Here is a 56,921-nt window from a genome sequence, read left to right as displayed (position 1 = left end):
GAGGCCGGCGAGAATTTCAGCGGCCGGCCGGTGGACAGCATTCATTATATTCTCAACGAAACGGCCGTGCGGCAGATGGGGATCACACATCCGGTAGGGAAGCGGTTCAGGGTGAATGATAAGAACGGGACCATCATCGGGGTGGTCAAAGACTTCAATTTTGCATCGCTGCATACGGCCATCGGCCCAATGGTGTTACGGTACCGGCCTACCGGCGGGGTCTTCTATGTGAAAACGGCAGGCCATGGCGCCTCGCGGGCGATCGCTGCTGCACAGAAGCTCTGGCGGCAATACAATCCGGGGATGCCGTTTGATTACAACTTCCTCGATGGCAGCTATGAAGAAATGTACCGGTCGGATATGCAAACCGGCGATCTTTTCACCGGGTTTGCGGGCATTGCGATCTTTCTTTCCTGCCTCGGGCTATTCGGGCTGGCGACGTATACGGCGCAGGTGCGTACCCGGGAGATCGGGATCCGAAAAGTGTTGGGCGCCAGCGTGACCAGCATTGTCGCCCTTCTTTCGCGGGATTTCCTGTGGCTGGTGTTGATCGCCATCGTCATTGCCAGCCCGCTGGCGGCATGGGGGATGGACCGGTGGTTACAGGATTTCGTCTACCGGACCGATGTGGCCTGGTGGGTCTTTGCGGTGGCGGGCGGTGCGGCGCTTGGGTTCGCGTTGCTGACGATCGGGTGGCGGGCAGTGCGGGCGGCGTTGGCGAATCCGGTCGACTCGTTGCGAGCGGAGTAAAGATCCTTCAAACCGCCATGGCGACGCTGATGATCCCGAAGGTCGAATGCGTCAGGCTTTTTCGGTCTCGTACTGGGTCGAAAGCGTGAGGCCTTTCCATTTCTCTATGAGCTCTTCCAGGTGACGCATCTTTGCAGTAGCGCGGTTGTAGGCGTCGCTGCCGAGGAACAAAAGGGTCGGGGGTTCGGGGGAGTCCGCGATTTCGATGAGGGCTTCCGCTGCTTTTACCGGATCGCCCGGCTGCTTCCCGTCGATGGACAGGTAGCGGGCGTGGGAGGCGCGGATGTCGGAATAGTCGGCGATCTGCGTGTCGCCGAGGACCAGGGATTCGCGGGTGAGGAACTGGGTGCGGAAGGCACCGGGCGCTACCGCTGTCACGTGGATGCCCAGGGGCCGGAGATCCTGCGCGAGCACGTCGGAGAGGCCGATGAGGGCGTGTTTGGATGCGGCGTAGACCGACCAGCCGAGAACGCCCGCAAAGCCGGCGATCGAGGAGATATTGATGATATGGCCGGAGCGTTGCGCCCGCAGGTAGGGCATTACTTTCTTTATGACGGTGATGGGGGCGAACAGGTTGACCTCGAAATTATCCTTGATCTCGCCGAGGCTAAGCTCTTCCAGCGCGCCGCCGATGCCATAGCCGGCGTTATTGACGACGACGTCGATGCGGCCGAATACCTCCCAGGTAGTAAGGAGGGCTCCTTCTACCGAGGCTTCGTCGGAGAGATCGACCTCGAGCGGGAGGAACTGGTCGGCGGGAGCGGAATCCACGGCCGCCTCCAATGTTTCCAGAGTGCGGGTAGTGGCGGCCACCTGGTGGCCTTCGGCGATGAGCTTGTTGACGAGCGTGAGACCCAATCCTTTCGATGCGCCGGTGATGAACCATACTTTCTTTTCCATAGTCATTGATTTTTCTACGGCAAAGGTAGGGTCGCCGCCGGCGGGTCCGGATGCGAGAATCAAACCAATAAGTGCAAAAATCAAACAATTGAATTGCTTTCGCGGTAGGCGCCGGGGGAAAGTCGGGTGTTCTTCTTAAAGAAATTGATGAAGTGGGAGCGTTCTTCAAAGCCGAGGCACCATGCTACTTCGCCGACGTTCCAGCTGGTGTGACGCAGGAGCGATTTTGCCTCCTGCACGAGACGTTCGGCGATCAGCTTCGTCGTGGTCTTGCCCGAAGATTCGCGGAGGGCGCGGTTGAGATGGTTGACGTGGATGGCCATCTGGGAAGCATATTCCGAGGGGGCGCGAAGGGCTATCTGCTGAGAGGGGGATTCGATGGGAAACTGGCGTTCCAGCAATTCCATGAATAGCGAGGAGATGCGGACGGAGGCATTGGAGTTGGCGTAGATAGAGGTGTCGGCCGGCTGCATCTTCAACGCCAGGTGGATCAGCTCGAAGACCAGGGTCCGGAGGACATCATATTTATAGGTGTAGTCGGAGGCGATCTCCGTCAGCATGCGTTCGTAGAGGCCGGCGATGGTAGCGGCCTGCGCCCCGGTCAGCGTGAAAACCGGGGTGGCGCCGGGCTGGAACAGCGGATAGTCGCGGATATGGCCGAACTGCCGGAAGAAGGCCTCGGTAAAGATGCAAAAGTAGCCGGTGGGATTGGGGGACAGCCGTTCCCATCGATAGGGGATCAGCGGGTTAGAGAAGACGAGGGTTGGACCGTTGACCTCGAGTACCTTGTCGGCATACTCGATCCGGTTGTTGCCCATCATCAAAGAGACCTTGTAGAATTCGACGCGCCGGTAGGGCATCGGGCCATGGGGCCTGCTGAGGACTTCCGCGAGCCGGAATACGTTGAAATGGCCCATCTCTTTTTTGAGATTGTCGGGCAGCCAGTGGAGCTTGTCCTTGTAGAATTCTTCGAGGCTTTGCGCGGGTCCCATGGGGCAAAGATACGAAATTCAAATATCTAGTGTTTTTTTGCGGACGGCTTGCCTGCGGACGGTTTTTTGGCGGTCTCGGCGGTGAGCAGCGCCTTTGTGAACTCGCTGGTATAGAAAGCGCCCTGTTTCAACTGCCCCTTGCCGTTGCCTTTTGTCCAGAATTGCAGTGGGATCTGGGTGTTGGGCACCCCGGGATAGTAGCTGACGCTGAAGCGGACCTCCGAGCCACGGCCATACTGATCGCCGCCGACGATACCGATCGGGGCGCCGGCTTCCACGGTCTGCCCGGGTTTTACGAGGGCGCCGTCCTTTTTGAGAATGCCGTATTCGGCAAAGGAGCCGTCGGCATGAAAGATCTCGACGAAGTTCCAGTTGGTGGTCGTGCTTGCGCCGGCGTCATTTTCGGTATTGCTGACATCCACAGCGGAGACGGTGCCGCGACGGGCAGCGTAAATAGTGTCGCCTTGTTTGGCGCGAAGCCGGACCGAATAACCGCTGTCCTGTCCACCGGGCGTGGAACCGGCGGGTTTATTGGGGATGCGGTAGGCCTGGGTCTCGATGGCTGGCCCTGTCGGGAGGAGATAGGTGAAGTTGATGTTGACGACGGGGTTGAGCAATCCTTTGCGGTTGGTGCTTTTGTAGTTGAGCTTGGTGTCCTTTCCCTTTTCGATCGGCGAGAGCGTGATGAGCTTCACCGGGCCGGGCTTTATTTCAGTCTCGTATGGAAGAGAATGGTCGGCGCGGAGATTGTCCAGCGTTGGGAAATCGATCCGCAGGACATAGGTGCAAAAGGCTTTGTTGTTGGCGGTGAATACGTAGCGTCCCTGGGGGTCGACGGTATAGGAGATGTCGATGATCTTTTGGGCATGGAGGCTGACAGAGACGAAGAAGAGCAGGAAGAGTCCGATCGGTTTCATATTGGAAAGGTAAGGAAAATTGTTTTTGGAGATTTGCGGATAATCCTTACATTGTGTCATACTAACATAATGCTTATGCTTGCCGCAAAACTCCTTCCCGCCGCAGCCTTGCTTTCCGCAACGCTGGGTATTCTCTCCTGCAATCCGGGTGGTTCCAAGAGCCCCGCTTACCGCGATCTGAACAAGAATGGAAAGATGGATGTCTATGAGGACAGCAGCCAGTCCGTCGACGCGCGGGTGAATGATCTGTTAAAGCAGATGACGCTGGAAGAGAAGGCGGGCCTGCTGTTTATCAACGGGGCCCGGGTAAACGAGGACGGGTCGATAGACGACAAGCCGGGCAAGGGTATGTTTGCCTTTGCGCCCAATGCGCTGAAGCTGGTGCAGGGGCAGAAGATGAACCATTTCAATCTCTGGGCGGTGCCTGCGCCGGAGATGCTTGCCAAGTGGTACAACGGCATGCAGCATTATATGCAGGATTCCACGCGGCTCGGTATCCCGATGACCGTTGCCTCCGATCCGCGCAATCATTTCGCCAGTAATGTCTTTGCGATGTCGGCTCATTCCTTCTCCCAATGGTGCGAGCCGTTGGGGCTTGGCGCGATCGGGGATTCGGCGTTGACGCGGCGGTTCGCCGATGTCTCGCGGCGCGAGTATCTGGCCGTCGGGATCCGCGAGGCACTGCATCCGCAGATCGATCTTTCGACGGAACCTCGGTGGCCGCGGATCAGCGGGACCTTTGGGGAGGATGCGCAGCTGACGGCGCGGATGGCGAAGGCCTATATCCTGGGCTACCAGGGAGACAAGCTCGACTCCAACAGCGTAGCCTGTATGACCAAACATTTCCCCGGCGGCGGTCCACAAAAAGAAGGGCTCGATCCGCATTTCCCCTTTCAGAAAGGCCAGGTGTATCCGGGTAACAATTTCAAATATCACCTGATCCCCTTCGAAGCCGCCTTTGCCGCGCATACCGCGGCCATCATGCCGTACTACGGTGTGCCGATGGGGCAGACGAGCGAGAATGTCGGCTTCAGCTATAATAAGGACATCATCACCGGGCTGTTGCGCAACACCTATCATTTTGATGGGGTGGTGTGTACGGATTGGGGCCTGGTCACCGACGCCAACATGGGCGCTTTTGTTTGGCCTGCCCGGGCCTGGGGCGTCGAGAACCTGTCACGGGAAGACAGGGTGAAGAAGATAATCGACGCCGGGGTCGATCAATTTGGCGGCGAGAACTGTCCCGAGATCGTCGTGCAGTTGGTAAAGAGCGGCAAGCTGACCGAGGCCCGGATCGATTCCAGCGCGAGAAGACTGTTGCGGCAGAAGTTCGAGCTGGGACTGTTCGATCACCCCTTTGTCGATGAGTCGAAGGTCGGGCAGATCGTGGGGAATGAAAAATCGATGAAGGAGGGTGAGGCCTCGCAGCGCAGGGCCATGACCTTGCTGAAGAACGATAACAAGGTACTACCGCTGGCGCCAGGCAAATTAAAGATCTATGTCCGCAATGTCGATTCGGCCGTCGCCTCGAAGTATGGGACGGTGGTGAGCGACCCCGGGAAGGCGGATATCGCGATACTGAGGCTCAAGACCCCGTATGTGCCGGTGAACTCGCCGATCATGCTGGCAAAGATGTTCCATCACGGGGACCTCGATTTCAAGGGGAAGGAGAAGGACAGTATCCTGCGCCTGCTGAGCACGGCGCCGACGATCGTGGATATCTACCTGGACCGGCCGGCGGTGATCCCGGAGATCAGTGCAAAGGCGAAGGGGCTTTTGGCCGATTTCGGCGCGAGCGATGCGGCGGTGCTGGATGTCATCTTTGGGAAGGATAAGCCGGGGGGACATCTGCCGATCGAGCTGCCTTCGTCGATGGATGCGGTGCGGGCGCAGAAGGAGGATGTGCCGTATGATTCCAAAAATCCCCTGTATAAATTTGGATTTGGCTTAAGTTATTAACCTGCTACTACCCCTGAGCCCTATCGCCGGCCCCTTTTTGGGCCGGCTTTTTCCTGTCCGAATGTGATAGGGCTTATGGATCGACGCCAAAGGCGAAGAAAGTGTAGCTCATCTGGGTGGTGCCGGCGCCGTTCATCATCATCGTGTTTTGAAATCCATATTCGCCCGGTGTCAACTTTGTTGTGGGAATCAGGATATAGACGTCGGCGCCGGACTTCTGGACATTGCAATCGACGACATTCTTGCCGGACGCATTCATGGATGATTCCCGGTTCTTTTTGCCTGCGTCAAAGCGGTAGAGCTTGATCAACGAGGAAGGATCCATCATCCCGCTGAGACGTACCGCAAAGCGGGTATCGGCGCCTGCCTTTATCCGGACGGAGGAGCGGGGTCCCTCGATATTGTAGCTGGGGCCGCTGCCCCCGCCAAAATACCGGAACTTATTCTTTACCTGGCCGTTCGTCTTTTCCAGGGGCTGGAGTGAATCGGCCATGCAGAAGTAGACATTGTTCAAATACTGGGGATTTGGCCCGGTCGTCGCCGAGGTTGTCTGTGACCGAACGGTGAGGAGCGCGGGGATCGAAAGGAGCAGGAGGGCGATGTGCTTCATGATCTTATATTTAAAATCGCCAGCCCGTGAACAGCTGGATGACATTGTTCTTCGGATTGATGCTGATACCGCCCGAGCCGCCGGTGGTGAAAGCATCCTTGTAGAGGCCGTTCAGGCTTAGGTTGTAGCGCGCCCCGATGATAAGGCCGGCCACGGGATGGACCTCGATACCGCCGGTGAAGCCGTAGTCGAAGCGGTTGTAGTAACTCAGCAGGCTCTTGTACTGGGTGCCCAGTCCGAGGCTGTCGGGGATCGCTATCTGGCTGCTGCTGTCCGTTTTCGCATTGAGCAGGTAGGCCGTCCGGAAGCCGAACTGGATCTGAACGTATTTGGTGATATTGATGGCCATCAATTGAGCGAGGGAGATATAGTCGAGCATTAGGGCATTGTTGACCTGGCTGGTGTTGTAGTCATAGCCCTGGCGGGAGAAGGTAAGCTCGGTATAGGAACCGATGATTTTTGCGGGTGGCGACAGGAAGATGCCCGCATGGAAACCGGTGTGTGTGCTGCCGTTGATATCCGAGGCGTGGGTGACGTTGGCAAAGTTGAGGCCACCGCGGAAGCCGATGCCGATGATGTGGTGTTCTTTTTTCGGGGCGGCCGGTCGTTGGGTGCTGTCATTTTGGGCGAGGCCGAGAACAGGCAGCAGGAGCAAGATGAGGAGAGAGGTTGGGGTTGCTTTCGGGCGCATGGGTTCTTATTTGTTCCGAAGCTACGCTGGCTGCGCGCATGCGTCAATAGAACGAAAGTTAGGCTCAGGCGTGTGGGGATTTTAGCGGAAGGCTTTGTTGATCGCTTCGGTGCGATTCTGGACGTGCAGTTTTTCGTAGATGCGATGGATATGTTGGCGAACCGTACTGGTGGAGATGGCGAGCTGGTCGGCGATCTCCTTGTAGAGGAGGCCGCGGGACAGCAGCTGAAGGATCTCGTTTTCGCGGGAGGAGAGGGTCTCGGCGACGGGCGCTGATGATTTTGAGGATTCATGCTGGAAGTTTCGGACCAGCTTGCGGGCGATGTTGGAGCTCATTGGCGAGCCGCCTTCGTACAATTCTTTCAGCGCCTCGATGATGTTGACCAGCCCCGTGTTTTTGAGCAGGTAGCCCGAGGCTCCGGCTTTGAGGGCTTCGAAGACCTTCTCGTCGTTCTCATAGACGGTAAACATCATGAACTGGGTACGGCCGGCCTTTGGAGCGGTTTGCCGGATGCATTCGATGCCGTTGACGCCGGGGAGGTTGATATCCATGATAACAATGTCGGCCTGCAGGCGGGGGATGGCTTCCATGGCCTCTTCCGCTGTCTTGAAGGTGTCGAGGACAACGAATTCGGGGTTCAGGGCGAGAAAGTTCTTTAACCCTTCACGCACCTCGTCGAGATCTTCCACTATGATGAGACTGATAGACATTGGGATTTTTGAAGCTACTGGTAAATGGATAACCCGGCAATAGTATAAAAGTTATAGCGGCTGGTTTCCGGCCTTCAGTCAACGGGCTTTCAGGCCGTTATAGCGGCACGGACAGGCGGATGGTGGTGCCCGGTCCGGTGTAAATATACAGGGTTCCGCCCAGGTCACCGATACGCCTTTGCATGTTATTGAGGCCGTTGGCAAAGGGACGGATGCTTTCCCGGTCGAAACCGATCCCGTCGTCTTCGATGGCGACGGTGAGGGACCGTCCCGGCTGGACGATCATCCGGATCACCACCCGTTCGGCCTGGGAATGCTTGACGATATTGTGCAGGGCTTCTTTGATGGTCAGGTAGACATTGCGCCGGAACTCGCCGCTGACGAAACAGGAGGGCATCTCTGCGGGAGATTCCACCTGGCAGCGGATACCCGCCTGCAGCAGGTATTCGGCCGCATAGCTGCGGGTGTAGGACAGCAGATCGCTGAGGGAATCATTCCGTTCGTTCAGGGCCCAGACGATCTCGCCCATCTTGTCGATCATCTCATGGGAATAGCGCCTGATCCCCGTGATCTCTTCTTCGATGGGAAGCTGCTGCTGCTTTTTTATCCCGATGGTCTCGCTCAGGAATTTGATCCTCGAGAGACCGGCGCCCAGCTCGTCGTGCATGTCGGTTGCAATGCGCGTCCTTTCCTTCTCTATGGCCTGCTGGCTTTCCAGCTCGAGCCGCTGGCGGAGCAGGCGGCGGCGGATATAAGTGCGGATGATCCAAATCGTTAGGAAGAGGAGAACGAGGGCCGCGCCGATGCGAAATTCCGCTGTCTGCCACCAGGGCGGGCGGATCACAAATACGTAACTGGAACCGGCGTCGGGGTAGTCGCCGGCCAGGAACCGGACCTTCACCCGCAACGTGTACTTTCCCGGCGGTAAATTAACGAAGTGGATCGCCGATTCGGGCGTCAACGGGCTCCACTGGCGGTTGCTGCTGCCTTCCAGCAGATAGGAGTACCGGGTTTGCGCCTCATCGATATAGCTGGTCACGCCGATGTGAAAGGAGATGGTGCTATGATCATAGGGCAGCGTCAGGGTCTTTCGGCTGGTGTCCGGGGAGAGCGTATTGTCTACCAGCACCTGCGAGAAAAGGACATGGGGTTGATAGTCGGGACCTTTTGCGGGGAAAGGCCCGGCCTTCATATAGCCCTGCATCACGAGGGCCCAATGCGTTCGCCGGCGGGTCGAAAAGACACGATAGACGCCCTGATAATTATCATGACTGTAGGTGAGATCGTCGATGGCAAACCGGGAGTCGTCGTACCGGATGCGGTCCAGACCGGCGGGGGTACAGGCCAAGACCGTATTGTCGGGGTCACAATGAAGATAGTTGATGAAATTCTCCGAGAGGCCGTTGCCGGTGGTGAGATGCTGGATGGATCGTAAGCGGAGCCCGTCGAAGAAGAGGCAATACAGGCCATGGTCCCTTGTTCCAATATAGACATGACCGGCGGTATCGACGGTGATGGACCTTGCGCTGCCTCCGGGTACGTTGTGGAAGCTGGCCAGGGTTTGAAGGCTCGTCCCGTCCGGCGTGATGCCGAACACGAGCAGCTTATCATCCCGGGTGACGGTCCAGATGCGTCCCTTTGGATCGACCGCCGCCTCATCGCAGAGGTAGGGCAGGGGAACCTGCAGGAGCCGGCGAAGCGGGGCCGTCTGGCCTGCCGGGATGACGGTGAGTTTCCTGCCGACGAAGATCCAATCGCCTTTTGGGTCGAAGCACCCGCTGCCGTATTCAAATGAGCTGTCATGTCCGACCGGGGTCACGCGATAGCGGTGACCCGGGAGGAACTGCATTGCATAAAGATCGGCGCCCGCCACGAACCAGGCGTTTTTTCCGATGTACGGGCGGCCATTGGTCGGCATCGGGCCGACCGGCAGGAAGAGCTGCTGGGCGCTGTCCCTTTCCTGCAGCAGCAGGAGCGCCCGGCGGTTGGCATCATAGAACCACACCGAGTCGGTGCCCGGCGCGACCCAGAGGTCGCTGACGGTGAATCCCGGTCGGGGGGTGGAATACCAGGCGACCGGTCGCTCCGGCCATTTGACGATCCCGTTGCGGTCGTTGGCGAACCAGAAATTGCCCTCTCCGTCCTGCAGGATTCCCACCGTAACGCCGGGCGGGAGACCATTGGCGGTGGTGAGATCTTGTGGAATCCCAGTGGCGGCGTCGATGCGGAGGAGCCGTTGATCGGTGGAGAGCCACAGGTCATGGCGGCGATCGGTATAAAGGTATTGGGAGAAAAGCGGGCCGGCCGCCTGCCAAGGGGCAGGCATCGGTCGCTGGCGGATCGAGTCCATCTGCAGAGCGACGGGGTCGAGCCAGCGAACTCCTTTTGCCGTAGCGATAAAGATGCTGTCTCCAGCGGTCTTGAGCAGATATAAATACTCGGGTCCTTTGGCCGTGGCGGTGAGCTTTTGGGATATCAGGTCATAGAGCAGGAGAGAACCGGGGCCGGGAAAAGCGCCCATGAATTGATCGGTGAGGAGCAGCAGGCGATGGTTTGTTTCAACCGCCTGCACGATCGCGCCATCCTCGGTTCGGCCCTGGTCGTCGGTCAGTGGAACGCGAATGAAGCGGTTTTGCCGATAGCGAAACAGCCCTCCGTCGGAAATGGCGTAGATGAAGCCGTCGCTGCAACGGATGAGCTGGTTGATCACCGGGTAGAAGCCGTCGGCGGTGTGTACGTCCCTGATGACGCCGTGGACGAGGCAATGCAGGGCCGGCCCATTCGGAACGATCCAGAGGGAGTCGTCGCCCATCTCCATGATATCGTTCACCAGGCTTGCGGCCAGCCCGTTGTCGGTGGTGTAGTTGATGAACCTGCTGCCGTCATAGACGCTCAGCCCACCGAAGGTGGCGATGTACAGGCGGCCGCGGCTGTCCTGGTAGAGCCTACGGGTGCGGTTGTTCACGAGGCCATTCTTCGGGGTGTAGCGTGCAAAGAGATACTGCTGTGCATAGGAACTATGAACAAGGAGGACCAGCCATAGTAAGGTCAGCGGGCTGCGCATGCGGGGTTTGCTTGCTGAATGAAGTTAGGAAAAATTAGTAGTATTGATGTATGAGAATGATCTTACTATTGATTGCGTGTTTTTGCGGGACGCTGCCCGATCGGGTGAATCTGCTGCCGGCTTCGGCCTTGCATCCATTTGGCCGGTATATCCTAACGCCGGCCGGCGAGATCGAATTGATCGGGAGTGCGGTCCATTTTGGATTTCAGTTCTCGGGCGCCGGCTGTGCGGTCTACCTGCATCTTGCCGATACGGCCGGCCACCAATATGTCCAATACGAGCTGGATGGCGTCTACCAGGGACGGGTGCGGTTTCAGGGTACGGCGCCGCTGCTGATACGGGCAGGGGACAGGGGCGTTCACACCGTATGGATCTACAAGGCGACGGAGGCTACGAGCGGCCCCATCTTTGTTGAAAAGATAGCAGGGCAGGGGCTGTCGGCATTGCAGCGGCCAGCGGCCCCGGTAATCGAATTCATCGGGAACAGCATCACCTGCGGAGCCGATGCGGATACGTCGGCGACCCCTTGTGGAGCAGGTCAATATTCCGATTATCATAACGCTTATTATGCTTACGGTCCGCGGGTGGCCCGGGCTTTAAAGGTCAACTATTTTCTGAGCAGCGTGAGCGGCATCGGCATCTATCGCACCTGGAACCGGGATGCGCCGTCGATGCCGGCGGTATATGAGCACGCGGATCTGAGCGATACGGGCCGGAGGCCGTGGGATTTTGCGCGATATCGCCCGGCCGTGGTCAGCATCGCGCTGGGGACGAACGACCTCAGCAAGGGAGATGGGAAGGTGGCGCGGGCGCCTTTTGACAGTGCGCGATTCGTGGGTGCGTATGTGAAGTTTGTCCGGCTGGTGAAGACGAAGTATCCAACGGCGCGGATCGCGTTGCTGAGCAGCCCGATGGTGGGGGGAGCGGACCGGGAGTTATTGCAGCGTTGTCTGACGGCCGTGAAGACGGCCATCGATCCGCTTTATCCGGCGGCGCAGCCGGTGGCGCTGTTCTTTTTCGAGCCGATGACGCCGGGGGGATGTTCTTATCATCCGAGTGTGAAGGATCATGCGTTGCTGGCGGCGCAGCTGGAGCCGTTCTTCCGGCGTTTGTTGGTGGAATGAGGGCTGCAAAAAGAGAAGGCATTCTTATTTGGTATCGAAGTTTCGGAGGCGGGTGAATTTATATCCGCCGCCGTCGCCTTTTGTCACCTGGTACATCAGGGTGCGGGTTCCGCCGGTAGGCTTATCATCCGCGTCGCCGGGGTTGTAGATCGGGAATCGCTGCAGAAGGCTGCCTTCGAGCAGTGTGAACGTGTCATGACCCTTGTATCCCTTGTTCACCTTGGGGTCATAGGAGACGTCGGGGAGGTAACAGGGGACGAGCGACTTATTCGCCTCGGAGAGGAGGCAATAGACGGTGCCGTGGACGGCGTTGGAGTCGGAGTAGATGACCATCAGGAGGTCGGGATAGCTGTCACTGTTGAGATCGTCCACCTGGGTGGCATAGAGCCGGCCTTTGAGGGGGAAATCCAACGGGCGGACATCGGTCTCCATGCCGATGGGCCGGATCGAAATAGGGTTCTCGGTGAGGCTATGGTTCCGGCAGGTGACACGGTAGCCGACCTTGCCTATTTTCATCGTGGTATCGATCTTATTAAAGCTCAGCGTCTGGGCCCCGGCGTTGAGAGAGAACAGGCCGGCGAGCATCCAAAGAAGGTACTGGTATTTTGGCTTCATTTGCTAAAGATAGCCTATATTCATTACATGAAATACAACCTACTGCTGCTGTTGCTTGCTATCGCTCTTTTCGACTCCTGCAAACCCCAGCCCGAGGGCCTTCGGATGAATGGCACCTGGCGGCTGGTTTCGGGGACAACGATCACCAAAGGCGTATCCACGGTGACTGACTACACGAAGGATACCAGGTTCATCAAGATCATCAACGACACCCACTTCGCCTTTTTAAAGCACGACCTCAACCCGGCGAAGGACTCTTCCAATCATTTCGACGCAGGCGGGGGCAGCTACACGCTCAATGGCAATCAATATACGGAGCATCTCGACTATTACAGCGATCACAACTGGGAGGGGAAGCCGTTTACCTTTACGGTCACCATCAGCAACGATACCCTTACGCAGCGGGGGATGGAGAAGGTGGAGAACGAGAATATCGATCGGGAAATAATCGAACGGTATGTACGGGAGGGGAAATAAAATCCTTGTTGCGGGCCTGATCCTTCTTTGCGCGTTCCGGTTCCCGCAGCAGCAGGCAGGTGGAGGTTTAGATATTGTCCGGGTAGAAGGCGGGCTGATCTCCGGCTCGGTGAATTCCACCGGGAACATCCATGTTTTTAAAGGCATCCCGTTTGCCGCGCCGCCGGTAGGCGGCCTGCGGTGGAAGGCGCCGCAGCCTGTCCGGTCCTGGACGGGTGTCAAATCTTGCGTGGCCTTCGGGCCGAGCCCGATGCAGGCTTCCCCTGCGCCCTTTAGTATGTGGTCGGAGGAGTTCCTGATCCCGAAAGAGCCGATCAGCGAGGATTGTCTTTATCTGAATGTATGGACGGGCGCTGAGGGTCCGGCGGAGAAGCGCCCGGTGCTGGTATGGATCTACGGGGGCGGGTTTGTCAGCGGTGGCAGTGCCGTGCCTATCTATGACGGAGAGGCCATGGCGAAGAAAGGTATCGTATTTGTGAGCATCAACTACCGGGTTGGGATATTCGGCTTCTTTGCGCATCCCGGGCTGACGAAGGAGTCGGGGCGCCGGGCTTCGGGGAACTATGGACTGATGGACCAGGTCGCCGCCCTGAAATGGGTACAGAAGAATATCGCGGCCTTTGGCGGCGATGCCGGCAATGTGACTATTGCCGGTCAGTCGGCGGGTTCGATGAGTGTCAACGCGCTTGTCGCTTCTCCGCTTGCCAGGGGATTGTTCAAACGGGCGATCGGGGAAAGCGGCGCCAGCTTCACCGGGGGGAATGCGTCATTGGCGAATGCCGAGGGGGAGGGAATGAAAGTGATGGCGTCGTTGAAGGCTGCCTCGCTGAGCGATCTCCGCGCCCTTTCAGCGGACCAACTTTTAAAAAGTTCGTCTGAGCTCAGGGGACCAATTATCGACGGCTATGTGCTTCCGGATGCCATTGACCATATTTTCAAGTCCGGGAAGGAGAACCGGGTGGACCTGCTGACGGGCTGGAACCAGGACGAGGGGCTTGTATTCGGACCGATGAAGAATGCGGAGGAGTTCCGGAAGGATGCTCATCGGCAATACGGTGCGGATGCGGACGCTTTTTTGAAATACTATCCGGCGGCCACCGAGGCCGAGGCCACTGCCTCGCAGCTGGATCTTTCCCGGGACATGATCTTTGGTGTGCAGAACTATGAATGGGCGAATATCCAATCGGGGCAGGGGTCGCGGGTGTATGTTTATAGATTTGCCCGAAAGCCGCCGGCGACCGGCGAATACGTGAAATATGGCGCATTCCATACGGCGGAGGTGCCGTATGCCTACGATAATTTATCCTTTGTCAACCGGCCCTGGGAACAGGTGGACCGGGCCCTGGCTGCGGAGATGTCCGCCTACTGGGCGAATTTTGCGGCTACGGGCGATCCGAACGGGACGGGGCTGCCGGCCTGGGATCGATATACGATGACCGATAAACGGATCATGGTGCTTGACAAGGTGTCGGCGAGCCGGTCGTTGCCGGATGCGGATGCGTTGGATCTGCTTTACAAACTACTTTTACCGGGTGCAGGTGCGCAGGCGTCGCAACAATACGAGCTAAAGGACGGCAAGTACCGGCTGACCATGGAGGGCGCAGCTCATTTTGCCGATCTGCCGCTGCGGTGCATGCAGCGGGAGTTCCCTTATAAGACGGGAGTGGCCTTTCCAGACAGTACGCTGGCGGTAAAGCCGAGGGAATATCATCCGGCTTTTTATGGCTGCTTTGACTGGCATTCCAGCGTTCACGGCCATTGGATGCTGGTCCGGCTGCTGAAGTTATTTCCGGGCATGCCGCGGGCGGCCGAGATACGGCAACGGCTGACCGAGAATCTCTCGGCGGAACATATCGCCGGGGAGATGAAGATCTTCGCCATGAAGGACAACCTTAGCTTTGAGCGGACCTATGGCTGGGCCTGGCTCCTGCAATTGGAGAACGAGCTGCTGCGATGGGACGACCCGCTGGGGCGGGAGCTCGCGGCCAATGTGGCGCCGCTTGCCCATCAGCTGTCGGGAATGTTCGTCAGCTATCTGCCGAAGATGAACTACCCGGTGCGGGTCGGCGAGCATACCAATCTGGCCTTTGCGCTGCGGCTCGCCTGGGACTACGCGTCATTTGTGCACGATGCAGCCTTGATCCGGGTGATCCGCGAGACCGCTATGCGGATGTATTCGAAGGATATGAACTATCCGCTTTCCTGGGAGCCGGGCGGCAACGATTTCCTGAGCCCGGGCCTGGAGGAGGCTGACCTGATGTGGCGGCTGATGCCGGATACGGCGTACCAGCGATGGGTGCGGCGGTTCCTTCCTGTGCTGGCCGATCCACATTTCAACCTGGAGCCGGGCCGGGTTACCGACCGGAGCGACGGGAAGCTGGTGCATCTCGACGGCCTCAATCTGAGCCGGGCCTGGGACCTGTATGGTATCGCCCGGCATTTACCGGCCAACCGGGCCCATTTATATGCGTTGGCCAACCAACATCTTACCGAGGCCCTGCCGCATGTCGCCAGCGGCGACTATATGGGCGAACACTGGCTGGCATCGTTCGCAGTCTATACCATGACGGAGCAATAATTGTCGGAGCGGATGCTGGTGTTGCCTGTTTGTTTTGGGGGTTCGCTTGCCGCTTACTGCTGCCCGTTGCCGCCGACGCGGCTCTGTTCGTCATTGGCGCCGCCATTGCGTCGTTGCGGTTGGCCGCCTGCCGTTTTGCCGAAGCGATAGACGAAGGTCATGACGATCCTGCGGTTGTCCCAGATTCCGTGCGAGTTGGTGTAACCCTTGTTGAGGTGGGTGTGACTGGAAAAGCTCATCAGGTATAAAGGGTCGCGGAAATTGAGCTTGACGGAACCCTTGCCCTTGAGCACCTGTTTGGATCCCCCGACGGAGAACATTCCCCGTCCATCGGCAAGGAGCACACCGCTGACATAATTCTTCGCATTATAGAACCCGCTGAGCTCCGCTGCCCAACCTTTCCCGAACGCATACTGCGAGTTGAAGCTGGCGTTGCAGGAAGTATAGCTCACATCGATATTCGTGCTGTCGACGACGCCTTTGTAGCGGTTGTTATAAGCGTTGAAGAAGACGTTTAGGTTCCAGCCTTTCAGCAACTGTTTGCTATAGCTGACGGACAACCCGATGTTCTGCTGGGAGGCGATATTCTGGCTGGTGTTGTAAGTAGTGTAATTGGAGTCGCCCGGGGCCTTGAAGGAGATCACCGCGTCGCTGATGATATCCGTAGTCATGGTATAATTGGCCGAGATATTCAGCGCTCCCTTGTAATTGTAGCTGAGCTCGACATTGTTGCTGAACTGCGGCTGGAGATTCGGATTGCCTTGTTCGTAAGTGTAACGGTCGAGTTGAAACCGGTAGGGATTCAGGCTTTGGTAGGAGGGCCTTTCGATCCTTCGGCCGAAGGAGACGCCAAAAGTGTTGTCCTCATTCGTCTTATAGGTAAGATATGCGGTGGGGAAAAGCTGGATGTAGTGTTTTTTAAAGCTGACGCTCTTTACGGTCTGGTCGCCCTGGGTATTGGTCTGTTCGGCCCGGATACCCAGTTGCAGGGAGAGTTTGTCGATCTTCTGCTGCCAGTTGACATAGGCCGCGTTGATATTTTCTTTGTAGATAAAATGATTGCTGATCGCGGTGTCCGCCACCCAGGCCTTTGCAGTATTGTCGTAGAGGGAATATATGGCGTTGTTGTCCGTGCGTACATCGCTGGTCTTGATACCCGCCTCCAGGGTGGTCCTGTCGCTGAGGACTTTTTTGTAGTCGGATTTGAAGCTGTAGATATCTATTCGCGAGGGAAGCAGGCCATCGAGCAGGTAGGGAGCGTCGGAGGGGATGTTATCGGCATTGTACAAATAGTTGTTGCTGGTGATCGTGCCCTTTGTATCGAAGAAGATATAGTCCGCGTCGGCGGTCCACTCGCTGCCTTTTCCGTCCAGCTTACGGGTGTAGTTGCCGTTGAAGCCGAGATGCGTCTGGGGCGTCTTGTTGAGCGACTGCGCCGAATTGTACTGGACGAAGTTGTGCAGGCTGTCGAAGAAATCGGTCGTCGTCAGGGAGGTATACCATTGCTTGTCGATCGTTCCGTTGACGGCGATGCCGAAGGTGGTCTTCTTGTCGGCGAAGTAGTCGACGCCGGCGCGGAAGTTCTGACCCCGGTCATCATATCGGCCATACGAATGCTGTACCGAATAGCGGTCGAAGGGGGTATTTGCGTTTTGTCGCAGGCTGCTGTTGCCGCTGTTGTCGCCGAAGCCTTCCCACCACGCGTAGCCATAATTTCCGAAGACGTTGAACTTGCCCTGGCGCCAGTTGAAATTGATGCTGTTCGGGGTTTTGAAATACCGGGCGATAATGGCGCTGAGCGTGATGGAACCGTTGAATCCGTTGTTCCTGTTCTTTTTGGTGACGAGGTTGATCACGCCCGAGTTACCGGCGGCGTCGTATTTGGCCGGCGGCTGGCTCATGATCTCGATCTGGTCGAGCTGGCTCGCGGACATGTTCTTGAGATAGTTGGCGAGGTCGGTGGGACTCAGGTAGGTGGGCTTACCGTCTATGAAGACCTTCACGCCCTGTTTGCCTTTCAGACTGATGTTGCCGTCGTTGTCGACCATCACGCCGGGGGATTTTTCCAGCACCTCGAGGGCGGTGAGTCCACCATTGGTGGGCGATGCATCGACGTTGACGACCGTCTTATCGATCTTATTTTCTATCGGTGGCCGCCGGCCTACCACTGTGACCTGGCCGAGTGTGACTCGTTTAACGGTGTCGAGGGGTTTGGCGGTCGTGTCTTTGACACTGCTTTTGGCTGGGGTATGGACATTTCCTTTGACGGAGCCCTGGACACTACCTTTGACGGAACCCTGGCCGAAGGCGGTCGTGACGAATAATAGGACAGTTAGCAGGATGGTCAGGGACTTCATGCCGCAATTTTTTTAGAATATCCCATATTGAAAAGCAAAAAGAGGATAGATGGGATAAATCAAGGACGAAACGTTTCGTGGAATGTTGCATGAAGAAGCCCCCGATTTTTCGGGGGCTTTGATGGGTTTGGGATCAGGCTTTGAGGTTGGCTTCGGCCCCGAAGGCCTGGTCGATCACGATCTTCCAGGTTCCGTCGGGTTGCTGTTTCATCACTTCGATGCCCTTGGCGCTGATGTTTACTTCATCGCCGTCGGTGATGCTCCATTCGGAGCGGCCGAGGGCGATATTGCCGGTTTGCAGACAGTAGACCGTCTTGATCTCCATTTTGCCTTTGATGGACAATATCGCGCGGATCGATTCTTCGAATTGTATCCTTCCGGTAGCGGTTTTTCCCGGTTGAGGCACGATAATCCCGGTTTCATCGTACATGCTTAGGACAGTGGCGACATCGCCGGTGTTGAAGGCGGCTGCAAGCGTTGCGTGGGCGTCTTCGGCCCGCTTTGGTAAATTCATGGTTTTTGTTTTTTGTGTTTTTTATTTACGCGAGGATGGGAGAAAGGTCTTTTTTCGTGTAGACTTCTTTGGCCACTGCGGCGGCCTGCTCATAGACCTTGCTGAACAGGAAGGGGCCCATGCTGATCCGCCGGACGCCCAGTTCCTGTAAGGTCGGGACATCGGGCAGACCGGGGATGGCCATGACGTTGACCGGTAGGGTTGTCGCATTGACCACCTGCCGGATATCGGTTGGATCCGTTATGCAGGGAACGAAGATGCCGTCGGCGCCGGCCGAAGCATAGATGCCGATGCGGCTCAGCGTTTCGGGCAGCGCGGTGGGGATATCCAGCAGGAAGGCGTCCGTGCGGATATTGAGGAATAGTTTTCTGTTGGTTTGACTGAGATGATTGGCGACTGCTTCGATCGTCTTTGCAAATTCCTTTGCCGTTAGGAAGGTGCGGCTTGCGCCGGCGATGGTGTCTTCCAGGTTGATGCCGGCGGCGCCGACGTCATGGACCTGGTCGACGTTTTTTAAAATACCGTCGATGCTCCGGCTGAAGCCGCCTTCCATATCGACCGTGAAGGGGACGCGAACGTTCCCGGTGGCCCGTTGCGTCATCCGAACCAGGAGATCGAAGGGGAGGTTCTCCCCGTCTTCATAACCGAGAGCGGTGGAAAGGGCGTGACTGGAGAAGCCGATGGCGGGAAAGCCGGCAGCTTCCAGGATTTTTGCGCTTTGAACATCCCAGCAGTTGGCCAGCAGGAGAGGAGCGGGGCCATGGTGGAGGCGGGTGAAAGTTTCGTAGTAGCTCATTGTCTTTTTTTGACAAAGCTACCGTCGGCGAGTGACCGAAAATTGTATAAAAAGGAACTATTGCCGGAGCAACTGGTTGACGGGGGAGATGTTCTTCAGATAGGCGGAGGGGGTGAGCCCGGTGAAGGATTTGAATTCCTTTATGAAGTGGGATTGATCGAAATAGCCGCTTTCGTAGGCGATGGAGGTGAGCGGCTGATCTTTGCGGGCGATGAGCCGGAGGCTGAACTGGAAGCGGCGGATCTTGTTGAAGGATATTGGGGTGAGGCCGGTATGCTGATAGATGAGCTTGTTGAGATAGCGGGAGGTGATGCCGTGGCGGGTGGCGATGGCGTTGATCCGCGTTTCGGCGGCATCGCCGGAGGGGAGCGCCATGGTCTTTAGGATATGCCCTACTTTGTCGATGCGGAAGGATCGCTTTTCACTACGGGCGAGGCGGCTGAGCAGGAAGGATTCCAGCAGGGCGATGCGTTGGCCGTACAGGGTGTTGCCAGCAGCTGGTTGTGTAGTTGCGTGACCGGGTTGCCGAGGATCGCGCCGAGGTCGGAGACGTGGTCGTTGAACTGGCCGATGGCGTCGTCGAGAAAATAGGCTGCCGAGTGGGGGAAAAATTTCACGCCGAGCATGGTGTGGGACCCAGCGGAGCGGATGGCCAGCGGTTTTGTGATCTGACCCCAGAGTTCGATGTCGGGGTTGGTGTTCTCCCGGGTCGACCAGGAGCCTTCCCCAAGATTGAAGATGATCTCCATGTCTCCGCTTGGGAAGACGGTGTCTTCGAAGGCGGTGGCCCGCGCGGACTGGAAGAGATAATAATGCCGGATGTAGGGCTTTAGAATCTCGGATGGAGGGAAGTGGGAGAACTCCATGGGTTGAAAGTACGGTTTTTGCCGTGATGAGCAAAGATAGAAGGGGCGACTGGGGTGGAATTGTAAAAAAAGGAACCATTGTTAGGGATAGCCGGCCGCGGATCGTTGAATTTAAGGGAAAATGGGCAACTTTTTGGGACCGGTTCGGCCGATACAGTGCTACATCGGGCGGTAGTTGACGGCTTCCGGCCGGAGGGAATGGAGGGGTTGATTGTTGCAGAGCGCCCGTGGTGCGGGGCGCTGTTTGGGCTGGGAACGTTGGCGTTCCACCGGTATGGGCTGGGGCCGTTGAGGCCTGGGTCTTGCCTGCTCCTGCCGTTCCTGCAGCATGCGCTGATAGGGAGTCATGCGTTGTTCGCGGGTTAACTGGACCGGGCGTTTTGTTTCGGGCGACTTTCTTATCCTGTTAAAAAAGAAAACCAAACCGACGAGCAGGGCCAGCAGGGAGATGGCGTCCCCGCGCAGATGGACCGGGCCAAAACCCGTATTCAGATCGGCATTGATACCCAGCGAGGCCAGGCTTTTGAGGATACGGGGAGGGAGGCCGAGCTGGGCTGCATAAGCGAGCAGGCCGCCGGTGGTCAGGCAGAGGAGCAATAGGAAAGTCCCGGTGAAGACGGCGCTCAGCCGGTGGACCAGTTCGTGCCCGACGGGAACACCGCGGACGATGGATGCGATGAAGATCACTACGAAGTAGCTGATCATAAAAAGACAGGGGACCAGGATCAGGTCGATGGTAAATGACAGGCGGACGGGAATATCAAGGACGGTGAGGCTGGGTGTAAGGGTCGCCTGACCCGCGATCCGGGAGACGCCTGGCGCAACCCATCCCTGGCCGGGGAAGATGCAGGCCACAAAGAGCAGAAGCACAATAACCACGGCGGGAAATGGTCGCTTTCCGCTAGCTTGAGTTGCCATAAGAATAAGAGTTCAAATATTATACCAGTGTATTCCCCGCTCCTGCCGCATTGACCGGATAGATGTCTGGATGACATTTAAAAGCAGCGGCGTCGGACATTCTGTCCATCCACTTTTGATAAGCTTTGTAAAAACATTGGCAATCAGCCAGATAGAGTGGGCAGCCAGAATCGGGAAGGCTTTTTGCACTAACAGGTAAAAAAGGGAGATTTAATGGCAGAAACCTGGAACAAACGAGAACGGGAAAGGAACAAACGGCAGAAGAAACAACAGAAGATGGAAAAGAAACAGGGACGTAAACAGACCAAAGGCCATCATGACTGGACTGAGATGCTGGCCTATGTTGATGAGAACGGGAACCTGTCTTCGACACCGGTCGATCGTCCGTCGTAATTACTTTTCCGACCCACGAAGCGATGCCCACCCAACGGTGGGCATCGTTGTTTGTCCTAAATACCCCTTTGTCTGTCGCATTCGCCCCTTTTACCGGAGGTTCGCGCGGTGTAATTTGATTAAAAATATTTTTACCATGACTAAACTGTTTATCTGGTTAGGCGCCAGCTGGCTTATTTCTCTTTCAGGCAATGCCCAGCGACCGGCGGGGTGGGAACTGGACAAGATGCCGCCGGACCTCGAAACGGAGCTTGCCCTTCGGGCTTTACCGCCGCATCTGCGCGGCGGTGCGACGGTCTACCTGCTGGACCCGGCGAAGGGCTACTACGTATCGCATAAGGGCACGAACGGGTTTATCTGTTTCATCGACAGGACGGATTGGGAATGGGGCGAATTCCGAAAGGATGTCTTTGCGCCTATTTCTTATGATGCCGAGGGGGCCCGGACGATCTTCCCGACCTATCGGGACGCCGCTGCGATGCGAGCATCCGGCAAATTCACGGCGACGCAGGTCAGGGATACCATTATTGCCCGCATTCGTAAAGGAATTTACCGGGCCCCGGCCCGGACGGGTGTGTCCTATATGGTGGCGCCGGTCATGCGAGTCTATACCGGTAATCCTGGGGATAACCATGTCATGACCATGAGCATGCCGCATTGCATGTTCTATGCGCCGTACGTGTCGGAATCCGATCTGGGCATTGGTAACGACTTTCCGAAAGGCCCCGCGCTGGTGAACCCGGGGAATACGGTGCTGGGGGCGCGAAAAGGACCGTTCGGGTATGTCATCATGGCGCTGAATGAGGAGGCGACGGCAAAGATCAGAGCGGATGGGAAAGACCTGCTGAAGCGGCTTGCCGCGTACAGCCCCTATTTTAATCTGGAAGACACCCCGATCCATCATTGAGCAAATGCTATCTTTGGCGACGCATGAAAACCCAATCCTTCAAACTAAAAGTATCGCCTGCGATCGGCGCCGTATCGGCGGAATATTTCGTGCCTGAGAAGAGTCGATTCCTTTTTACGCTTGCCCATGGCGCGGGCGCGGGGATGGATCATTCCTTTATGGTCGATCTGGCGAACAGGCTCGCGGCTGCCGGGGTGGCCAGCCTGCGATTCAACTTCCCTTTCAAAGAGGATAAGAAGGGAAGGCCCGACACTCCTGCAGTAGCACATGAGACGATCGCCGCGGCCCTTCAGCATGCGCATGCCACGCATCCTTCCCTGCCACTTTATGCAGCGGGCAAATCCTTTGGCGGGCGGATGACCTCACAGTACCTCGCTGCGCATCCCGATCCGGCCGTGAAGGGGATCATCTTCTATGGCTTTCCCTTGCATCCCGCGGGAAAACCATCTATCGATCGGGCCGAACATTTGAAAGAAGTAAAAATACCCATGCTGTTTCTGCAAGGGACCCGGGATCAACTGGCCCATTGGCACCTGATCGAGCCGGTTTGCGCCTCGCTTCCGAACGCGACCCTTGTAAAGATCGAGGGGGCCGATCATGCCTTTAAGGCCGGGAAGAAAGATGTGGTGTCATTGCTGGTGAAGGAGACGATTGCTTTTTTACCATCCTGGCGGTCTGATGGTTTCCCGTGTGGCTCCATCCCGGGGGCATGAAAATGTACAGGATCTTGTTTTTTAGCCCCGGGGCCTTTGCCACGTCTTTGGCAAGGTAATAGATCTCGCCAAAGTACACATCCCAGAAATTGTTGGGATTCATTTTGCGGGTTATCCCATATTCGATGGGCACCTCCTTCTTTTCGTACTGGAAGGTGCCGAAAACGCGATCCCAAATGTTGAGTAGATTGCAAAAATTGGTATCCATATACAACGGGTTGCGGGCGTGATGCACCCGGTGATGGGAAGGGGTCAGGATGATCCGGTTGAGGAATCCAAGCCGCGCATCAGGCAGGATATTCTCGCCGATGTGGATAAAGGCTCCCCAGGTCCCGTCGATGAACATGATGAAGAACAGCAGGGGAGGGCTGACGCCGGCCAGGATGCAAATGGAGGTCCGGATGACGTCGGCGTAGGGCCCTTCGAGGAAGAAATGCGCGTAGCTGACCGAGAGGTTCATGCTTTGCGGCGCGTGGTGCGTGGAGTGCAGGCACCAGAACAGCCTGATCTTGTGCGCCAGGAAATGATAGATAAAATGGGCAAACTCCCAAACGATATAGCCATAGATCAGCCAATACCAGGTGAAGCCGGTCTTGAAGACCGCATGCTTTTCGAGCAATCCAATGCAAAAGGCGATAGCGGCAATGGAGATGAATCTCGAAAGGAAGCGGTTGCCGATAAAGATCAGAAAGGGAATTTTATAATCTTCGATCCGGAACTTCTTATACAGTATTGCGCGGAGGATCTCGAGCAGCAAGATGAATGGGATCACGGGGGAGATCGCGGCCAGGATGCCGTCCAGGGTAAGGAGGGCTTTGTAATTGCCGGTATGTGCCATGTCCAGCAGGGATCCGATGCCGAGAAAGGAGATGAGTTCCTGGTATAATTCGTTGAGGAGATTCATATGGCAAGTCAGAGTCAGGTAAAAATAGGATTTTCCTGTTAACTTTATCGAAAAATGGTCTTACCGATTGGCGACGATAACAGGGACAGGAGAACCACCCCGATCGTCAACTATCTTCTCATAGGGCTCAACATCTTTGTATTCATTTATTATCAACATTGGGGGCATGACCTGCGGTTCACCTATTCCTACGCCGCCATACCGGGCGAGATCCTCACGGGGCAGGATATCGTCACGCGTTCGGGACTACAGGTTACGCCGATCCCGGTCTTTCTGACCTTGTTCACTTCGATGTTCCTGCATGGGGGGATCGGCCATATTGCCGGCAATATGTTATTCCTTTTCATCTTTGGGGATAATGTAGAAGATGCGATGGGGCATCTCAAATACCTCTTTTTTTATTTATTATGCGGGATGCTGGCGGGGCTGAGCCATGTATTCACGGTCGCCATCCTCGGTGATAACCCCTTTATCCCAAGTCTCGGCGCCTCGGGCGCTATCTCCGCGGTGCTGGCGGCCTATGTGCGGTTGTTTCCCGGTAAAAGGGTCTTTCTGTGGATCTTTCTTTTTATCGTTCCCGTTCCTGCCTTCGTGGCCGTAGGGATATGGTTTGTTTTCCAGTTGGTCGATGGATTGGGGATGCTGGGTGGCGAACAGCCGGACGGTATCGCTTATGCGGCACATATCGGCGGCTTTGTTTTTGGATTGTTGCTGACGCGGATGTTTGCGGGAAATTATCGGGCGAGGAGAGGGTATTGATGCCGGCATTCATCTTACCAATATCATGGTGCCTTTTTTGGAAATGATCCTTCCGGTGTAGTCGGTTCCTCGCAGGAGCCACAGGTAGGCATTGCTTTCCTGTAGTCTTCCCTGTATCCTGCCATCCCATCCCTGTCCTATCTGAGACGTGCTGAAGACCAGCTGGCCCCATCGGTTGTAAACGCGGAAGTAGTCGAGCGAGGAGATGCCGATGCATACGGGCCGGAACAGGCTGTTGCTGTTCGTACCCGGCGTGAAGGCATTGGGTACGAAAATATCCGGCAGCGTGTGGGCGATAGTGACTTTTACGTTCGTCGTACCATAGCAGCCGAAGCTGTCGGTCGCGGTGACCTGGTAGGTGATGCTGTACATCTCGGACCCGTACAGGCCGATGGGATTGGGAATCCCGGGATCGCTGAGATATACGGGTGGCGACCACTGGTAGACGTCCTTATAGGGATCGGTGCTGGTCGCCTTGAACTGCAAGGGCTCATCGACGACCACCAGGGTATCGTTGCCAACATTTACCTGGATGGGCGGGACGACGACCACCGTAAACGTATCCGAAAGGGCGATGGGGCAATCCTCGTTGCGGATATTGAGGATGTAATCGGTCGTTTGCTGCGGTGTGACCACGGCGCCGGTGGAAAAGGGCAGGGTGGCGACGGCGCCTTCTCTTCCGCCCCGGAACGATCCAAGATTTGTCCATTTGTATTCGGTGCCGGTGGTTATCAGCGCCTGCAAGGGAGCGGATGCACCATAGCAGACGGTGGTATCCCGGGGGGTGATCTGGGCCTGAGGCATGGCGCCCTTATAAAGATGCACGAACAGGCTATCGATCAGGGTCGTGCAGCTATTGTGCGCCTGGGCGACGATCCATCCGGGTTGCGGCCCGACGGTGACGTCGATGGCGTTTCCGCTGCTGCCGGGGCTGATGATCCAGCCGTTGGGAACCGACCAGGCGTAGGATGCGCTGTCCAGCGACGGAATTGAATACTTCCCGACGTTGTTGGCGCAAGCAAGGGTATCGCCGCTCATTTGCAATCCTGCACAGACATCCCTGAGGGCGAAGTAGGCATAGGCAAAATGGCCGCCCGGTACGCAATTGTCCGCTTCGAAGGTTAGCGATACCTGTTGCCCGCGATAAGGGGTTAGATCGAACGTCACTTCCGTCCAACCTTTTGTCCAGACGTCCTGCAGGTGTTGTCCGTTGCCCTGGGGATCGGGCGAAGGATTGGGGGTAGGCAGGGAACTTGGGGCGAATCCATTGGCCCGGGCTGTCGCCGAGTCGAGGCCGCCGCCATTGGTGGGAAGAAAGTATTCGGGTGAGGCGCAGGTGATCACGCCGGCGGGAGTGCTCACGATGGCCCGGGCCATTGGTTGGTCGAGCGAGGCATGGGCGCCGTTCTCCAGCACCATGGCATAGGCATAGGTCATGGTGTAGGGAAGGGTGGAGGGCCCTGGGGGAACATTCACCTGGTAGGTGATCCCGCGGATGTAACCGCCCAGCGGGCCGATGCCGGACGGTGTTCCGGCGCCCGGCTGGTCATTGGGTCCATTTGGCTGGCGGCGGGAGACGGAGGTGGAACCCAGCAAAATGGCATAGTGATAGGCATAGCCATTGATGGTCGGGATCATGGGAAATCCGCCAAAGGGATCGGCAGCCTGGGCGGTGATCACGCGGACGCCGCTTACCCCTGGCAGGTTGTATTCGGGAAGGGTGGAGGCGCCGATGGTTCCGAAAGGCGTGGATGCATTGGAATCGTACACCAGTTTGATGGCATCGGGGCCATTGCCATCCTTATTGTTACCGGTGTAGGCCTGCCAGTGGGTAAGCGTGCCGCTGGAGAAGTTGATATTGATCGGGCAGGATTGTATCTGTTCGAAAGAGGGCAGCGCCGGGAGGGTCGTCAGGACCCAAAACCATAAATGCATTCCCGGCCGCGTCATAGCAGAAGATTGGTGTGTCTATAAAAATACACAATTCCTAAACGATAGAAAAGACGGGGCGGTTGCCGGCTGCGGATGGCGGGGTTTGCCGGTGGCAGAAAGACTTATTTGGTAGGTGGCCGGAAGCTCCCTTTGCCGGTGGTCAGATAAGAGAGCAGGCTTGTGCTGATCCAATGGGTCCAGCCCGATTCGCAATCCTTGTAGCATTCGATGTCCGGCGTTAGACCCTGGTGTTTAAAATTCAACTCTGTGGCGCCATTCTTCTCGGCGAGATCGAAGATCAGCCGGGTATTGGTCCATTCCGTTTTATCCGAATACCAGGGCATGTAACAGTCGGTAACCAACCATACCACTCGTTTACCCGGGATCAATTCTTCCACGGTAAAATTGAAGAACGAATCCCCGGTCATCTTTACCGTAAACGTATCGTTCTTCTTTTCGGAACTGCCGGTAACCGTGACGCCCCACCATCCCGGTACATTGCTGATCCTTTTGGTCGCTTCTTCTGCGCTGATGTTGGCGGAAATGCTGCTGGTAAAGTCTTTGTTTCCCATTTTGTTTGATTTTTCAACAAAGCTAGTGTGTGGGCGGCGGGAAGTATTGTAGGAATGCGAATTCGGCCGTCAGCCCGCAAAATTCCGGATACTGAGCTCGTTCACACTGTTTTGCAGCTCGGTCGGGGTAGTCCCGGTAAACCGTCGGAATGCCCTTAGGAAGTGGGATTGGTCGTAATAGTACTCAAAGACCAGCTGTTTTAGCTGATTTGCCGGGGCCCCGCTGGAATAGGCCTGGTAGAATTGTTTGAAACGAACGATCTCCGCGAGGTTCTTGGGACTGGTACCCAGGTTTTCGGCAAATTTTTTTTGCAACCACCGGGAAGTGTAGCCGGTGGCTTTTTCCAGCGTCGCCACGGGGATCAGACCTTTGGAGCTGGAGATGCGATCGACACAATAGTCGAATATGGGGTCCGGCGTGGCACCCTCCAGCTGTTTGAGCAGGAAATTCTGGAGGAGCTGCAATTTCAGTTCCGGGGTGGCTGCGTCGGTCAGTTGCGACTGGATCTTTTTGACGGTGTTGCCGAACAGGGCTGTCATATCCACTATCTGGTTCCTGACCTCGTCAAGCGATATTTTAAACAACCGGTAGGCTCCGAGTGGGTTGAATTCGACGATGATCGTGCCGGTATCCGCATCTTCCTGGGGGTCGAGGGTGACCGGCGTATCGATGAGGCCGGTGAGGGTCAGCTCGTTCTCCCGTTGCAGAAAAGGGTTGTTTCCTACGCGGGCCGCGATGCCGTTGCGGTAGGTCAGCGTCAACTTCAGATTGGCGTTGGGAACGATCAGCTTTCGTTCACCGGCTGGCAAGCGGCCGGTGCTTTCGAACACCCAAAGCTTTGCAACATATGCGCAGAGCAGCGGATGCGGGGTGATCGAATTGAAGCGGAAGTTGGTCATGGCATTATCTCTTTGTCATGGCATGTTCTTTGAAAAACTTCGTCACCGCCGGTCCACCCTGGTAACCCAACCCGACCGCGAGCGTCTTTTGATTGGACATCGGGCGCCTGTTGGCTGCCGCCACGTCGCCCTGCTGTATCATATACGACTGATAGTCGGGGTTGTCATCGACGGCCATGTTAAAGCCGTTGATAAACATGGCCGGACTGGCGCCGCCTTTGAGCAATTTGCCTTGTACCAACCGGGCCAGTACGATCTCCGGATCCAATATCGTGGAGTCTCCGGACGCTATAAGATGGAACTCTCCTATATTGAAAGAGGAACTGAAAAGGTAGAAGGTGGGCTTCACTTTCGGGAAGCTGAGGGAGAAACTATCCGGGGTCTTATAGTTGACGGTGTAATAGGTTTCATCGAGGAAGGGTACGTTCACCGGGATGGTATCCAGCCAGGTCCAGCGGATACCGGCCTGAACCGGGACGGTTGAGCCATAATTGGTAGGATAGCCGGTAAGGAGCAGGTCATATTTCTGGAACAGTTTTTTGTTGGCAGGAACCATCGTCTCATAGGTGTAATTATGGGTATATTGTCCATGACCCGGGGCCAGCAGCAGTGCCTTGTTACGATTTGTCGTATCCATATAGCCAAACAATCTCGGAAGGATATCGTATTGTGGGGCCCAATTGAAACTGATCGTTTTGGCGGTATCCAGCTGCGAGCAATCGACCGTGTCATGTTGGCTGCCGATCTTATGCAGCTTATACAAGGCGGCGTAGGGGAAAGCGATATAGGCATAATCGTCCTGTTCCCAGGGATAGCTGATCGTCAGGTCGCTGGAGTAAGAGATGCCTTCCGGGCTGAACCAGGGGCCGCTACCGGTCAGCATCGTGGGGCCGGGATCGTCATTGCTCATGAACTGCCAGTAAAATGGGGCAGGGGTTACGACGTTCTTCAGTTGCATGGTCGCGGCCCCGGTGACGACCGGGTATACCTGGCCGGGTACCGAATCGGATAAGGGCACATTTTTCCATTTTGCGAGATCAACGGATTTATAGGTGTATACCATGAATTCCGGGGGTGCTCCTGCCGGGACGTCGGAGTAGATGACTGAGACATCCAGCAATTTTGCAGCGGTCGCCAGGTCGGCTGTTACCGTTCTGTTATAATCCACCAGGGTGTCGAGCAACAGCTTGCCGCCCGCCTCGCTGACCGAGAGCTCGTAGTTGGTCCTGAAATTACTATCAAGCGTATGTTTCCTGACCAGGTAGGAGAGGCTCATATGCAATTTGGGGGCCGGCGGGGGAGGAGTGGGCGTGGTCGTGGTATCGTGCGGCTGTGAAGGGTTGGTTGCAGGGGCCACCGGATCTTTTTTGCAGGATAGAACGAAAAGGACAAGGAGCAATGCGGATAACGGTTTGATATAAGGCATCTTTCGTGGTTTGGGTGCCACCAATCTACTAAAAATATCCTTCTTTTCCTAGTGCGTCATATTCAGCGGCCGGAAATGCAGCGGCGCCAGCTGACAGGGCCCACTGACCAGCTCTGCCAAATCGATCGCTCTGCGCTGAAGATCGGCGAACTGCCAGGTCCCGGGGATCTCGGCGGGATCATGCACCGTGGTTCCGGTCAGGAACCCGGAAAGAAAGGCCGGCGTGCCGAATGCATTCGGCACCACCTGGCGGAAGGTTGCGTTCGTCTCGATGTTATGGCAGCCATTGCAGGTGTTTAACGAAAGCATTTCGCGTACCGTGTCATTGTTGGTCAGCGTTGCCAGCGGTTCGGCCCAGAATAAGGGCGGCTCTGGCGCCACGCCCCCGAGGAAGGCCGTATCCCGGCCGTGAAAATTGAACAGCAGCGGTACGATATCGGTGTTGTTCTTGATCCGGCCGGCGTGCTGGACCATATAACTGTCGAGAAGGGCCGTGTTGTTGAATATTGTCTGCATGCTTTGCTTCGTGGTCGTGTTGAAGAGCTGGTGCGTGCCGGGGTCGATATTAAATTCCCTTAATTCCCAGGGGTCGCCGAATGCGTTCTCGTTGCTCCGTAACTGGTCGAGGCTGCTGCCGTTAGGTTTTGCGGGGTTGGTATTGGCGAGCGTGAACTGATCGGTGATCGCCTGCAGGGCGGTATTATAGGCAGGGGAGGGGAGGGTGAGATCCTTCAGATGGTACCATTGCTGGGCATAGGCCTTTATCGCCGTGCAACCGGTCTTGTTGACGCCATATTCGAAAATTACGTTGAAGGGCATTGGGGTGCAATTTTGGTCGAGTCCGCAAAAGACGAAGCGGCCTTCGCCTGCGTTCCCGCCCTGACCGGTATAACCGGGGTTGGATCGCAGATCGAGCCGGTTCACGATGGCCAGCAACCGGAACGGCGCGATGGACAGGTCGAGGGTGCTGTCGGCAAGACCGTTGCTTTGCACGAGCCAGCGATGGATAAAGTCGCCGATGTTCGGCCGGATCGCCAGCGGGTCGCTATTGACCGTTTGGGTGTGGGTATAGGTGAGCAACCAATTCAGGACGAACCGCGACGGGGTGATGCCGGTAGCCGAAGTGTTGGCCATCTGCGTCATCAGGAATCCGAAGGTCCAGGGACCCATCTTTGTCCCGGCCTTGCTACAGGGGTCGTAGGTGCGTGTCGGGTCTTCCACCACCGACGTCGCCGTAACGAAGACGCTGTTGGCCTTCAGTGCGGCCACCAGGGCAGGAGAGGGCGGGAGCAGGGGGAAATGAAGGTGCAGGATGCCGCCCCTTAACAGCGTGTTGATATCGATCGCGCTGACTTGTGCGGTACCTGTTAGGATCCGTCCCCTGAACATCGTCAACGGTACGGCTGTGTCCTTCCCCATCCCTTCGGCCTGGCTTTTTCGCAGGGCCTCCACGTCCAGCGTCGAGATGCCGGTATAGACGTTGTCTTCCTTCTTCTCATCGGGGCTCACGCCGTCATCCCGCAACACGATCTTCCTGTCGCCGGCCATATAGGCCAGATAGGGGCTGCCGATGCTGGCTTTGGGAAAGCTTGCCCGGATCAATATATTTCCCTCTTCGGTGGGCTTTTGTAACAGCTGCACTGTCATGTCCTCTGCGATCGGGGGATCGACCGCGAAGGCGGGGTTGATGGCTACGGTGTCGAGTCCTTTGTCCCGGCCCTGGTGGCAGGAGCTAAAGGAGAGCGGCGCCAGGAAGGTAACGGCTGCGACGATAAGGATGGTCCAGAAAAGCGGAGACCGGGAGATGGTGCGCATGGGAATAGGGTTTAATGGGGTGATGGATAAAGATAGACTACCGTTGGGGGATGTGCTATTCCCTGTTAATGGTATTTTGCGCCGGGACATGAATGGCCTGCCGTATTACATGAATCACCAGGTGTGGAATCCTGCTTTCGACGATCCGCGCGGCATTGGGGGAGACCAGTTTGCGATGGCGCTTTCCTCCTGGCGGCTTAACTATGCCTATTCCGGTAACGAGCGGGTGAAAGAGAACATGTTCTTTATCGCCGACTACTATCTTGCCCGGCGGTGGGCTGCTCGTTGTTCGAAGAGCGAATGGGAAGAAGGTGCTTTTGCTTAAATAATACCGGGGTTCGTTTATCTTACCATGACGGTGCCTGGATGGAAGGTCCGCCAGGAGTGCCAGAATTCCTGGTATGCCTGCACCGGTTGCAGCTGCGCGCCTTTCATCGGCCCTTCGGTACAGCTGCCGTTTGGCTGCCAGGTGCTCTGGGTGTTGATATCGCGGATGGTATTCCTGCTGGTGTCATACAGGAAGCTCAGGCTATCGTTGTAGGACAGCGCGTAAAAGGTCTTATTGTCGGGCTCGATGGTGAGCAGCAGGTGCAGCTTGCCGATGGTGTCCGGGATAACCCGATCGTTCACCAGGTTGTTCCAGTCGTAGGCCTTGCTTCTTCCGTTCGATTCGATGCCGATCACCCAGGACTTGAATTGCCAGGAGGCGGAGTCCCTTTTCTCCAGGCCGCTTTTAAGGGTGCCTTCATCATAACCTTTCAGGCTGTCATATTTACTTTTGAAGTTCGGGTCGGGTTGCAGGGTCAGGCTATTGGGATGCAGGGCCTGCCAATGGGCGAGCGTCATCTGGGCGGAAGGGATCTCTTCCAGCTGCTGTCCCTTCAAAGAGCCGGTGATCGCTTTTCCTGTCGCCTGCTGCCACCAGCTGTGCGTATCCGCATCTTCAAACATCGCGTTGAAATGGTCCATTCCCACGAGACGGAACGCGGCATATTTGCCTTGAACAAAGGGGCTGTATACGCGCCCGGTGCGGCAAACGGTGCAATACGTGACCAGGACCGGCTGGCCGCCCACGGTATCTCTTACCTGGTGATGATAACCGATAATTTCGATCGGATAGGCCTTTGCTGCTCCCTTTATGGCGACGCCGATGACCAGGCGGTCGGGATTGGTGCTGTCGGCGAGGAATTGTTTTACGGTGGGCTGGTAAAACATCTTCCCGGCGAGGAATTTGAAATTGAACAGGTAGAAGACTACACCATAAACCAGCAGTATCCCAACCAACCCGATCTTCTGCCATACTTTACCCGTGCGGAGATAGAACAGCACCGCCCAAATGACCAGGGCCAACCCGATGAGCCGCAGCCAAAGGATATTCCGGTCCAGGAAATAAGCAAAAGCGACGGTGTCGTGCTGTTGGCTACCGGGGAAGGGCATGATAAAATAAACGCGCAGGATCTCGAGCGCGAAAAGAAAGATCAACCCGATCCACAATGCGACGGATTTAGACATAGGTGAAATATACATCTTTTCCGGCTATCGGGACATTTTGACCGGGGTCAAATCATTGAAAAGAAAGTGTAAATTCGCAACCGATTGTCGATCTATATCCTCAAAATATGAACGCAGAGCCGCAAAATGTGCTGGATTACCGGGGCGACCATACAATCTTCCTTGTCTGGAACTTCAAGAAGGACCAGGAGATAGGAGCCGTCTTCCAACGAATTTGTGCGTTGGTGATCAACCTTAATAATTCCAGCGATACCCGGTTTCCCGACTCCGGCGCGGCCTGTGTGATGGGCATTGGGCATGACGCCTGGTTGCGGCTTGGTCTTCCGGAGCCGCTGCCAAAGGAGCTGGCGAATTTCAAGCCCATCGTCGGGGAGAAACATACAGCAGTGGCAACCCGGGGCGACCTGCATTTTCATCTCAAGGGAGGTTCCAAAAGTATTTGCTACGATATGGCCGCCAGTCTTGGTCAGCTACTGGACCCGGTGGCGGTTTCTGTGGAAGAAGTTCATGGGTTCCGGTATTGGGATGGGCGATCGATCCTGGGATTTGTCGACGGTACCGAGAATCCCAAAGGGGATAAACGGGCCTTTTTTGGGTTGATCGGGGATAGCGACCCCGCGTATAGAGGAGGGAGTTATCTTTTTGTTCAAAAATACATCCATGATCTGAAGGCCTTCAGGGCGCTTTCCATCGAGGAACAGGAAAAGGTATTCGGAAGATCGAAAGAGAATGACATTGAAATGCCGGATGACCAAAAGCCTTCCAATTCTCATATTGCGCTGACCAATGTCGGTGACGATCTCAAGGTCATCCGGGACAATCTGCCGTTCGGGAATATGTCGACCAACGAGATGGGAACCTATTTCATCGCTTATGCGAGTACGTTCAGCACGGTAAAAATGATGCTGGACAATATGTTCATCGGTTCGCCGCCGGGGAATTACGACCGGTTGCTGGATTTCAGCACACCGAAGACGGGGACGCTTTTCTTCGTTCCCACGGCATCCTTTTTGAAGAATATTGCATCGGGGGCGCCGGCCCTGGAGGCCATTCCTGCCGACGCCGGCGGGGAGGCCGGACCGCGGCCGTCTCCGGGCGACGGGAGTTTATTGATCGGATCACTAAAAAAAGAATCAGGATATGAATAATCTTTATCGGGAGCTGGCTCCGGTTTCAGCCGCGGCATGGGAAGCGATAGAAGAAGAGGCGCGGCGTACGCTTAAGCGGCATCTGGCGGCGCGGCGCGTCGTGGATGTCGAAGGTCCAAAGGGTTTTGACTTTTCGGCGGTCGGGACGGGGCATACGCAGGGGATTGCGGCGCCCGGCGAAGGGATCCAGGCCGTGCGGCGTGAGGTGAAAGCATTGGTCGAGCTCCGGGTTCCGTTCGAGCTCTCGCGCCAGGCGGTTGACGATGTCGAGCGCGGCGCGACGGATTCGGATTGGTCGGCGGTGAAAGATGCGGCGCAAAAGATAGCGTTTGCGGAAGACAACTCCGTCTTCGAGGGATACGACGCGGCGGGGATCCAGGGGATCCGGCAGGGTAACAGCAATTCCGCGTTGACCCTCCCTTCCAGCGTGCGGGGATACCCGGATGTCGTTGCGCAGGCGGTGAGTCAATTGCGGCTTGCGGGCGTCAATGGCCCTTATGCACTTGTCCTTGGTTCCGACCCTTATACGGCCGTGCATGGCGGCAGCGATGAAGGATACCCCGTCCTGACGCATATCCAGCGGCTGATCGATGGGGAAATCATCTGGGCCCCGGCGATCAGGGGCGGTTTCGTGGTTACCACGCGTGGCGGTGATTTCGAATTGGATCTCGGCCAGGATATCTCCATCGGATATCTCAGTCATACCGAGACCAGCGTCCGATTGTATCTGCAGGAAAGCTTCACTTTCCGGCTGTTGACGACGGAGGCCGCGGTAGCGTTATCGCCTGCGGAGAAATAGGTCGCTTTTCAGGCGACCTGGGACTCCTTTAAGCCGCTCCTGATGGACTCCAGCCTGGAGGCTGGCAGGATGCGTTCACAGGTAGCGATGAGGGATTGATAGACAAATTCGGGGGCTTCCTGCTTTACCGCGCCAAGCCATTGCAGGATTTCCGGGTTATTCAGCCCTTGTATCATCCATTCCGCAACAATTCTCATCTCTTCCGGCGGGACGGACTGCTGGATCCTGCGGACCATTCCGAGTATGTCAGCGTCGCTGTAGTGGCGCCAAAGGAGTTGATTCAGCTCGTGTTCCTCCTTGTTCATATGGTTCAGGTTGAAGGCGACAAACGCGTTTAGGGCATAGTACAGCCGGCTGCCCGCCTCACGCTTATCCTCCGCCCCGTGCCAGGCTTCGATCATTTCCCTCAACTGTTTGCCGAGGGCCAGGTCCGTGACGTGCTCACCCTCGAATTCGAGGATAAAAGCGGGCGCTTTCTCCTCGATGGGGTGCAGGATAAAATGGTCTTCATGGTGTGCATGTCCGTCCATCAACTGGAGCAGCAGTCCGACCTGCCTGATGGCGGGCAGCGATTCTTCGACGTTGCCAAGATCGGAGCGCTGGAGCCGCAGGACGGTGTCGAACATCAGCGTGCGCAGGGCTTTGTGGATCGGGTTGAAGGCATTGTACCGGGGTGCGTTCATTTTGTTGGGTTTTGTTTTGGCAAAGTTGGTGTCCCGAGGGCTTCCGGTCAAGGTGGAATGGGATGAATTGTCGTTTTCATTGAAAGAGTCGTGCCGAACCGGTTGATCTATGCCGTACCTTTCCGGGAGACCCAGGTGAACCCGGCGCTGGGACAGAACACCGGTTACCGAAAACTTCTTAAAAACACTATACATGAACTATCAGCTGACACAAGCGCAAATCGATTCCTATCAGCAAAATGGCTTCCTGGTTGTCGAAAACTTTCTTTCTCCGGAGGAACTGGAGGACTGGCGGAAGCAGGTCATGGCGGCCGTGAAGGAACGGGCCGGCCAGAAGATGCCCGGAAAGGTGGGGAAGACAGGGGAGGATGACGGTATCAACGAGGATACGGAGTATTTCGGGAAGGTGTTCGATCAGCTGATCAATCTCTGGCAGACCCATGAAGGCGTGAAGAAGCTGATGATGGACAAGCGGATCGGGGAGATGGCGGCCCGGCTGGCGGGCGTGGATGGGATCCGCATCTGGCATGACCAGGCCTTGTTCAAGCGACCCTGGGCGAACCCCACGGCCTGGCACCTGGATACCCCTTTCTGGTCTTTTACCGACCGGAATGCGCTGTCCATCTGGGTGGCGCTGGATGACGCGACCCTGGAGAACGGCTGTTTGTATTTCATTCCCGGGTCGTTCAAGAGCACCCGGTTCGACAACAGCGGCATCGGCAAGAACATGGACGGCATTTTCAGCGTGTATCCGCAATTGGCGACTGTGAATTCGGTTGCCGTTCCGATGAAGGCGGGCAGCTGCTCGTTCCATAATGGCCTGACGATCCATGGCGCCGGGGCCAATATGACCTGCGGGGACCGGCGGGCCATGACCTGTGCCTATATGCCGGACGGAAACGTATACAACGGTCAGCCGAATGTCCTCCCCGATGCCTACGTAAAGACGTTGGCCGTCGGCGATCTCCTTAACAACGAACTACAGAACCCCCTTATTTACCGGAAGTAGAACATGGATAGAAGAACTTTTTTGCTCCGCAGCTCGATACTAACTGCAGGATTTACTTTTACGAAATTGACGTCAGTCCGGGCTGAGCAGGCGCCGAATGGCAAGTCCGTTGAACTCTATGAGATCTTCAAGAATCCCCAGTCCATCCACCGTCCCTTCGTGAGATGGTGGTGGAATGGGGACAAAGTGGAAAGAGCGGAGATAGCCCGTGAGCTGCGGCTGATGAAGGATGCCGGCATCGGCGGCGTGGAGATCAATCCTATTAAATTCCCCCCGAGGACGGATGACCTGGGCAAGCCGGCTATCCGCTGGTTGAGTGCCGAATGGGTCGAATTGCTGGACTTTACTTTGCGGGAGGCGGCTGCGCTGGACATGACTTGTGACCTTATTGTCGGTTCCGGCTGGCCGTTCGGCGCGGAGTACCTGCTGGGCGACGAGCGGTCGCAGGCGATGGTGATCGCCGCGCACAAGCTGGAAGGTCCGGATGAATACGAGGTGTCCCTGTTCGATTTCTTCAGGGAGGCCGATCCTGCGGTGTCCTCACCCTTTCCCGGCCGGCTGATGGAGCTGATCGCCGTGAAGCTGGCTCCGGACCCTTTGGAGAGTCTCGACCAGGTGAAGGACTATACGGCGTCGATCAAAGGCGAGTCGGTGACCGTCCCGATCCCTCGCGGTAAACATGTACTTTTTGGCCTTGTGAAGGTAAAAGGATCGATGGAAGTCATCAACGGCGCGCCGGGCGCCAACGGCCCCGTGTTGAACCACTACAATGAGGCCGCCGTCAAGAAATACCTGGATCATATGTCGGACACGATCCAGCAGCAGACCGGCCCGCTGGCAGGCCGGGTGAGGAGCTTCTTCACCGACAGTATGGAGCTGGAAGGAGCCAACTGGTGTTCGGACATGGAGGTGGAGTTTAAGAAACGCCGGGGGTACGATCTGATGCCTTACCTCCCCTTCACCCTATTCAAGACGGGGGCGATGGGCAATATCTACGATTTCGATTATGGCGCAGGGCTGGCGCCGGCGCTGAAAGACACCATCGAGCGGGTTCGTTTTGATTTCGACCTGACGAAGACGGAGCTGGTGACCGAACGGTTCATCCGGACGTTTACTGACTGGTGCCGGGAGAACAAAGTGCTTTCCCGGGTGCAGGCCTATGGGCGGGGGTATCACCCGTTGGAGGGAAGCTTTACGATCGACCTGCCAGAATGTGAGACCTGGATCAAGTATGGCATCGGGAAGGAACTGAGTGAGGCGGACTATCATATCGGCCGTGCTTATTCGATGATCAACAAATATGTTTCGTCGGCGGCCCATTTGAAGGGGCGAAAGCATATCAGCTGTGAGGAGCTGACGAACACCGATATGGTCTTCAACGATACGCTGGAGATCCTCAAGACGGCCGGCGACCAGAGCGCTCTTTCGGGGGTGACGCATCCTGTCTTCCATGGATTCAATTACTCGCCGCCGGATGCACCCTTCCCGGGTTGGATCCGCTATGGCACCTTTTTCAACGAACGGAACACCTGGTGGCCCTTTTTCCGCCGGTTTACGGACTACAAGGCCCGGTTGTCGGCATTGCTGCAGCAGGGGACGATGTTTGCGGACATCGCCGTGCTGCCCCCGGTGAACGATATGTGGAGCGTCGACGGCGCGCAGAACGAACCCTTTCCTTCTTTGATGTATCCGCCCTGGCTGCCGCTTGTTTGGGAGTCTATCCATCAGAATGGCAGCGCCTGCGACTATGTGTCTGACGGCGTGATCCGGGATGCTTCTCTTTCCGACGGGCGGCTGGTGTATGGACCTCGCAGCTATCATACGCTGCTGCTGGTGCAGGTGGAACGGATGGACCCTGCGACGGCGGAGAAGATTGTTGCGTTTATCTCGGCCGGCGGGCGGGTCATTTTTATCGAGACCTGGCCGGTGAAGTCGCTGGGGTTGAGCGATGCGGCTCGCCGGGACGCTGAGGTGGTCGCCTGGGTGTCTAAGATGAAGGCCATGCCTGAGCGATGCATTTTCGTTCGTCGGCCGGAGAGCAATTTCCTGCAATGGTTTCGGGATATTCAGCAGAAGTATGCTTTGCCGCCTTATGTGCATATCGACAAGCCGACCTCCTTTGTCAGCCAGGTGCGGTACCAGGCGGGGGAGACGGAATGGTTGTTTTTCTCCAATACCGACCTGACCAACGAGCATGTCATCACGATCCTGCCGTCGAAGGAACTGGGGCAGGGCAAGCAGGCCTGGATCTGGGATGCGGTGACAGGGGAAAGATTTTATGTTGGAGACGGAAGCAAGCCGATGACGCTCGAGCTGGGGACAGGGGATTCGCGGCTCGTTGTTTTCGACAAGGAAAAGAAGGGGCCCGCATGGAATCCGCTGCCGGCTGGGGCTGTAACCTCTTTTGCGCTTACCGGGCCCTGGGTTGTCGAATTGCATCCTATCGACGGGAGCTCGCGTACGGCGAAAATGCCGGTGCTGACGGACCTGAAGGATGATCCTGCGACGGTTGCCTTTTCGGGGACTGCGGTTTATCGGATTTCCGTGAATGCCGGGAACGGCGCCTTTTGGGAGCATATCAATTTGGGTCGAGTGGCCGGGGTTTGCGAGCTGATGGTGAACGGGGTTTCTGCGGGCGTTTTGTGGTATGGCCGACGGGTGTACCGGATCGGGAATCTTTTGAAGTCGGGGACCAATGTGCTGGAGATAAAGGTGACGACATCGATGGGCAACTATATGAAGACGTTGAAGGATAATCCTGTTGCCCAGAAGTGGACCAATGAAAAACGGCAGGACCAGCCTATACAGTCGATGGGCTTGCTGGGGCCGGTGCGGTTGTATTAACTCTTTTAAATTGATAGGGATGAAATATGTACTTTTTTTAGGATTGGCCCTTGGGCTTGGGCTTCGCGCCGGTGCGGCCTCTAAGGATTATCCTGCCTCGCTTTTCGGGATACGGTCGGACGGTGTCACGTTGAATACCCGTTCGATCCAATTTGCGATCGACTATGTGGCCGGCCAGGGTGGGGGAAGGCTGGTATTTGACGTGGGTCGCTATCTGACGGGTTCTATTCATTTGAAATCCGGGGTTAGTTTGGTGTTGAAGGAGGGGGCTGTGATCGTCGGGTCGCTGAATCCCTTCGACTATGACAAAAAGCTGGTAACGGCGCTGATCTTTGCCTATGACCAGCACGATATCGCCATCGAGGGTAAGGGAGTCATCGACGGGCAGGGGAGGCAGCTGGCCTTCAATGTTGCCGATGTCTATCACAAAGGACTTATCAAGGATGCTTTCCGCAACGACCGGCCGGAGGCGGATATCCGGGCGATGATCATCAATTTCCGGGGGTGCCGGAATGTGGTCATGAAGGGCGTGACGATCCGGAATGCAGCCAGCTGGGTGCAGACCTATGACCAATGCGTGAACCTTCGGCTGGACAGTCTGTATGTGGACAGCAAGGCGTATTGGAATAATGACGGGATCGACATTGTCGATTGCGACAGTACTTCTGTGACCAATTCGTATATCGATGCGGCGGATGACGGCATCTGCCTGAAATCACATGACGGTTCGAAGTATTGTAACCATGTCTTTATTTTTAATAATGTTATTCGCAGCAGTGCAAATGCTATTAAGTTCGGGACGGCGTCTTTTGGCGGTTTCCGGAATATCCGGATCATTAACAATCGCGTCTTCGACACGTATCGTTCGGCGGTGGCGTTGGAGGCCGTGGATGGCGGGTTTGTCGAGAACGTGGAAGTGGATGGGCTGACGGGGATCAATATGGGGCATGCGATCTTCTTGCGGATCGGCGAGCGGCAGAAGGGTAGAAAGGGCCGGTTGGAGAATATTCAGATCCGTAATGTGAGGGTGGAGATTGCTGCGGGCAAGCCGGATGCGGGGTATGAGTATGAGGGGCCGATCGAGGATATGCCGCGGAATATCTCACCTATTGTGATAGCGGGGATGCCGGATGCGTTGATCTCCCACGTACTGTTGGAGAATGTGGACGTGCAATATCCGGGTGGCGGCAATCCTTTGTTTGCCCGGCTTGACCTGGATTCTTTGGACCGGGTGCCGGAGCGGCCGGAGGCCTATCCGGACTTTTCGATGTTCCGGGAGTTGCCGGCCTGGGGGGTCTATATCCGGCATGCGCAGGAGGTGGAGTTTCGGAATGTGCACCTGTCGGCTTCGAAAAAGGATTACCGGACGGCGGTGGTGCTGGACGATGTGCGGCGGTCGCAATTCGTGGGGTTGAACGTGCAGCAGGTGGGGAAGAAACCTGCGGTTTACCAGCATAAGACGGAGGGTATTGTGATCAAGTGAACCAAATGTACTATCTTCCGGGAAAGGCGAATTAATGATCAAAAATTACCTGCTTGTTGCCATCCGTAACTTTCGGAAGGGTAAAGTATATAGTTTTATCAACCTATTGGGCCTTGCCGTCGGCATGACCTGTTGCTTTCTGATCTTGATTTTCGTTCGGGACGAGCTCAGCTATGATCACTTTCAAAAGAAGCTCGACCGGCTCTACCGCATCACCTATATACCAAAATTCGCGGGCATGGAAAAAGGTCTGCCCACGCTGTCGATAGCTGCCGCGCCGTTGCTCAAAGACTATTTTCCGGGGATCGAAACCTCGGCCCGGCTTTTCCGCCGGAGCGCAACTATTCAAAAAGACATCACTAAAACGGAGGAACGGCAGTTCTTCTTTGGCGACTCCACCCTTCTCGACATTTTCACTTTCCATTTTCTGCAAGGCGATTCGCGCCACGCCCTTACAAACCCTTCCACCGTTATCCTGTCGGCATCCGCCGCCCGCAGATATTTCGGGGATACTCCCGCCGTAGGCCAGTCGATCCGGCTCGACGGGGATTATCCGCTGCTGGTCACAGGGGTCTTTGCCGACTTCCCCGACAACTCCCACGTCCATATCGACCTTCTTGCGAGCTATCCAACCATGTTCGCGACGATCACGCCGGAGGCCAAAACGAACCTGGATCACAACTGGATCATCAGCCATTCCTCCACGTATGTGCTGCTCAAACCCGGACAGGCTGCCGCCCCGATCGATAAAGGGTTTGCGGGTTTTATCAAAGCGCATGCGCCAAAGGAATTTGCCAGGGACATCGTCTATCATTTGCAGCCCGTGCGGGACATCCATCTGCGGTCGGATCTGCTCAGTGAGATCGAGCCTGTCGGCAGCATCACACAGGTATATATTTTTGGGGGCATCGCCCTGGTCACCCTGGTGATCGCGGGAATCAATTTTGTGAACCTGAGCACTGCCCGGTCTTTGCGCCGTGCCAAAGAAGTGGGAATGAGGAAGGTGTTGGGCGCCGAACGTAAACAGCTGATCTTCCAATTCCTTGCCGAATCGCTCGCGCTCAGCTTCCTGGCATTTTTGGCGTCGATCGTCCTGCTTGCGGCGTTTCTCCCGGTGTTCAACGATCTTGCCGACAAGCATTTCATATTCTTCGACCTGCTAAGGGACGGCAAACTCTGGCTGGGCTTGCTGACCGTGTTCCTGCTCGCAGGGTTGCTGGCCGGGCTCTACCCGGCGTTCTTTATCTCGGCCTTTGAACCGGTGACGACGTTGAAAGGCGATTTTGCCGGTAACAAGGGCAGGGGAGGGCTATTGCGCAAGACCCTGTTGGTGGTTCAATTCTCTGCCTCGATGGGATTGATGATCGCCACCCTCATCATGTTCGGGCAATTGAATTTTCTACAGGCTAAGCCGCTCGGTTTTGAAAAAGAAAATACGCTGGTTGTCCCCGTTCGGACCTGGAGCATCAATTCGATCTTCAACCGGCCCAACGACAGCCTGTATCACCGGTTGCAGGCGTTCCGCGAAAAGGTGCTGACTAATCCGGACATCAAAGGGATGACTTTGTCCGACCAGCAACCCGGACTTGGGGTGTTGCGCAGAGGCGTTCTCCCGCAAGGTTTTTCGGCCGGCGATAATCTCTTTGCCCTGAACATCCGGGTCGATTACAATTTTATCCCTACCTATGGAATGCAAATGGCGGCAGGCCGGAATTTCTCCGAAGCCTACGGATCCGATAAAGACCATGCGTTTGTGATCAACGAAACGGCAGTCCGGCGGTTTCATTTCGGGACGCCGGATCAGGCAATCGGGAAAACCATCAGCCTGATCGGCAAAAGGGACGTGAAAGAAAAGGAAGGGATCGTCGTTGGCGTCGTTCGGGATTTTTATGCCGAGTCGCTTTATTCACCGATCGATGCTCTCGTCATGGACGTCGATTTCCCGAGCTTAACGAGCTTCTCGATAAAAATACGCGCCGATAGGACAAAGGAGGCCATCGCTTTCCTGCAACGGAATTGGGACGCCTGGTTTCCCGGCAAGGATTTTCAATTTAGTTTTTTGGACAAGACCCTTGGGGATCAATACACCCGGGATCAAAAACAGGGTAGGGTGATCGGCTATTTCTGCGGTCTGGCCATCTTCGTGTCCTGTTTGGGATTGTTGGGATTGATCGCGTTGATAGGCCGCCAGCGTGCCCGCGAGATAGGCATCCGGAAGGTTCTCGGGGCGACCGCGACCGGGGTTGTGATCCTGCTCTCGAAAGATTTTATCCGGTTGATCCTGGTGGCGATCGTCCTGGCTACGCCGGTTGCCGTATGGGTCATGCATCGATGGCTGATGCAATTTGCGTATCATATCGATATCAGTTGGTGGATGATCGCATTGTCGGCCGCTGGGATGGTGGGTATTGCCATGCTGACCCTCTGCCTGCAGGCTGTCCGGGCGGCGTTGGTCAATCCGTTAAAAAGTCTTCGGTCCGAGTAGCTTCGACGGCCGGCGGTTGCGACGAGACTTTGATCGTCAAACCCTCTTCCAATTGCCTTCCGAGACCACCTCGATCACCCCGTCGACCACTTGAATCGCCGTCTGATCATCGATCAGGTAAGAGGGGACTGGTATCGTAGCAGCCAGCTTTTCCAAATTGGCCAGCGAATTCTCCGGAAATGCCGGGTAGTCCAAATGGGGATGGATTGCACATTCCAACCACCCGAGCGATTTGTCGGTATCGGCCGGCAAAAGGTGATTCCCGTAACTCGTCCCGTAGCGGGTCACGATCATGCTCCCGGCACTCAGTCCAACATACACCATCTTTTGCAGCAGCGACGGTAACAGATCGGCCAGGCCTGACTTCCGCATCCAATAGGTGAGATACTGGCAATCTCCACCGCCGACCAGCAGAACATCCGTGTTCCGGAGCAGTGGGACCCACAGGTCTTCTTTGATACTCGGCAGTGCAGTAAGCTCCAGCAAGCCCAGCGATTTCCACCCCATGTCACAGAATGGGGAGCCAAGCGATCCACAGATGACGCCGCGCACAATGTCGCCGCCGTTGGGAATGCCGTAGATGGCGGTAGGGATAAACAAGGCGCTGGAGTCCCCGATCGGTTTGCCCAGTAGGCTAATAAGTGCGTTTCGGATGCTGTTGTTGCTGATGCCGGCCGAAGTGAGAAGTAGTTTCATATTGCCGGCTAAGATAGGGTCTTGGCCAGACGGCAAAAAGGGCAGATTCAGACATTTTTGGGGCTAATTGCGACAGGGAACGGTGCTCTATCGCCGATCGCCGTCATTTATGATGCCTGGTGTCGACCCTGGTGAAAAAGTTCAGGAACAGTACGATGAAGAAGAGGAATATCATCGAATGAAGGGTGACCACGTATTTCCCCAGGGCGGTCGTGGGATAGATGTCTCCAAAACCGATCGTCGAAGAGGTCATAAAGCTGAAATAGACGAAGTCAAGCCGGGAGTGAGCCGTTCCCTGCAGGAGACCCAGCCCGCCGTAAATGACGGCAAAATCAAAGGAGATCTCGATATAGTTCAGGAACAGGAGCAGGATCGACCGCTTGGATGAACGGGGTTCGTCGAAAATTTCGGCGGCAAAGAAAAGGGTCGCGACATAAAAGATCGTTTCCGATAACAAATAGCCCGTTATTGCCTGGATGAAGATATTCGTATACCATCCCGAAAACAAGGACACGAGGGGAAAGACGAGTTTCAAGAGCACATACAATTCGATGGCCAGCTTTTTATACGTCGAACCCTGCCTGCCGAAGTGATTTCGGATATAGATGCCCGGATAAAGGAACTGCTGGACGAGCAGGAAGAGGCGGAGAATCTTTTCCAGACCTATGTCGTTGTGTGTTTCATTGTTCCAGACCTTGTACAGGTTCAGCCGCTGGCGCCGGATCACCGAATACGCGGACCGGAGATTGTCTTCGGGACGGCCGAAGAAAAGTTTGCGGAAAAAAGATGGTTTGGTGTTGGGTTCGGTCATCGATTGGGGGGTGAATCCTATGGATCATAGCCGGATCGCCAAGGATCAATTTTAATACAAAGGAACTAAAAAAAGCCGGGTATTCCCCGCCCTTTACCCGTCATCATCACGAAACCTTCGGCCGCCTTCACGCCCAGTTCCCGCCCTCGGAAATCCTCCATTGCGGCATGGCCGCATGCGTAGATGCCTGCCGGGTCCTGGCTGGTGTGGCAATAGACGGCTTTTCTTTTTTGTTCCTGGGTGTCGGTAATGTCTACGAAGTCGGTCGGATGAAACCCCATAGTTTGTTCGCCGGAACAAACTTCAAAAAAGTATAACATAAATCTTTGGGGCGCCCGGACCCAGGCCTGGATCGTGAGCAGGCTGGCACACTGATGGTCCTTATGCGAATCGACCGGCCAATGGCAAAATACGAAGTCCGGGTTTTCCAGGCCGATCAGTTCCTGAAGATGTTGTAAGGTCGCATTGCTCACTATGGTATCGCCGTCGATCTGGCCGGCAAATACCGGCTTGCAGTTGAGCACCTGGCAGGCGTTGATGGCTTCCTGCCGTCTTATCCGCGCGGCCTCCTCATGACTGGCGCCGTTGATCCCTGCCTCGCCTGTAGTCAAGTAGACGATGGTGACTTCATGTCCCAGCGCCGACAGTTTGGCCAATGTCCCGCCGCAGCCGCTCTCCGGATCGTCGGGGTGGGCGCCTACGCAAACGATCTTCTTCCTGGCGAATGGACCTGGGGTTTCGGGCCGCAGGATGTCAGGCAAATGGATGGCTCCTAAACCTGCTGAAGCCATCTTAATAAAATCTCTCCTGGTATTCATTGCACTATAAGATACAAGAAAACTTCCGATTGGCAATGTGCGATGGGGCGCCGCGCAAAAACAAAAAGCCTTCAAATCCATTGACTTGAAGGCTTCGATCTTGTTCGTGAACGAGATGGTATGGAGTTCGAACCGATTATTTTCAGATTTACGGCGCTTTCAAATTTGAAAAGCAATCCAAGGCCATTGGTTTATAAAATCATAAGGTATGAATGTCGTTCCCGCCTTGGGAACATCCGTGTCTTCCAAAGCCAAAATGAATAGTACCGCCTCAGGCACTTGCTTTTTGTAACGCGATTCAAGGTAACTCGATTGAAATAAATTAAAAAAAAGTATACGTTCCGGGGTTGATCAAAGTCCTGAGATTGACTGATAATAATCATATCGGATCCAGGTCGCCCCGGCTAAATTCATTCAATAGTTCACTCGGGAATACTCAATCACGGGCTATGGCAAACGGATTCCTTGAAAGCCTCCATCGGTTTGAAGCAATAGCCTTTTTCTCCGGCTATCCCATGATGTATGCCGTCTTTCGATCATTTATGCCGCAACGGACTGTAAAGCACGCAGCAGGGGACAGGCTGTTGTCGCTTTGGCCTGTTGCATACGGTCTTTTGGGGGCGCTCTACCTGGGGCTTCAACTCAGGAATTTACACCTGGATCGTTTTGGCGGGGCTCTTTCACTGTCTCCCTGGACCCTGTTTCTAACGGTATGGGGAGTCTCGGCGATCTTCTTTTGGACACCGGCCCTTGTCAAAAGGCCGGCCCTTTCTTTTTGGCATAGTTTGGTTTTCTTTTCCTTGATATCCAAAGATTTGCTTCAGCAACTTTCTGGATCCGACAAGGATGGGGGCCGGATATGGAATGATATGCAAATGTATGGCGTTAGCCTTGTCCTTGCCATCGGAGCCTTTCTATTTGTCGCATTTTGTCATTTTGTCCTTGGCCGGTGGAACAGGCCGTCCCGCCGCTAGGGATGTGACCAATATCATCGTATCGTTTGATCAGAGTCATTCAAGCAGTTACTAGTCGCGGATAGCTTTATACGTCTTCTTGAAATTTTCTTATTTACTACATCAAAAACCTGTTTATGAAACAGCTCAGTTCAAAATTATTCGTAGTCATACTGGCTATTATCAGCACCTACGGGTACATTGCCGGGTGCACGCACAAGGAGATGCTCCTCCCCACCCAGTCTACCGGTACGGCTACCATTACCCGTGGCAATGGGGTCTTCCTGCCAGGAACGCTCACCGTTGGGGATACGACCCAATGGAAATTCGACCAGGTACACTCCAGTGTATTATGGTCGGGCAACTATCTCGGTGAGGCGGGCCTCCTGACGGGAAGGTTCAACATGTTCGGCATCAGCAGTATCTCTGCTGCGGCTAAAAAGACCTATTCAACCACCGGTCAGCCATTGCCGGATACATCCTGGGCCTTTTATGAAAATGACCCTACGAAAACCTATTTCAATGGATATGTCCAGATGAACACCTCCAACACAGGGGAGCCGGGAAGGGACGGCGGATGTTATCTGGGCTATGTAAGCGCTCCGAAGATCATCGCTTCGACACAAAATCTGATCGATTCCAATATTGCCATTCTGCGGACCACCCAGGTTACGCTGGATCCGGCCAGCTCGGGGTACATCGTAACCATGGTGATGACCTGGAAGGGTGGGCTTTCCGCATCGCACGACACCACCATCAATGGCACGCTCTCCTATAGCAAACGATCCACCGTCGGGGCTGGAACGGCTTCGGCATACGATGTCTTCGGCCTGCAGCTGAATTTCAAGTTCAATTGCCGGTCATTCGGGATCACGACGGCCGAAATATCCGATCTCATCAGCGTTCAGTGCAACATGAACTTCAACAATAAGTAACAGGGCGAAAAACAATTTGTTATGAAAAAATCATTCGTATATACCGGATTGGTGCTTTGCGCGGTATGCGCGTTTGGCGTGTCGATGACCGGTTGCTACAAGGATGTGATCCTTCCTCCTGTTACGGCTACCCAACCCCCGCAATTCGTAAGTTTCAGCAAAGATCTCCAGCCGATATTCAGCACCAATTGCGCTTTGTCCGGTTGTCACGTAGCAGGCTCACAGATGCCCTACCTGACCCCGGATGTTTCCTACCAACAGCTTACCGGCGGGTTTGTCAATACCATCGTCCCGACCAAGAGCACGCTTTATGTAGAGATAAACGGGGATATGGAGGTGCATATTCCTTCCGCCACCGACCGGCAGAAGATCTATGACTGGATCCGAAACGGAGCGCCGAACAATTAATCGACATTAAAAATATTCTTCAAATGAAAAATATTCTCAATCAAGCGCCGTTCGGACTGCTGAAAGCCGGCGTCTGTCTGCCGCTATTGCTGCTTTTGCTGAATCTTTCGGCCTCCGGGCAGGATGACAGCGCTTCCGGCGCGAAGAAAAAGGAGGCGCCGGTCAGGAAAAAACCGGAAAAGAATACCTTTCAGAGCAATTGGATCATCGACAATCAAACGGTCATGGTGCCCGTCAAGGGAACCTTCGAGGCGGATATCCAGCACCGGTTCGGGACCGTGCAAAACGGGTATAAAGATCTGTGGGGGATCTATGGCGCCTCCAATATCCGGCTCGGGTTCAGTTATGTGCCGATCAACAACCTGCAGCTGGGTTTCGGACTTTCCAAGGCCAGTATGCTCTGGGATGGGAGCGCCAAGTATGCCATCATCAGGCAAACGAAGGGATTGTATCCCGTAAGCGTCACCTACTACGGCAATATGGCCTATAAGTCCGTACGGGATCCCGGCCATACTTTGTTTACTTATAATACCCAACGCTGGTCTTTTTTCAACCAGGTGATCATCGCCAGAAAGGTTACCAACCGGTTTTCTGTACAGGTGGCCGCCAGCATATCGCATCAAAATTCGGTGCCCGGCTACTACACCTCGCATGATACGGTCGTCAACATCGTTTTCAAGGAAGAAAAATTCGATCTCTTTACGGCTTCCGTGTCCGCGAGATACCGCCTGACCGAGAAAACCTGCTTTATCGTCGATTACGACCAGCCGCTGACCCGCTTTCCTACGAACAATCCGCATCCCAATATTGCATTCGGGTTCGAATTCAATACCAGCGGTCACGCCTTCCAGTTGTTTGCGGGCAATTACAGCTTGTTGAATCCCCAGCAGAACAGCCTGTATAACTCCAACAACCCGTTTGGATACACCGAGACCGGGGGCACGAAAGTGCCGGGTGGGCAATTCGTCATCGGGTTTAATATTACGAGGTTGTGGAATTTTTAAGGAAAAACCTCGAAGCCTTGCGCCTTTCCCTGCTGGGAACGGCCGGCTTGTTCCTTTGCATCTCTTCCTGTTCCGGCCCGGTTGCGAGAGAGGTGCGGCCGGAAGAAAAAGGCGGCGGACCGAAACCGGCGATAATAAAAAAACCGCCTTCCACTTACAACGATACCCTTCGCATAACCGGCCCTTCTGCGGTGTTCTATAGTCCCGATTCCGTACAAATGGATAAGATACGGGCGGTGAACAAAAAGGATGTCTTTGCGATGTTGACACATGACTGTCATTATCAGATGGAGTATTCCCGGCTGGTCTTGCAAAAGCACTGGCCGGGGGTGCGCGTCATCGACACATTCCGGGCCCGGTATCTGCTGTTTGAAAAGGCGGATAAAAGCAGGATATACATAGACCTGAATGACAAAAACGATATCTGCGGCCTCTTTCTTTTTGATGGAACGAAGGATCCGGTGCTCGCGGATATGCCGAATATCGATACGGTTTTAGGGTTCTATTTTAAACATCAATAAAATGCCTCAAAAATGAAAAAAAACCTGTTCTTTCCCTTGATGATCATTGTCGGATTTCTGACGTCAAACGTCATTTCCGCATTCGTGCCGCTTCAGCCTAAGAAACCCTGGCCGGTTCCCGATGCTTATAAAGACAAGAAGAACCCGGTCGCGTCCGATGCCGCATCGATTGCGGCGGGTAAAGAGCTATGGAATACCCATTGTAAGTCCTGCCACGGCGCCAAGGGCTTGGGCGATGGGAGCAAGGCTCCCCAATTGAAGACGGAACCGGGTGATTTCACCAAACCCGATGTCCAGGCACAGACGGACGGTTCCCTGTTCTATAAGATATCGGAAGGGCGGGAGGATATGCCCAGCTTCAAAAAGAAGATTCCCGACCAGGAAGATATCTGGAACCTCGTTGTCTTTGTGCGTACGTTCAGGAAATGAAGCTGGAAAAAAACAGTAAACGGGAAGAGCCCTGCCCTCGGGGGGCTTTCCTTTCCGTTCATCGTTCGCGTTTTTATCATTCCGGGCACTGATCGTAGTCATCCGGCGGCTTTTTGCAGGAGAGTACTTTTAGGTCCGGCATAAATAGGAAACCATGGTAAACAATACAAGGGAGGCGATACAAAAAACTTCGTCCGGGCGAAGGAAACTGGTACTCGGTGTCGGTCTCTTATCCATACTTGCCCTCTTCTCCAGGGCGATAAAGGTCCCGGGGAGGCAGGGAAGAAATGGAGTGGATTGCGCTCCCGGCAACAAAGGCGAGACGGTGAAGATGCTTACCCAGGACGGCCGTCTGGTGGAGATCGATAAGGCGCTGCTGGCTTCGGGTGGGAAGAAAGTGAGTGACGAAGAGTTGAAGCGCTGGGTAAAAAGATGAGAACCCTTTCAGTTTAAAAAAATACTGCCATGAATCAAGAAAACAATTCCAGGAGAGAATTCCTGTTGACCGGTCTGCTGGCCGCAGGCGCGGCAGTCGGATGTTCTTCCAAGAAGACTCCCTTTGAAGCCGGCGCGGACGAGCATGCAGTTGCGTCCGGGAAAATGGTGAAACTCTTGTCCGTCGACGGTGAGGTGATCGAGGTGGATCAGGCATTCCTCAAGCCGGTCCCCAACCTGCCGTCAGTGTCCAACGACGAGGCGAGGGTTGGCATGAAAGGGAAGAAATTCGTGATGGTGATCGACCTTTCCCGGTGCAAGAACCTGAGGAAATGCCAGGAGGCCTGCAATCATATGCATCATATCAACCCCGGGCAGAACTGGATCAAGGTCTATCCCATGCAGGATGCGGAGCACACGGCCCCATACTGGGAGCCTACCACCTGTATGCACTGCGACGAGCCGCCCTGTGTCAAAGTCTGTCCCGTAGACGCCACCTTCAAAAGGGAGGATGGGATCGTGCTGATCGACAGCGACCGGTGTATCGGCTGTCGTTTCTGCATGGCGGCCTGTCCCTATTCCACAAGGGTCTTTAACTGGTCGGCGCCGGATATCCCGGCCGAGGTCGCCGCCAAACCGTATTCCTGTGAAAGCAGCGTTCCGCAAAAAAAGGGGACCGTCGGCAAATGTGATTTTTGCCCCGACATGACCAGGAAGGGGGAACTGCCGCATTGCGTTTCGGCATGCCCGAACGGCACTTTCTTTTTCGGGGATATGAATGAAGACTCCGTCACGAATGGTTCAGAGACGTTCCGGTTCAGCGATCTTATAAAGGACAAGGCGGGATACCGGCTGATGGAGGATCTGGGAACGAAACCCAGCGTCTATTATTTACCCCCCGCTGACAGGAATTTTCCTTTCAAATCGGGACTGGAGGACGACAGCACCCAAAAATCATCATCTTAATCGGGTACAATGGAAAATCTCAATTCTGCGGCCGAAGAAAGGATCATCCGCGACCTGCTCCCACAGAAATTCGGCAGAAAAGGTAAGCTCTTTGTGGGAATACTCATCGTGTTCTGCCTGGTAGGTCTGTACGCCTACTATCGCCAGTTGCAATATGGGCTGGTCGTGACGGCCATGAGGGATTACGCATCCTGGGGAATTTATATCTCAAATTTTGTATTCTTCGTTGCCATTAGCCTCGTGGGCTCCCTGATAACTGCCGTATTCAGGTTGTTGAATGTCAAATGGAGTATGCCGCTGACAAGGATCGCAGAGATGATCGCGGTGGCGGCCATCATTTTTGCGGCAATCATCATCGTAGTGGACATGGGAAGGCCGGACAGGTTTTATAATTTGTTCCTTCATGGCCGGATCCAGTCGCCGATCATCTGGGATGTCATCGTCATCACGACATATTTTTTCATCAGTCTCCTGCTGCTGTATTATCCTCTTCTTCCCGACCTGAAGATCCTGCTCGGGGTCAAGAACGCGCCGGCCAAAGGCTTGCAGCGATTTTACCGTTTCCTGGGCTCCTTCTGGAAGGGTACGGACGGGCAGGCGAGACTAAATGAAAAGGCCATCAGCATACTTTGCATTACCATCATCCCGGTGGCCTTTTCCATCCATACCGTGACTTCCTGGTTGTTTGCCACTACCTACCGGCCCGGCTGGGACAGCACCAATTTCGGCGCCTATTTTATCGCTGGCGCATTCCTCGTCGGCAGCGGGGCGGTGGGAGTCGCGATGTACATTTTCAGAAAGGTCTATCACCTGGAGAAATATATAACGGAGGACCATTTCGATAAGATGGGGAAGATCGTCGTATTGCTGTCGCTGATCTATCTGTATTTCAACATCAACGAATTCCTGACCCCCGTCTTCAAAATGAAGCGGTCGGAGTCGGGTTATTTGACGGATCTGTTCACGGGTAACTTTGCGGGGGTCTTTTGGTTTGCCATCCTGACGGGAATGATATTGCCCGTCGTCATCCTGCTGTTCAGGAAAGGGAGAAAGCCGTTGCCGGTCTTTATCGTCGGCATTATGGTCATCGTGGGAGCGTGGCTGAAGCGCTATCTGATCGTGACCCCCACGATGCTGAACCCCTTTCTCCCGATGTACAACGTCCCGGCTGGCTATCACCATTATTTTCCGAGTTGGGAAGAGTGGGCGATTGCTTTTGGTTCGTTGGCGGGAGCTGTGCTGGTCATCACCATCCTGGCCAGGATTTTTCCCGTTATTCCCATTCATGAAACCTTAACTGAACAACATGAAACTGCCGATCATTAGGTTTGCCGGATTGCTAGTCGTTTTTTCTTCCATGAACGCGCATAGCGCCTTCTCACAAGCCGCGGAAAAGAGCGCTTTGAGCATCGGGTTAAGCTATTTTTCCATCGACGACAAGGTCCCTTATGTGGTGGTAAAGACAAAGGCAAAAATAGAAGGACGGTTCAGGCCCGTAGGCGGCGAAGCGTTGAAGATCTATCTGGGCAGCGAATCCGCGGGCAGCCTGATAAAGGAAGTAATGACGGACGACAAGGGGGAGGCGTTTGCCTATATTCCCCCGGCATTGCATCAGGAATGGGGCCAGAATCCGAAAAAAACGTTCCTGGCCACATTCGCCGGCGATAAAAAATACGATTCCGCAAGCGCGGACCTGACCGTTTCCAGGGCAAAGATGGTTATCGATACATCGGGCGACCGGAAGATCGTGGCCACCCTTCTCGAATGGAAGGATTCGGGATGGGTGCCCGTAAAGGGCGTCGACGTCGCTATCGCGATAAAGCGGCTGGACGCCTATCTGAATGTGAACCAGACGCCGACCTATAGCACCGACTCCACCGGTCGTGTCACCGCCGAGTTTAAGCGGGACAGTCTCGCTGGCGATGTAAATGGGAATATCGTTATCGTGGCAAAAGTGGACGACAACGACAGCTACGGGAACCTGCTGCAGGAGATGACTGTGCCATGGGGGAAAAAATTTGCAACCGAAGATACCTTTGGCAAAAGGACGCTATATGCAACCGGGAACAGGGCGCCGGTCTGGCTACTGCTCATGTCCGGCTCGATCATCCTCTGCGTTTGGAGCATTTTGATCTATCTCGTGGTCAATCTTGTCAGAATTAAGAGGCTGGGTAAAATGGGATAACGAATTCCGTCTCGGGACGGGGCTAGTCCCGGTGCTAAGGGTAGCCTCATCCCCGCAAATAAGGGCTTATTGGGGGGACATGGGCAGTGGCCGGAATTTTTGCAGCCGGTTTGTCAGAATTTCGCCCACATAAAGGTTGCCATCGCTGTCCGGTATCAGGCAATGATACCTGCAGACGGGGCCGTCGTAATTGCAGCTGCGGCCAAAGCGGGCGATCGGCTTTCCTCCCGCTTCGAACACCAGGATATCGGAACCCTTTGGAGTGATATAGTTGGTCACATAGTCGGAGCAGAACAGGTATTGTTTTTTTGTCGAAAAGGACCGTATAGATATTTCCGAAACTTTTGACCTTCCATTCCCTGATGAACAATGGTGCCAGAATAGGTACCGAAATGGATGGTACCCGTTTGTATCCGATTGATTGAAGATTTAACAACGCGCTGAAAATGAGAAGCAGCTAAAATAAAAAAGCGTTCCGAAGAACGCTTATCGTGATCCCGCTGGGAGTTTCATACCCGCGAGATAACTTATTTGTTTTCAAAAGCTTATTAATCCACATTTTCTATCCCCCCTCATTTCCCCCTCTAACCCAAATGAACGGGCTTGTACCGATCACCGAAAGAGCGATTACCCTGCAAATATATCAAATTGATACAAACGACACCATTGCATTTGTAAAAAGCTTTACATTTTATGCCAAGTTTTTTGTAATTTAGCCAATGGCAATAATCGAGGTGGCAACTGGTAGAAAGCTGACGGCGTCCATTTCTCCCCTTGAGGATACAGACTTTAAACAAATCACCAAAAAGAGGTACTTCTTTGACTGGAAAAAGGAAAAAGGTACTGCAGACTTGTTTAAACTGACTTTGCAAGGCGAATCGGAGATATTGGGACTATTGGCACTGACGGAATTTCCGAGGGAGTATCGGATGCAAATTCATCTTCTTTGCGTATCCCGTGACAACCAGGGAAAAGGCAAAAAATATGACGGTATTGCAGGGAGTCTCATCGCCTTCGCAGGCAGAACAGCCATAAGCAAGTATTTCGACCAAGCGTGTATATCTCTCCTGCCAAAAACCGAACTAAGGGCTCATTATAAAAGCAAATACGGCATGATGGACGGCGGGCCACAGTTGTTCCTGGAAGGCGCCAGATTGCAAGCAATAATTAAAAAGTACTTACCATGAGTTATAAAAAATTACTGCAGGAACATTCCCCCAAAGATCTGGCTGAATCCTTGGTCTTTCCCGTAAAACTTTCCGCGAAGCAACAAAAGGCCGCCGATCTGCAGTTGGCTGAAGCCAGGCAGAAGGCTCGGGAAAAGATGACGGATGCGGAAAAGCTGACCGGTAGATTGATGGGGTTAAAATTCCGGATGGAAGATTACTTTAGGGCGGAAAAGCCCAATAGCGAGTTTTCCTTTGGTTATTTCCTGAAATTATATATAGATCTTTTGGAGGTGAAGCGACGTGGATTTGCCGAACAAATAGGCATCGATGAAACCTTGCTTAGCCAGTTGATCAATCAGCGGCGTACACCTCCTGAATATATACCCATTCGGCTCGAATTGCACTCAAATAATTCCATCCCAGCTGAATACTGGTTTAGAGTTATTGAAAAAGACCGGGAAGCAGCGATGATTTTCAATAAAGCGGCAATGAGGAAAAAGGAAATGAAATATGTGACCGGGGGAATTTCGGTTCGTTTATAATATCAACATCCATGAATGAATTATCGTAGCGCCGGAATACGTCCGGAATGTATTTGCAGATAGGCTTTAAAGTTGTAATTTGGAAAATGAACGTAAAGGAAGAAGAGCTTGTAAAATCGATCCGGGAATCGCTTTTGGGCAACAAAAACAAGAGTGATGATTCTCACGATAAAGCCTTGACTACGTTGACAGCCGGAACGTTGGCGGTTTCGGTATCGTTTATTAGCAATGTCGTTCATCTGCAGGACGCTTGTTTAATCAGCCTGCTGATAATCGCCTGGGGACTGCTTACAGCAAGTCTTATTATTAATATGCTTGGGCATATGATTACAGCTGAGCACACCTTAAAGCTTTTGCAAGACATTGACAAAAGGCCGCAAGACCGCGAGATATTGGAAAAGCGATCGTTAAAATATAACAAGAGGATTATCTGGTGGAACAGAGTAAGTGTATTTTTTTCCTTGCTTGCAATTATTCTTATTGTTACCTTTTGTTCCATAAATATCTATCAAAATGCTATCTGAACAAAAACCGATCAACCTTCCACCCAAACGGGATGACGGAGACTATGAGAAAAAGGGGCATCCAAACTATTTTCCGAGTGCACCACAACAGGCACCACAAATACCTGTCCCCCCACCACCGCCGCCGCCACCACCTTCTACACCATCTCCATCTTAGTAAATAATCCTGGGAGAATCGAGTTGGAGAATACCAACTCCGGAAACAATTGCTATTGTTGTGTTCATATGCATATATGGGTTTACAAAAAATGACTTATTGGTAGGCTGCGGCTCCCCGGATGTTGTCGTGTTGGGGTAAAGGGGTTGCGACCGGTAGCGGCAGTTGTTTATCCAGCCCTGAGCGAAGGATATTTTTAATCAGGGTGTAGTTGATCCGGGAGCCCGTCAGGGCCCGGGCACAAGCGTTCTCGAGGCGTGCAGGACCGTAGGTCTTTTGCAGCATCAACAGGCCATGGCAGGCTTTATAGTTTTGTTCCGGGTAAATGCTCCCCGAAAACATATGCTCGACGGCCAGCGCGGTCTGTGGTCCTACCCGGCCTGCTCTGGTCAGTAACTCTTCCTTTGTAAAGCCGCCCGCCTGAAGCGCATACCGATGATTGGAGGGCATGTGATCGGGGTGGGTGATATAGGCGCTGGTAAGGGAACTGCGGTGATGCAGCGCTATGCAGGTATGATCGTAATAAACTTCCAAGGTCTTATTGTCATATAAGACCTTCACCTTTTTACCGACGTATCCATACGGGACACTATAGTACCGATGATCCTCGGAGAGCTGGATATGGTAATTGCGCTGTACCGTGGCCTGGATGGCTCTCTTAAGAGTAAAGGGGGAGGAAGGAAGCGGCCGGAGCAGCGGCCGTTCCTGGTTGTCAAACAACTGTCGCCGGCTATAGGAAGAGCCTTTGTAGCGCCTGTTGTTCAGCTTTTCCAGGCAAGCGGCAATGCCGGCATTGAGCTCCTTCAGGGAGTGGAAGACCTGGTTGCGAAGCGGTCCGTAAATATGGTTGTAAACGATGTTGACACTACGCTCCACCATGGCCTTATCCCGTGGTTTGGCCGGCCTCGTGGCGCTGAAGGTCGTCCCATAATGTTCACTGAGCTGGTAGCACATATCGGTGAACAACGGCTCGTACTTATCCGGCCGGGTCACGGCTGTTCTTAGGTTGTCACACAGGATGATCAGTGTAACTCCGCCGTAGTAAAGTAACATGGCGTTCAGGCAATCGGCGAGATCGGCCGTCCGCTGGCTGGGTACCGCCATGCAGAAGATCAGGCCGCTGTGTGGCAGCACCGCGATAAAGACCTGGCATTCCACCACCTCTCCACTGGCAAGGTCCGTATAACGCAGCTTCTTGCCGGCAAAGTCGATCATGATCGTCTCTGCCGCCTTGTGTTCGAGATG

55 protein-coding genes (1 of these 55 running past the window's edge) are annotated in these 56,921 nt (G+C 54.9%); 28 read left to right on the top strand and 27 right to left on the bottom strand.

Annotated elements, in window-relative coordinates; translation table 11 throughout:
* Positions 1–750: the end of an ABC transporter permease gene (locus VHE34_RS00275; protein ID WP_325583355.1), read on the top strand. 1,623 nt of this gene lie to the left of the window's left edge; 750 of the gene's 2,373 nt are visible here — the last part of the coding sequence; the start codon falls outside the window, past its left edge; it ends in the stop codon at positions 748–750.
* A gap of 51 nt (positions 751–801) precedes the next feature.
* On the opposite strand, the gene VHE34_RS00270 is transcribed toward VHE34_RS00275, so the two are convergent.
* The 3 genes from VHE34_RS00270 to VHE34_RS00260 all read right to left on the bottom strand — a co-directional run bounded on the left by VHE34_RS00270 (position 802) and on the right by VHE34_RS00260 (position 3,559).
* Entirely contained in the window at positions 802–1,650 is an 849-nt protein-coding gene (locus VHE34_RS00270) for an SDR family NAD(P)-dependent oxidoreductase (protein ID WP_325583353.1), read from the bottom strand.
* Between the two features lie 80 nt (positions 1,651–1,730).
* On the bottom strand, positions 1,731–2,642 hold the full coding sequence (locus tag VHE34_RS00265; RefSeq protein ID WP_325583351.1) for a helix-turn-helix transcriptional regulator: 912 nt from the start codon (positions 2,640–2,642) through the stop codon (positions 1,731–1,733).
* A 26-nt stretch (positions 2,643–2,668) separates the two neighbouring features.
* Entirely contained in the window at positions 2,669–3,559 is an 891-nt protein-coding gene (locus VHE34_RS00260; protein WP_325583349.1) for a M23 family metallopeptidase, read from the bottom strand.
* Positions 3,560–3,634: 75 nt separating this feature from the next.
* On the opposite strand from VHE34_RS00260, the gene VHE34_RS00255 reads away from it, so the two are divergent.
* Complete coding sequence (locus VHE34_RS00255) at positions 3,635–5,518, top strand: glycoside hydrolase family 3 protein (protein ID WP_325583347.1); 1,884 nt, start codon at positions 3,635–3,637, stop codon at positions 5,516–5,518.
* Between the two features lie 73 nt (positions 5,519–5,591).
* Here VHE34_RS00255 and VHE34_RS00250 read toward each other — a convergent pair whose 3' ends face one another.
* From VHE34_RS00250 to VHE34_RS00235, 4 genes are all read right to left on the bottom strand, one after another.
* Positions 5,592–6,128 (bottom strand): hypothetical protein, encoded by a 537-nt coding sequence (locus tag VHE34_RS00250; protein ID WP_325583345.1) that lies wholly within the window; start codon positions 6,126–6,128, stop codon positions 5,592–5,594.
* A gap of 10 nt (positions 6,129–6,138) precedes the next feature.
* A complete protein-coding gene (locus VHE34_RS00245) occupies positions 6,139–6,819 on the bottom strand; it encodes a porin family protein (protein WP_325583343.1) in 681 nt (226 codons plus the stop codon).
* Positions 6,820–6,900: 81 nt separating this feature from the next.
* Positions 6,901–7,530: a response regulator transcription factor gene (locus tag VHE34_RS00240; protein WP_325583341.1), complete on the bottom strand. Its 630-nt coding sequence runs from the start codon at positions 7,528–7,530 to the stop codon at positions 6,901–6,903.
* A gap of 97 nt (positions 7,531–7,627) precedes the next feature.
* Positions 7,628–10,594 (bottom strand): sensor histidine kinase, encoded by a 2,967-nt coding sequence (locus tag VHE34_RS00235; RefSeq protein ID WP_325583339.1) that lies wholly within the window; start codon positions 10,592–10,594, stop codon positions 7,628–7,630.
* A gap of 50 nt (positions 10,595–10,644) precedes the next feature.
* Between VHE34_RS00235 and VHE34_RS00230 the strand changes: the two genes are divergently transcribed.
* On the top strand, positions 10,645–11,718 hold the full coding sequence (locus tag VHE34_RS00230; RefSeq protein ID WP_325583337.1) for an SGNH/GDSL hydrolase family protein: 1,074 nt from the start codon (positions 10,645–10,647) through the stop codon (positions 11,716–11,718).
* A 24-nt stretch (positions 11,719–11,742) separates the two neighbouring features.
* Here the strand turns inward: VHE34_RS00230 and VHE34_RS00225 are convergent, their stop codons facing one another.
* Positions 11,743–12,333 (bottom strand): hypothetical protein, encoded by a 591-nt coding sequence (locus tag VHE34_RS00225; protein ID WP_325583336.1) that lies wholly within the window; start codon positions 12,331–12,333, stop codon positions 11,743–11,745.
* 27 nt (positions 12,334–12,360) lie between these two features.
* Here VHE34_RS00225 and VHE34_RS00220 point away from each other — a divergent pair, with 27 nt between their 5' ends.
* Together VHE34_RS00220 and VHE34_RS00215 are read left to right on the top strand one after the other, a co-directional pair.
* Complete coding sequence (locus VHE34_RS00220) at positions 12,361–12,810, top strand: hypothetical protein (RefSeq protein ID WP_325583334.1); 450 nt, start codon at positions 12,361–12,363, stop codon at positions 12,808–12,810.
* Positions 12,791–15,388 (top strand): DUF2891 family protein, encoded by a 2,598-nt coding sequence (locus tag VHE34_RS00215; protein WP_325583331.1) that lies wholly within the window; start codon positions 12,791–12,793, stop codon positions 15,386–15,388. Before VHE34_RS00220 ends, VHE34_RS00215 begins: the two co-directional genes overlap by 20 nt.
* Positions 15,389–15,441: 53 nt before the next feature.
* Here the strand turns inward: VHE34_RS00215 and VHE34_RS00210 are convergent, their stop codons facing one another.
* The 6 genes from VHE34_RS00210 to VHE34_RS00185 form a co-directional block, all read right to left on the bottom strand.
* A complete protein-coding gene (locus VHE34_RS00210) occupies positions 15,442–17,745 on the bottom strand; it encodes a TonB-dependent receptor domain-containing protein (protein WP_325583329.1) in 2,304 nt (767 codons plus the stop codon).
* Positions 17,746–17,878: 133 nt separating this feature from the next.
* Positions 17,879–18,259, bottom strand: a complete 381-nt coding sequence (locus VHE34_RS00205) for a YybH family protein (protein ID WP_325583327.1) — start codon at positions 18,257–18,259, stop codon at positions 17,879–17,881.
* A gap of 25 nt (positions 18,260–18,284) precedes the next feature.
* Complete coding sequence (locus VHE34_RS00200) at positions 18,285–19,055, bottom strand: isocitrate lyase/phosphoenolpyruvate mutase family protein (RefSeq protein WP_325583325.1); 771 nt, start codon at positions 19,053–19,055, stop codon at positions 18,285–18,287.
* Positions 19,056–19,112: 57 nt separating this feature from the next.
* Positions 19,113–19,430 (bottom strand): helix-turn-helix domain-containing protein, encoded by a 318-nt coding sequence (locus tag VHE34_RS00195; protein WP_325583323.1) that lies wholly within the window; start codon positions 19,428–19,430, stop codon positions 19,113–19,115.
* A 17-nt stretch (positions 19,431–19,447) separates the two neighbouring features.
* Positions 19,448–19,921 (bottom strand): DUF6597 domain-containing transcriptional factor, encoded by a 474-nt coding sequence (locus tag VHE34_RS00190; protein ID WP_325583321.1) that lies wholly within the window; start codon positions 19,919–19,921, stop codon positions 19,448–19,450.
* Positions 19,922–20,080: 159 nt separating this feature from the next.
* Positions 20,081–20,839, bottom strand: coding sequence for a hypothetical protein (locus tag VHE34_RS00185; RefSeq protein ID WP_325583319.1), 759 nt, complete (start codon positions 20,837–20,839; stop codon positions 20,081–20,083).
* 213 nt (positions 20,840–21,052) lie between these two features.
* On the opposite strand from VHE34_RS00185, the gene VHE34_RS00180 reads away from it, so the two are divergent.
* The 3 genes from VHE34_RS00180 to VHE34_RS00170 all read left to right on the top strand — a co-directional run bounded on the left by VHE34_RS00180 (position 21,053) and on the right by VHE34_RS00170 (position 22,852).
* A complete protein-coding gene (locus tag VHE34_RS00180; RefSeq protein ID WP_325583317.1) occupies positions 21,053–21,232 on the top strand; it encodes a hypothetical protein in 180 nt (59 codons plus the stop codon).
* A gap of 136 nt (positions 21,233–21,368) precedes the next feature.
* Positions 21,369–22,139 carry a hypothetical protein gene (locus VHE34_RS00175; RefSeq protein WP_325583315.1) on the top strand — a complete coding sequence of 257 codons (771 nt, stop codon included), beginning with the start codon at positions 21,369–21,371 and terminating at the stop codon, positions 22,137–22,139.
* A gap of 23 nt (positions 22,140–22,162) precedes the next feature.
* Positions 22,163–22,852 (top strand): alpha/beta family hydrolase, encoded by a 690-nt coding sequence (locus VHE34_RS00170; RefSeq protein ID WP_325583313.1) that lies wholly within the window; start codon positions 22,163–22,165, stop codon positions 22,850–22,852.
* On the opposite strand, the gene VHE34_RS00165 is transcribed toward VHE34_RS00170, so the two are convergent.
* The gene (locus tag VHE34_RS00165; RefSeq protein WP_325583309.1) at positions 22,743–23,756 is read right to left on the bottom strand and encodes a sterol desaturase family protein; all 1,014 of its coding nucleotides are present in this window, start codon (positions 23,754–23,756) and stop codon (positions 22,743–22,745) included. The genes VHE34_RS00170 and VHE34_RS00165 overlap by 110 nt on opposite strands.
* Positions 23,757–23,810: 54 nt before the next feature.
* On the opposite strand from VHE34_RS00165, the gene VHE34_RS00160 reads away from it, so the two are divergent.
* Positions 23,811–24,515, top strand: coding sequence for a rhomboid family intramembrane serine protease (locus VHE34_RS00160; protein ID WP_325583307.1), 705 nt, complete (start codon positions 23,811–23,813; stop codon positions 24,513–24,515).
* Between the two features lie 9 nt (positions 24,516–24,524).
* Here VHE34_RS00160 and VHE34_RS00155 read toward each other — a convergent pair whose 3' ends face one another.
* The 5 genes from VHE34_RS00155 to VHE34_RS00135 form a co-directional block, all read right to left on the bottom strand.
* The gene (locus VHE34_RS00155) at positions 24,525–26,465 is read right to left on the bottom strand and encodes a gliding motility-associated C-terminal domain-containing protein (RefSeq protein ID WP_325583305.1); all 1,941 of its coding nucleotides are present in this window, start codon (positions 26,463–26,465) and stop codon (positions 24,525–24,527) included.
* Positions 26,466–26,569: 104 nt separating this feature from the next.
* Positions 26,570–27,019 (bottom strand): SRPBCC domain-containing protein, encoded by a 450-nt coding sequence (locus VHE34_RS00150; RefSeq protein ID WP_325583303.1) that lies wholly within the window; start codon positions 27,017–27,019, stop codon positions 26,570–26,572.
* Between the two features lie 69 nt (positions 27,020–27,088).
* Positions 27,089–27,919 (bottom strand): helix-turn-helix domain-containing protein, encoded by an 831-nt coding sequence (locus VHE34_RS00145; RefSeq protein ID WP_325583301.1) that lies wholly within the window; start codon positions 27,917–27,919, stop codon positions 27,089–27,091.
* A gap of 4 nt (positions 27,920–27,923) precedes the next feature.
* Positions 27,924–29,345, bottom strand: a complete 1,422-nt coding sequence (locus VHE34_RS00140; RefSeq protein ID WP_325583300.1) for a hypothetical protein — start codon at positions 29,343–29,345, stop codon at positions 27,924–27,926.
* Between the two features lie 48 nt (positions 29,346–29,393).
* On the bottom strand, positions 29,394–31,160 hold the full coding sequence (locus VHE34_RS00135; RefSeq protein ID WP_325583298.1) for a hypothetical protein: 1,767 nt from the start codon (positions 31,158–31,160) through the stop codon (positions 29,394–29,396).
* A 22-nt stretch (positions 31,161–31,182) separates the two neighbouring features.
* Between VHE34_RS00135 and VHE34_RS00130 the strand changes: the two genes are divergently transcribed.
* Positions 31,183–31,485 (top strand): hypothetical protein, encoded by a 303-nt coding sequence (locus VHE34_RS00130; RefSeq protein ID WP_325583296.1) that lies wholly within the window; start codon positions 31,183–31,185, stop codon positions 31,483–31,485.
* Positions 31,486–31,502: 17 nt separating this feature from the next.
* Here the strand turns inward: VHE34_RS00130 and VHE34_RS00125 are convergent, their stop codons facing one another.
* On the bottom strand, positions 31,503–32,672 hold the full coding sequence (locus VHE34_RS00125; RefSeq protein WP_325583294.1) for a DUF3179 domain-containing (seleno)protein: 1,170 nt from the start codon (positions 32,670–32,672) through the stop codon (positions 31,503–31,505).
* 107 nt (positions 32,673–32,779) lie between these two features.
* Here VHE34_RS00125 and VHE34_RS00120 point away from each other — a divergent pair, with 107 nt between their 5' ends.
* Together VHE34_RS00120 and VHE34_RS00115 are read left to right on the top strand one after the other, a co-directional pair.
* Positions 32,780–33,820, top strand: coding sequence for a Dyp-type peroxidase (locus VHE34_RS00120; RefSeq protein WP_325583292.1), 1,041 nt, complete (start codon positions 32,780–32,782; stop codon positions 33,818–33,820).
* Positions 33,813–34,619, top strand: coding sequence for a family 1 encapsulin nanocompartment shell protein (locus VHE34_RS00115; protein ID WP_325583290.1), 807 nt, complete (start codon positions 33,813–33,815; stop codon positions 34,617–34,619). Before VHE34_RS00120 ends, VHE34_RS00115 begins: the two co-directional genes overlap by 8 nt.
* A gap of 8 nt (positions 34,620–34,627) precedes the next feature.
* Here the strand turns inward: VHE34_RS00115 and VHE34_RS00110 are convergent, their stop codons facing one another.
* On the bottom strand, positions 34,628–35,302 hold the full coding sequence (locus VHE34_RS00110) for a hemerythrin domain-containing protein (RefSeq protein WP_325583288.1): 675 nt from the start codon (positions 35,300–35,302) through the stop codon (positions 34,628–34,630).
* A gap of 193 nt (positions 35,303–35,495) precedes the next feature.
* Here VHE34_RS00110 and VHE34_RS00105 point away from each other — a divergent pair, with 193 nt between their 5' ends.
* From VHE34_RS00105 to VHE34_RS00090, 4 genes are read left to right on the top strand one after another with little or no spacing between them, the layout of a single operon-like run.
* Entirely contained in the window at positions 35,496–36,311 is an 816-nt protein-coding gene (locus tag VHE34_RS00105; RefSeq protein WP_325583287.1) for a phytanoyl-CoA dioxygenase family protein, read from the top strand.
* A gap of 3 nt (positions 36,312–36,314) precedes the next feature.
* Positions 36,315–39,155, top strand: a complete 2,841-nt coding sequence (locus tag VHE34_RS00100) for a glycosyl hydrolase (RefSeq protein WP_325583285.1) — start codon at positions 36,315–36,317, stop codon at positions 39,153–39,155.
* A 19-nt stretch (positions 39,156–39,174) separates the two neighbouring features.
* A complete protein-coding gene (locus VHE34_RS00095) occupies positions 39,175–40,638 on the top strand; it encodes a glycoside hydrolase family 28 protein (RefSeq protein WP_325583283.1) in 1,464 nt (487 codons plus the stop codon).
* A 34-nt stretch (positions 40,639–40,672) separates the two neighbouring features.
* Positions 40,673–43,123 carry an ABC transporter permease gene (locus VHE34_RS00090; protein ID WP_325583281.1) on the top strand — a complete coding sequence of 817 codons (2,451 nt, stop codon included), beginning with the start codon at positions 40,673–40,675 and terminating at the stop codon, positions 43,121–43,123.
* A gap of 36 nt (positions 43,124–43,159) precedes the next feature.
* Here the strand turns inward: VHE34_RS00090 and VHE34_RS00085 are convergent, their stop codons facing one another.
* The 3 genes from VHE34_RS00085 to VHE34_RS00075 all read right to left on the bottom strand — a co-directional run bounded on the left by VHE34_RS00085 (position 43,160) and on the right by VHE34_RS00075 (position 45,448).
* The gene (locus VHE34_RS00085) at positions 43,160–43,819 is read right to left on the bottom strand and encodes a Type 1 glutamine amidotransferase-like domain-containing protein (RefSeq protein ID WP_325583279.1); all 660 of its coding nucleotides are present in this window, start codon (positions 43,817–43,819) and stop codon (positions 43,160–43,162) included.
* Positions 43,820–43,922: 103 nt separating this feature from the next.
* Positions 43,923–44,630 carry a potassium channel family protein gene (locus VHE34_RS00080; RefSeq protein ID WP_325583277.1) on the bottom strand — a complete coding sequence of 236 codons (708 nt, stop codon included), beginning with the start codon at positions 44,628–44,630 and terminating at the stop codon, positions 43,923–43,925.
* A gap of 65 nt (positions 44,631–44,695) precedes the next feature.
* A complete protein-coding gene (locus VHE34_RS00075) occupies positions 44,696–45,448 on the bottom strand; it encodes a PIG-L deacetylase family protein (RefSeq protein WP_325583275.1) in 753 nt (250 codons plus the stop codon).
* Between the two features lie 1,090 nt (positions 45,449–46,538).
* Here VHE34_RS00075 and VHE34_RS00070 point away from each other — a divergent pair.
* From VHE34_RS00070 to VHE34_RS00030, 9 genes are all read left to right on the top strand, one after another.
* Complete coding sequence (locus VHE34_RS00070; protein ID WP_325583273.1) at positions 46,539–47,336, top strand: hypothetical protein; 798 nt, start codon at positions 46,539–46,541, stop codon at positions 47,334–47,336.
* Between the two features lie 21 nt (positions 47,337–47,357).
* Entirely contained in the window at positions 47,358–47,744 is a 387-nt protein-coding gene (locus VHE34_RS00065; protein ID WP_325583271.1) for a hypothetical protein, read from the top strand.
* A gap of 23 nt (positions 47,745–47,767) precedes the next feature.
* Positions 47,768–48,748, top strand: a complete 981-nt coding sequence (locus tag VHE34_RS00060) for a DUF5777 family beta-barrel protein (protein ID WP_325583269.1) — start codon at positions 47,768–47,770, stop codon at positions 48,746–48,748.
* The gene (locus VHE34_RS00055) at positions 48,736–49,269 is read left to right on the top strand and encodes a hypothetical protein (protein ID WP_325583267.1); all 534 of its coding nucleotides are present in this window, start codon (positions 48,736–48,738) and stop codon (positions 49,267–49,269) included. The genes VHE34_RS00060 and VHE34_RS00055 overlap by 13 nt, the downstream gene beginning before the upstream one ends.
* Positions 49,270–49,281: 12 nt before the next feature.
* Positions 49,282–49,698 (top strand): c-type cytochrome, encoded by a 417-nt coding sequence (locus VHE34_RS00050; protein ID WP_325583265.1) that lies wholly within the window; start codon positions 49,282–49,284, stop codon positions 49,696–49,698.
* A gap of 154 nt (positions 49,699–49,852) precedes the next feature.
* On the top strand, positions 49,853–50,134 hold the full coding sequence (locus VHE34_RS00045; RefSeq protein ID WP_325583263.1) for a hypothetical protein: 282 nt from the start codon (positions 49,853–49,855) through the stop codon (positions 50,132–50,134).
* A 29-nt stretch (positions 50,135–50,163) separates the two neighbouring features.
* Entirely contained in the window at positions 50,164–51,099 is a 936-nt protein-coding gene (locus VHE34_RS00040; RefSeq protein ID WP_325583261.1) for a 4Fe-4S dicluster domain-containing protein, read from the top strand.
* A 9-nt stretch (positions 51,100–51,108) separates the two neighbouring features.
* A complete protein-coding gene (gene nrfD / locus VHE34_RS00035) occupies positions 51,109–52,425 on the top strand; it encodes an NrfD/PsrC family molybdoenzyme membrane anchor subunit (RefSeq protein WP_325583259.1) in 1,317 nt (438 codons plus the stop codon).
* Entirely contained in the window at positions 52,406–53,284 is an 879-nt protein-coding gene (locus VHE34_RS00030; protein WP_325583257.1) for a hypothetical protein, read from the top strand. The genes nrfD and VHE34_RS00030 overlap by 20 nt, the downstream gene beginning before the upstream one ends.
* Positions 53,285–53,350: 66 nt before the next feature.
* On the opposite strand, the gene VHE34_RS00025 is transcribed toward VHE34_RS00030, so the two are convergent.
* Positions 53,351–53,563: a hypothetical protein gene (locus VHE34_RS00025; protein ID WP_325583255.1), complete on the bottom strand. Its 213-nt coding sequence runs from the start codon at positions 53,561–53,563 to the stop codon at positions 53,351–53,353.
* Between the two features lie 440 nt (positions 53,564–54,003).
* Here VHE34_RS00025 and VHE34_RS00020 point away from each other — a divergent pair, with 440 nt between their 5' ends.
* The 3 genes from VHE34_RS00020 (at position 54,004) to VHE34_RS00010 (ending at position 55,519) form a co-directional block, all read left to right on the top strand.
* The gene (locus VHE34_RS00020; protein ID WP_325583253.1) at positions 54,004–54,471 is read left to right on the top strand and encodes a hypothetical protein; all 468 of its coding nucleotides are present in this window, start codon (positions 54,004–54,006) and stop codon (positions 54,469–54,471) included.
* A complete protein-coding gene (locus VHE34_RS00015; protein WP_325583251.1) occupies positions 54,468–54,995 on the top strand; it encodes a hypothetical protein in 528 nt (175 codons plus the stop codon). Before VHE34_RS00020 ends, VHE34_RS00015 begins: the two co-directional genes overlap by 4 nt.
* 86 nt (positions 54,996–55,081) lie before the next feature.
* The gene (locus tag VHE34_RS00010) at positions 55,082–55,519 is read left to right on the top strand and encodes a hypothetical protein (RefSeq protein WP_325583249.1); all 438 of its coding nucleotides are present in this window, start codon (positions 55,082–55,084) and stop codon (positions 55,517–55,519) included.
* A gap of 253 nt (positions 55,520–55,772) precedes the next feature.
* Here the strand turns inward: VHE34_RS00010 and istA are convergent.
* Positions 55,773–56,921 (bottom strand): IS21 family transposase (gene istA, locus VHE34_RS00005; protein WP_325583247.1); only part of this gene is annotated, 1,149 nt, incomplete at its 5' end.

The organism is Puia sp. (assembly GCF_035546395.1).
In the GTDB taxonomy this organism is placed as follows: Bacteria; Bacteroidota; Bacteroidia; order Chitinophagales; family Chitinophagaceae; genus Puia.
Note: the sequence above shows the minus strand (reverse complement) of the source record. Positions and strands in the feature narration are given on the sequence as shown.

Coding starts and splice junctions, on each gene's coding strand:
- VHE34_RS00270 (WP_325583353.1), bottom strand. CDS start 1,650: ATGGAAAAGAAAGTATGGTTCATCACCGGCGCATCGAAAGGATTGGGT.
- VHE34_RS00265 (WP_325583351.1), bottom strand. CDS start 2,642: ATGGGACCCGCGCAAAGCCTCGAAGAATTCTACAAGGACAAGCTCCAC.
- VHE34_RS00260 (WP_325583349.1), bottom strand. CDS start 3,559: ATGAAACCGATCGGACTCTTCCTGCTCTTCTTCGTCTCTGTCAGCCTC.
- VHE34_RS00255 (WP_325583347.1), top strand. CDS start 3,635: ATGCTTGCCGCAAAACTCCTTCCCGCCGCAGCCTTGCTTTCCGCAACG.
- VHE34_RS00250 (WP_325583345.1), bottom strand. CDS start 6,128: ATGAAGCACATCGCCCTCCTGCTCCTTTCGATCCCCGCGCTCCTCACC.
- VHE34_RS00245 (WP_325583343.1), bottom strand. CDS start 6,819: ATGCGCCCGAAAGCAACCCCAACCTCTCTCCTCATCTTGCTCCTGCTG.
- VHE34_RS00240 (WP_325583341.1), bottom strand. CDS start 7,530: ATGTCTATCAGTCTCATCATAGTGGAAGATCTCGACGAGGTGCGTGAA.
- VHE34_RS00235 (WP_325583339.1), bottom strand. CDS start 10,594: ATGCGCAGCCCGCTGACCTTACTATGGCTGGTCCTCCTTGTTCATAGT.
- VHE34_RS00230 (WP_325583337.1), top strand. CDS start 10,645: ATGAGAATGATCTTACTATTGATTGCGTGTTTTTGCGGGACGCTGCCC.
- VHE34_RS00225 (WP_325583336.1), bottom strand. CDS start 12,333: ATGAAGCCAAAATACCAGTACCTTCTTTGGATGCTCGCCGGCCTGTTC.
- VHE34_RS00220 (WP_325583334.1), top strand. CDS start 12,361: ATGAAATACAACCTACTGCTGCTGTTGCTTGCTATCGCTCTTTTCGAC.
- VHE34_RS00215 (WP_325583331.1), top strand. CDS start 12,791: ATGTACGGGAGGGGAAATAAAATCCTTGTTGCGGGCCTGATCCTTCTT.
- VHE34_RS00210 (WP_325583329.1), bottom strand. CDS start 17,745: ATGAAGTCCCTGACCATCCTGCTAACTGTCCTATTATTCGTCACGACC.
- VHE34_RS00205 (WP_325583327.1), bottom strand. CDS start 18,259: ATGAATTTACCAAAGCGGGCCGAAGACGCCCACGCAACGCTTGCAGCC.
- VHE34_RS00200 (WP_325583325.1), bottom strand. CDS start 19,055: ATGAGCTACTACGAAACTTTCACCCGCCTCCACCATGGCCCCGCTCCT.
- VHE34_RS00195 (WP_325583323.1), bottom strand. CDS start 19,430: ATGGCGCTCCCCTCCGGCGATGCCGCCGAAACGCGGATCAACGCCATC.
- VHE34_RS00190 (WP_325583321.1), bottom strand. CDS start 19,921: ATGGAGTTCTCCCACTTCCCTCCATCCGAGATTCTAAAGCCCTACATC.
- VHE34_RS00185 (WP_325583319.1), bottom strand. CDS start 20,839: ATGGCAACTCAAGCTAGCGGAAAGCGACCATTTCCCGCCGTGGTTATT.
- VHE34_RS00180 (WP_325583317.1), top strand. CDS start 21,053: ATGGCAGAAACCTGGAACAAACGAGAACGGGAAAGGAACAAACGGCAG.
- VHE34_RS00175 (WP_325583315.1), top strand. CDS start 21,369: ATGACTAAACTGTTTATCTGGTTAGGCGCCAGCTGGCTTATTTCTCTT.
- VHE34_RS00170 (WP_325583313.1), top strand. CDS start 22,163: ATGAAAACCCAATCCTTCAAACTAAAAGTATCGCCTGCGATCGGCGCC.
- VHE34_RS00165 (WP_325583309.1), bottom strand. CDS start 23,756: ATGAATCTCCTCAACGAATTATACCAGGAACTCATCTCCTTTCTCGGC.
- VHE34_RS00160 (WP_325583307.1), top strand. CDS start 23,811: ATGGTCTTACCGATTGGCGACGATAACAGGGACAGGAGAACCACCCCG.
- VHE34_RS00155 (WP_325583305.1), bottom strand. CDS start 26,465: ATGACGCGGCCGGGAATGCATTTATGGTTTTGGGTCCTGACGACCCTC.
- VHE34_RS00150 (WP_325583303.1), bottom strand. CDS start 27,019: ATGGGAAACAAAGACTTTACCAGCAGCATTTCCGCCAACATCAGCGCA.
- VHE34_RS00145 (WP_325583301.1), bottom strand. CDS start 27,919: ATGACCAACTTCCGCTTCAATTCGATCACCCCGCATCCGCTGCTCTGC.
- VHE34_RS00140 (WP_325583300.1), bottom strand. CDS start 29,345: ATGCCTTATATCAAACCGTTATCCGCATTGCTCCTTGTCCTTTTCGTT.
- VHE34_RS00135 (WP_325583298.1), bottom strand. CDS start 31,160: ATGCGCACCATCTCCCGGTCTCCGCTTTTCTGGACCATCCTTATCGTC.
- VHE34_RS00130 (WP_325583296.1), top strand. CDS start 31,183: ATGGATAAAGATAGACTACCGTTGGGGGATGTGCTATTCCCTGTTAAT.
- VHE34_RS00125 (WP_325583294.1), bottom strand. CDS start 32,672: ATGTCTAAATCCGTCGCATTGTGGATCGGGTTGATCTTTCTTTTCGCG.
- VHE34_RS00120 (WP_325583292.1), top strand. CDS start 32,780: ATGAACGCAGAGCCGCAAAATGTGCTGGATTACCGGGGCGACCATACA.
- VHE34_RS00115 (WP_325583290.1), top strand. CDS start 33,813: ATGAATAATCTTTATCGGGAGCTGGCTCCGGTTTCAGCCGCGGCATGG.
- VHE34_RS00110 (WP_325583288.1), bottom strand. CDS start 35,302: ATGAACGCACCCCGGTACAATGCCTTCAACCCGATCCACAAAGCCCTG.
- VHE34_RS00105 (WP_325583287.1), top strand. CDS start 35,496: ATGAACTATCAGCTGACACAAGCGCAAATCGATTCCTATCAGCAAAAT.
- VHE34_RS00100 (WP_325583285.1), top strand. CDS start 36,315: ATGGATAGAAGAACTTTTTTGCTCCGCAGCTCGATACTAACTGCAGGA.
- VHE34_RS00095 (WP_325583283.1), top strand. CDS start 39,175: ATGAAATATGTACTTTTTTTAGGATTGGCCCTTGGGCTTGGGCTTCGC.
- VHE34_RS00090 (WP_325583281.1), top strand. CDS start 40,673: ATGATCAAAAATTACCTGCTTGTTGCCATCCGTAACTTTCGGAAGGGT.
- VHE34_RS00085 (WP_325583279.1), bottom strand. CDS start 43,819: ATGAAACTACTTCTCACTTCGGCCGGCATCAGCAACAACAGCATCCGA.
- VHE34_RS00080 (WP_325583277.1), bottom strand. CDS start 44,630: ATGACCGAACCCAACACCAAACCATCTTTTTTCCGCAAACTTTTCTTC.
- VHE34_RS00075 (WP_325583275.1), bottom strand. CDS start 45,448: ATGAATACCAGGAGAGATTTTATTAAGATGGCTTCAGCAGGTTTAGGA.
- VHE34_RS00070 (WP_325583273.1), top strand. CDS start 46,539: ATGAAACAGCTCAGTTCAAAATTATTCGTAGTCATACTGGCTATTATC.
- VHE34_RS00065 (WP_325583271.1), top strand. CDS start 47,358: ATGAAAAAATCATTCGTATATACCGGATTGGTGCTTTGCGCGGTATGC.
- VHE34_RS00060 (WP_325583269.1), top strand. CDS start 47,768: ATGAAAAATATTCTCAATCAAGCGCCGTTCGGACTGCTGAAAGCCGGC.
- VHE34_RS00050 (WP_325583265.1), top strand. CDS start 49,282: ATGAAAAAAAACCTGTTCTTTCCCTTGATGATCATTGTCGGATTTCTG.
- VHE34_RS00045 (WP_325583263.1), top strand. CDS start 49,853: ATGGTAAACAATACAAGGGAGGCGATACAAAAAACTTCGTCCGGGCGA.
- VHE34_RS00040 (WP_325583261.1), top strand. CDS start 50,164: ATGAATCAAGAAAACAATTCCAGGAGAGAATTCCTGTTGACCGGTCTG.
- nrfD (WP_325583259.1), top strand. CDS start 51,109: ATGGAAAATCTCAATTCTGCGGCCGAAGAAAGGATCATCCGCGACCTG.
- VHE34_RS00030 (WP_325583257.1), top strand. CDS start 52,406: ATGAAACTGCCGATCATTAGGTTTGCCGGATTGCTAGTCGTTTTTTCT.
- VHE34_RS00020 (WP_325583253.1), top strand. CDS start 54,004: ATGGCAATAATCGAGGTGGCAACTGGTAGAAAGCTGACGGCGTCCATT.
- VHE34_RS00015 (WP_325583251.1), top strand. CDS start 54,468: ATGAGTTATAAAAAATTACTGCAGGAACATTCCCCCAAAGATCTGGCT.
- VHE34_RS00010 (WP_325583249.1), top strand. CDS start 55,082: ATGAACGTAAAGGAAGAAGAGCTTGTAAAATCGATCCGGGAATCGCTT.